Annotated in this window: 54 protein-coding genes and 1 pseudogene; 33 read left to right on the top strand and 22 right to left on the bottom strand. The window is 72.3% G+C overall.

The features are described 5' to 3' along the window. Positions 1-181: 181 nt before the first annotated feature. Positions 182-340: pseudogene (locus tag ACZ5ID_RS32775) on the top strand (NAD-dependent epimerase/dehydratase family protein); the annotation flags it as partial. Positions 341-363: 23 nt separating this feature from the next. Here the strand turns inward: ACZ5ID_RS32775 and ACZ5ID_RS32770 are convergent. Continuing rightward, a complete protein-coding gene (locus ACZ5ID_RS32770) occupies positions 364-1,713 on the bottom strand; it encodes a tetratricopeptide repeat protein (RefSeq protein ID WP_468905383.1) in 1,350 nt (449 codons plus the stop codon). 145 nt (positions 1,714-1,858) lie between these two features. Here ACZ5ID_RS32770 and ACZ5ID_RS32765 point away from each other — a divergent pair, with 145 nt between their 5' ends. The 3 genes from ACZ5ID_RS32765 to ACZ5ID_RS32755 all read left to right on the top strand — a co-directional run bounded on the left by ACZ5ID_RS32765 (position 1,859) and on the right by ACZ5ID_RS32755 (position 3,447). Beyond that, positions 1,859-2,266 carry a hypothetical protein gene (locus ACZ5ID_RS32765; protein ID WP_468905279.1) on the top strand — a complete coding sequence of 136 codons (408 nt, stop codon included), beginning with the start codon at positions 1,859-1,861 and terminating at the stop codon, positions 2,264-2,266. Next, complete coding sequence (locus tag ACZ5ID_RS32760) at positions 2,263-2,451, top strand: hypothetical protein (RefSeq protein WP_468905276.1); 189 nt, start codon at positions 2,263-2,265, stop codon at positions 2,449-2,451. Before ACZ5ID_RS32765 ends, ACZ5ID_RS32760 begins: the two co-directional genes overlap by 4 nt. 411 nt (positions 2,452-2,862) lie before the next feature. Beyond that, positions 2,863-3,447, top strand: a complete 585-nt coding sequence (locus ACZ5ID_RS32755; RefSeq protein ID WP_468905274.1) for a hypothetical protein — start codon at positions 2,863-2,865, stop codon at positions 3,445-3,447. On the opposite strand, the gene ACZ5ID_RS32750 is transcribed toward ACZ5ID_RS32755, so the two are convergent. The 5 genes from ACZ5ID_RS32750 to ACZ5ID_RS32730 all read right to left on the bottom strand — a co-directional run bounded on the left by ACZ5ID_RS32750 (position 3,444) and on the right by ACZ5ID_RS32730 (position 7,419). Next, the gene (locus ACZ5ID_RS32750; protein WP_468905271.1) at positions 3,444-3,845 is read right to left on the bottom strand and encodes a hypothetical protein; all 402 of its coding nucleotides are present in this window, start codon (positions 3,843-3,845) and stop codon (positions 3,444-3,446) included. The two genes, ACZ5ID_RS32755 and ACZ5ID_RS32750, sit on opposite strands and share 4 nt — an antisense overlap. A 335-nt stretch (positions 3,846-4,180) precedes the next feature. Further along, on the bottom strand, positions 4,181-4,750 hold the full coding sequence (locus ACZ5ID_RS32745) for a transcriptional regulator (RefSeq protein WP_468905269.1): 570 nt from the start codon (positions 4,748-4,750) through the stop codon (positions 4,181-4,183). A 1-nt stretch (position 4,751) separates the two neighbouring features. After that, complete coding sequence (locus ACZ5ID_RS32740) at positions 4,752-6,299, bottom strand: helix-turn-helix domain-containing protein (RefSeq protein ID WP_468905266.1); 1,548 nt, start codon at positions 6,297-6,299, stop codon at positions 4,752-4,754. Next, complete coding sequence (locus ACZ5ID_RS32735) at positions 6,296-6,598, bottom strand: helix-turn-helix domain-containing protein (protein WP_468905263.1); 303 nt, start codon at positions 6,596-6,598, stop codon at positions 6,296-6,298. Before ACZ5ID_RS32735 ends, ACZ5ID_RS32740 begins: the two co-directional genes overlap by 4 nt. A 56-nt stretch (positions 6,599-6,654) precedes the next feature. Further along, positions 6,655-7,419 (bottom strand): SDR family oxidoreductase, encoded by a 765-nt coding sequence (locus tag ACZ5ID_RS32730; RefSeq protein ID WP_468905261.1) that lies wholly within the window; start codon positions 7,417-7,419, stop codon positions 6,655-6,657. A gap of 128 nt (positions 7,420-7,547) precedes the next feature. Here ACZ5ID_RS32730 and ACZ5ID_RS32725 point away from each other — a divergent pair, with 128 nt between their 5' ends. From ACZ5ID_RS32725 to ACZ5ID_RS32700, 6 genes are all read left to right on the top strand, one after another. Beyond that, positions 7,548-8,555, top strand: coding sequence for a sigma-70 family RNA polymerase sigma factor (locus ACZ5ID_RS32725; protein WP_468905258.1), 1,008 nt, complete (start codon positions 7,548-7,550; stop codon positions 8,553-8,555). 227 nt (positions 8,556-8,782) lie between these two features. Then, positions 8,783-9,466 (top strand): HAD-IA family hydrolase, encoded by a 684-nt coding sequence (locus tag ACZ5ID_RS32720; protein WP_468905255.1) that lies wholly within the window; start codon positions 8,783-8,785, stop codon positions 9,464-9,466. A 123-nt stretch (positions 9,467-9,589) separates the two neighbouring features. Continuing rightward, positions 9,590-9,790, top strand: a complete 201-nt coding sequence (locus tag ACZ5ID_RS32715; RefSeq protein WP_468905253.1) for a hypothetical protein — start codon at positions 9,590-9,592, stop codon at positions 9,788-9,790. Positions 9,791-9,960: 170 nt separating this feature from the next. Beyond that, positions 9,961-11,265 carry a cytochrome P450 gene (locus ACZ5ID_RS32710; RefSeq protein ID WP_468905251.1) on the top strand — a complete coding sequence of 435 codons (1,305 nt, stop codon included), beginning with the start codon at positions 9,961-9,963 and terminating at the stop codon, positions 11,263-11,265. A 153-nt stretch (positions 11,266-11,418) separates the two neighbouring features. Further along, positions 11,419-12,357, top strand: a complete 939-nt coding sequence (locus ACZ5ID_RS32705) for a hypothetical protein (RefSeq protein ID WP_468905248.1) — start codon at positions 11,419-11,421, stop codon at positions 12,355-12,357. A gap of 109 nt (positions 12,358-12,466) precedes the next feature. Continuing rightward, positions 12,467-12,754 (top strand): chaplin, encoded by a 288-nt coding sequence (locus ACZ5ID_RS32700; protein WP_468905245.1) that lies wholly within the window; start codon positions 12,467-12,469, stop codon positions 12,752-12,754. Positions 12,755-12,856: 102 nt separating this feature from the next. Here ACZ5ID_RS32700 and ACZ5ID_RS32695 read toward each other — a convergent pair whose 3' ends face one another. Further along, on the bottom strand, positions 12,857-13,735 hold the full coding sequence (locus ACZ5ID_RS32695) for a tyrosinase family protein (RefSeq protein WP_468905242.1): 879 nt from the start codon (positions 13,733-13,735) through the stop codon (positions 12,857-12,859). Positions 13,736-13,770: 35 nt separating this feature from the next. Further along, positions 13,771-14,370: a tyrosinase family oxidase copper chaperone gene (locus ACZ5ID_RS32690; RefSeq protein ID WP_468905239.1), complete on the bottom strand. Its 600-nt coding sequence runs from the start codon at positions 14,368-14,370 to the stop codon at positions 13,771-13,773. Between the two features lie 411 nt (positions 14,371-14,781). Here ACZ5ID_RS32690 and ACZ5ID_RS32685 point away from each other — a divergent pair, with 411 nt between their 5' ends. Next, complete coding sequence (locus ACZ5ID_RS32685; protein WP_468905236.1) at positions 14,782-15,096, top strand: hypothetical protein; 315 nt, start codon at positions 14,782-14,784, stop codon at positions 15,094-15,096. A 106-nt stretch (positions 15,097-15,202) separates the two neighbouring features. On the opposite strand, the gene ACZ5ID_RS32680 is transcribed toward ACZ5ID_RS32685, so the two are convergent. The 4 genes from ACZ5ID_RS32680 to ACZ5ID_RS32665 form a co-directional block, all read right to left on the bottom strand. Next, positions 15,203-15,703: a DUF5949 family protein gene (locus ACZ5ID_RS32680; protein WP_468905233.1), complete on the bottom strand. Its 501-nt coding sequence runs from the start codon at positions 15,701-15,703 to the stop codon at positions 15,203-15,205. A 184-nt stretch (positions 15,704-15,887) separates the two neighbouring features. Next, positions 15,888-16,184, bottom strand: coding sequence for a hypothetical protein (locus ACZ5ID_RS32675; protein WP_468905231.1), 297 nt, complete (start codon positions 16,182-16,184; stop codon positions 15,888-15,890). Between the two features lie 329 nt (positions 16,185-16,513). Then, entirely contained in the window at positions 16,514-16,753 is a 240-nt protein-coding gene (locus ACZ5ID_RS32670) for a chaplin (RefSeq protein WP_468905229.1), read from the bottom strand. A gap of 103 nt (positions 16,754-16,856) precedes the next feature. Further along, positions 16,857-16,931 carry a chaplin family protein gene (locus tag ACZ5ID_RS32665; protein WP_468905381.1) on the bottom strand — a complete coding sequence of 25 codons (75 nt, stop codon included), beginning with the start codon at positions 16,929-16,931 and terminating at the stop codon, positions 16,857-16,859. A 351-nt stretch (positions 16,932-17,282) separates the two neighbouring features. Between ACZ5ID_RS32665 and ACZ5ID_RS32660 the strand changes: the two genes are divergently transcribed. From ACZ5ID_RS32660 to ACZ5ID_RS32620, 9 genes are all read left to right on the top strand, one after another. Then, a complete protein-coding gene (locus ACZ5ID_RS32660; RefSeq protein WP_468905227.1) occupies positions 17,283-18,479 on the top strand; it encodes a glycosyltransferase family 4 protein in 1,197 nt (398 codons plus the stop codon). Positions 18,480-18,595: 116 nt separating this feature from the next. Beyond that, entirely contained in the window at positions 18,596-19,972 is a 1,377-nt protein-coding gene (locus tag ACZ5ID_RS32655; RefSeq protein WP_468905225.1) for an exopolysaccharide biosynthesis polyprenyl glycosylphosphotransferase, read from the top strand. Positions 19,973-19,974: 2 nt separating this feature from the next. Beyond that, positions 19,975-21,354 carry an O-antigen ligase family protein gene (locus tag ACZ5ID_RS32650; RefSeq protein WP_468905223.1) on the top strand — a complete coding sequence of 460 codons (1,380 nt, stop codon included), beginning with the start codon at positions 19,975-19,977 and terminating at the stop codon, positions 21,352-21,354. Next, the gene (locus tag ACZ5ID_RS32645) at positions 21,351-23,108 is read left to right on the top strand and encodes a lipid II flippase MurJ (RefSeq protein WP_468905221.1); all 1,758 of its coding nucleotides are present in this window, start codon (positions 21,351-21,353) and stop codon (positions 23,106-23,108) included. Before ACZ5ID_RS32650 ends, ACZ5ID_RS32645 begins: the two co-directional genes overlap by 4 nt. Then, on the top strand, positions 23,098-23,901 hold the full coding sequence (locus tag ACZ5ID_RS32640; protein WP_468905219.1) for a polysaccharide deacetylase family protein: 804 nt from the start codon (positions 23,098-23,100) through the stop codon (positions 23,899-23,901). Before ACZ5ID_RS32645 ends, ACZ5ID_RS32640 begins: the two co-directional genes overlap by 11 nt. Then, positions 23,898-25,118, top strand: a complete 1,221-nt coding sequence (locus ACZ5ID_RS32635; protein WP_468905216.1) for a glycosyltransferase — start codon at positions 23,898-23,900, stop codon at positions 25,116-25,118. Before ACZ5ID_RS32640 ends, ACZ5ID_RS32635 begins: the two co-directional genes overlap by 4 nt. Further along, the gene (locus tag ACZ5ID_RS32630) at positions 25,115-25,759 is read left to right on the top strand and encodes a YveK family protein (RefSeq protein ID WP_468905213.1); all 645 of its coding nucleotides are present in this window, start codon (positions 25,115-25,117) and stop codon (positions 25,757-25,759) included. Before ACZ5ID_RS32635 ends, ACZ5ID_RS32630 begins: the two co-directional genes overlap by 4 nt. Next, a complete protein-coding gene (locus tag ACZ5ID_RS32625) occupies positions 25,756-26,934 on the top strand; it encodes a GNAT family N-acetyltransferase (RefSeq protein WP_468905211.1) in 1,179 nt (392 codons plus the stop codon). Before ACZ5ID_RS32630 ends, ACZ5ID_RS32625 begins: the two co-directional genes overlap by 4 nt. Before the next feature lie 123 nt (positions 26,935-27,057). Beyond that, a complete protein-coding gene (locus ACZ5ID_RS32620) occupies positions 27,058-28,095 on the top strand; it encodes an MBL fold metallo-hydrolase (protein WP_468905209.1) in 1,038 nt (345 codons plus the stop codon). A gap of 25 nt (positions 28,096-28,120) precedes the next feature. On the opposite strand, the gene ACZ5ID_RS32615 is transcribed toward ACZ5ID_RS32620, so the two are convergent. Next, entirely contained in the window at positions 28,121-29,053 is a 933-nt protein-coding gene (locus ACZ5ID_RS32615) for an MmyB family transcriptional regulator (protein ID WP_468905207.1), read from the bottom strand. 261 nt (positions 29,054-29,314) lie between these two features. Between ACZ5ID_RS32615 and ACZ5ID_RS32610 the strand changes: the two genes are divergently transcribed. Both ACZ5ID_RS32610 and ACZ5ID_RS32605 read left to right on the top strand, forming a co-directional pair. Then, positions 29,315-29,986, top strand: a complete 672-nt coding sequence (locus ACZ5ID_RS32610) for a hypothetical protein (RefSeq protein ID WP_468905205.1) — start codon at positions 29,315-29,317, stop codon at positions 29,984-29,986. A gap of 323 nt (positions 29,987-30,309) precedes the next feature. After that, complete coding sequence (locus ACZ5ID_RS32605; RefSeq protein WP_468905203.1) at positions 30,310-31,410, top strand: hypothetical protein; 1,101 nt, start codon at positions 30,310-30,312, stop codon at positions 31,408-31,410. Between the two features lie 118 nt (positions 31,411-31,528). Here the strand turns inward: ACZ5ID_RS32605 and ACZ5ID_RS32600 are convergent, their stop codons facing one another. Continuing rightward, positions 31,529-32,950 carry a ParB/RepB/Spo0J family partition protein gene (locus tag ACZ5ID_RS32600; protein ID WP_468905200.1) on the bottom strand — a complete coding sequence of 474 codons (1,422 nt, stop codon included), beginning with the start codon at positions 32,948-32,950 and terminating at the stop codon, positions 31,529-31,531. Continuing rightward, entirely contained in the window at positions 32,947-34,209 is a 1,263-nt protein-coding gene (locus tag ACZ5ID_RS32595; protein WP_468905197.1) for a ParA family protein, read from the bottom strand. The genes ACZ5ID_RS32600 and ACZ5ID_RS32595 overlap by 4 nt, the downstream gene beginning before the upstream one ends. Positions 34,210-34,685: 476 nt before the next feature. On the opposite strand from ACZ5ID_RS32595, the gene ACZ5ID_RS32590 reads away from it, so the two are divergent. The 4 genes from ACZ5ID_RS32590 (at position 34,686) to ACZ5ID_RS32575 (ending at position 39,583) form a co-directional block, all read left to right on the top strand. Then, positions 34,686-35,591 (top strand): DUF4344 domain-containing metallopeptidase, encoded by a 906-nt coding sequence (locus ACZ5ID_RS32590; RefSeq protein WP_468905194.1) that lies wholly within the window; start codon positions 34,686-34,688, stop codon positions 35,589-35,591. A gap of 838 nt (positions 35,592-36,429) precedes the next feature. Continuing rightward, positions 36,430-37,563: a bifunctional DNA primase/polymerase gene (locus ACZ5ID_RS32585; RefSeq protein ID WP_468905191.1), complete on the top strand. Its 1,134-nt coding sequence runs from the start codon at positions 36,430-36,432 to the stop codon at positions 37,561-37,563. Between the two features lie 47 nt (positions 37,564-37,610). After that, a complete protein-coding gene (locus tag ACZ5ID_RS32580; protein ID WP_468905379.1) occupies positions 37,611-39,185 on the top strand; it encodes a DNA primase family protein in 1,575 nt (524 codons plus the stop codon). Further along, entirely contained in the window at positions 39,182-39,583 is a 402-nt protein-coding gene (locus ACZ5ID_RS32575) for a DUF6009 family protein (protein WP_406555536.1), read from the top strand. The genes ACZ5ID_RS32580 and ACZ5ID_RS32575 overlap by 4 nt, the downstream gene beginning before the upstream one ends. 28 nt (positions 39,584-39,611) lie before the next feature. On the opposite strand, the gene ACZ5ID_RS32570 is transcribed toward ACZ5ID_RS32575, so the two are convergent. After that, positions 39,612-40,055, bottom strand: a complete 444-nt coding sequence (locus ACZ5ID_RS32570; RefSeq protein WP_468905377.1) for a carboxymuconolactone decarboxylase family protein — start codon at positions 40,053-40,055, stop codon at positions 39,612-39,614. Between the two features lie 218 nt (positions 40,056-40,273). Then, complete coding sequence (locus ACZ5ID_RS32565) at positions 40,274-40,681, bottom strand: rodlin (protein WP_468905188.1); 408 nt, start codon at positions 40,679-40,681, stop codon at positions 40,274-40,276. Between the two features lie 179 nt (positions 40,682-40,860). On the opposite strand from ACZ5ID_RS32565, the gene ACZ5ID_RS32560 reads away from it, so the two are divergent. After that, a complete protein-coding gene (locus tag ACZ5ID_RS32560; protein WP_468905186.1) occupies positions 40,861-41,064 on the top strand; it encodes a hypothetical protein in 204 nt (67 codons plus the stop codon). Positions 41,065-41,141: 77 nt separating this feature from the next. Here ACZ5ID_RS32560 and ACZ5ID_RS32555 read toward each other — a convergent pair whose 3' ends face one another. Both ACZ5ID_RS32555 and ACZ5ID_RS32550 read right to left on the bottom strand, forming a co-directional pair. Next, positions 41,142-41,552, bottom strand: coding sequence for a rodlin (locus ACZ5ID_RS32555; RefSeq protein WP_468905183.1), 411 nt, complete (start codon positions 41,550-41,552; stop codon positions 41,142-41,144). A 171-nt stretch (positions 41,553-41,723) separates the two neighbouring features. Further along, on the bottom strand, positions 41,724-42,137 hold the full coding sequence (locus ACZ5ID_RS32550; protein WP_468905181.1) for a hypothetical protein: 414 nt from the start codon (positions 42,135-42,137) through the stop codon (positions 41,724-41,726). Positions 42,138-42,330: 193 nt separating this feature from the next. Between ACZ5ID_RS32550 and ACZ5ID_RS32545 the strand changes: the two genes are divergently transcribed. From ACZ5ID_RS32545 to ACZ5ID_RS32525, 5 genes are all read left to right on the top strand, one after another. After that, complete coding sequence (locus ACZ5ID_RS32545) at positions 42,331-42,741, top strand: rodlin (protein ID WP_468905179.1); 411 nt, start codon at positions 42,331-42,333, stop codon at positions 42,739-42,741. 301 nt (positions 42,742-43,042) lie between these two features. Next, the gene (locus tag ACZ5ID_RS32540) at positions 43,043-43,276 is read left to right on the top strand and encodes a chaplin (RefSeq protein ID WP_406555542.1); all 234 of its coding nucleotides are present in this window, start codon (positions 43,043-43,045) and stop codon (positions 43,274-43,276) included. A 112-nt stretch (positions 43,277-43,388) separates the two neighbouring features. Then, on the top strand, positions 43,389-44,990 hold the full coding sequence (locus tag ACZ5ID_RS32535; protein ID WP_468905175.1) for a chaplin: 1,602 nt from the start codon (positions 43,389-43,391) through the stop codon (positions 44,988-44,990). Between the two features lie 391 nt (positions 44,991-45,381). Continuing rightward, entirely contained in the window at positions 45,382-46,866 is a 1,485-nt protein-coding gene (locus ACZ5ID_RS32530) for a glycoside hydrolase family 26 protein (protein WP_468905172.1), read from the top strand. 121 nt (positions 46,867-46,987) lie between these two features. Next, positions 46,988-47,728 (top strand): endonuclease/exonuclease/phosphatase family protein, encoded by a 741-nt coding sequence (locus ACZ5ID_RS32525; RefSeq protein ID WP_468905169.1) that lies wholly within the window; start codon positions 46,988-46,990, stop codon positions 47,726-47,728. Between the two features lie 91 nt (positions 47,729-47,819). On the opposite strand, the gene ACZ5ID_RS32520 is transcribed toward ACZ5ID_RS32525, so the two are convergent. From ACZ5ID_RS32520 to ACZ5ID_RS32510, 3 genes are all read right to left on the bottom strand, one after another. After that, positions 47,820-50,798 (bottom strand): FG-GAP repeat domain-containing protein, encoded by a 2,979-nt coding sequence (locus ACZ5ID_RS32520; protein ID WP_468905167.1) that lies wholly within the window; start codon positions 50,796-50,798, stop codon positions 47,820-47,822. Positions 50,799-51,179: 381 nt separating this feature from the next. Next, positions 51,180-51,875 carry a hypothetical protein gene (locus ACZ5ID_RS32515; RefSeq protein WP_468905164.1) on the bottom strand — a complete coding sequence of 232 codons (696 nt, stop codon included), beginning with the start codon at positions 51,873-51,875 and terminating at the stop codon, positions 51,180-51,182. Positions 51,876-52,297: 422 nt separating this feature from the next. Beyond that, complete coding sequence (locus tag ACZ5ID_RS32510; RefSeq protein WP_468905161.1) at positions 52,298-53,221, bottom strand: hypothetical protein; 924 nt, start codon at positions 53,219-53,221, stop codon at positions 52,298-52,300. 720 nt (positions 53,222-53,941) lie between these two features. Between ACZ5ID_RS32510 and ACZ5ID_RS32505 the strand changes: the two genes are divergently transcribed. After that, on the top strand, positions 53,942-55,396 hold the full coding sequence (locus tag ACZ5ID_RS32505) for an IPT/TIG domain-containing protein (RefSeq protein ID WP_468905159.1): 1,455 nt from the start codon (positions 53,942-53,944) through the stop codon (positions 55,394-55,396). Positions 55,397-55,932: the final 536 nt, after the last annotated feature.

The raw sequence follows: 55,932 nt of genomic DNA, 5'->3' as shown, positions 1-55,932 counted from the left end.
ACACACTCCAGAACTCGCTCCACGTACCCCGCCCTTGCCGACGGGGTGAGCCGCGCGGGTGGGCGGCTCTGCTGGTGTGAAACGTGGGGGCGGAGGAACGTGACACGATTGGGGAAACTTTTTTCGATGTTGACCGTCTCCGTGTGGGTCTGCGGCGACACCATCGCACGGACGGTCGCCCTACTTCTCCGTCTACGGCGAGCCGCAGACCCTCAAGCCCGGCGGCCACTCCTGGGTCGTCGCTTGGTTCGCTGCCCGCGCGGCCCTGGGCCTGCCACTGCACCTCCACGGCGGCGGCCACCAGGTACGGGACCTGATCCACGTCGACGACGTGGCCGAGTTCGGGCCGGGACCCGCGTCGGGCTACCCGGACTGGCCGACGAGTGCCGGCGGGGCGATCGTGCGGGCTCGTTCGTAGAGGTCGCGGGCGGCGGTGTTCTTCAGGTGGGGGCGGATCAGGCTGAACATGGTCTTCACGCGGTCGTCGGCGCGGCCGGACTGGACCATGGGGTAGTCGTCGAGCGCCTGATGCCAGGTCGCGCAGGCGGCTTCCAGGTGGCCGACTTCCAGCTGGCGTTCGGCGAGCGTTGCTCGGTGACGGACCCTTGCGCGCCTGTAGATGCCGTAGCGGAGCTGGTCGGAATGTTGCATCGCCTCGATGGCCCCGGGCACGTCGCCGAGCTCGTAACGCACCTGACTGACGTGGTAGTTGAGCGACGAAGGGTCGTACGAACCGAACGCCTTGCTGCGCGACTCGGCCCGGTCCATGGCGGCTTCGGCTTCCCGCATGTACCGGAGGGCGCCGGTACGGTCGCCGGTCTGGGCGGCGGCGTGGGCTTGTTGCCCGGCGAGGAAGGCCCGCATCCGAGGCCCGGCCTTGGGGGAGGCAGCGGCAGCGGCGTCGGCCAGTTCCATGGCCTTGGCGCCGTGGCGTAGGTCCACAGCCTGCACGCTCATACCTCGCAGAGTCGTGCAGTAAGTGAGGTGGTCCTCGGCCGCTCCGGCCAGTTCCAAAGCCTTGACGTAGTAGCGCTGCGCGAGTCCGTGCAGGCCCTCGTCCACTGCCATGTAGCCAGTGAGGTACAGCAGGTCCGAGGCGGCAGACAGCATGGCTTGTCGGACGTTTTCCGGGGCGTCGGCCCGCAGGTACGCCGCCACCGTGTTGACCATGAACGAGGCTGCCATGGGCCGTGCGTGGCGCCCGCCGAACTGGTCGTCCAGCTCCGAGACCCTTTCGGTCATGGCGATCACCATGTCCACCTCGTTCATGCCGATCCGCGAGGCACGGCCACTCTGGGCGGCTTCGGCGCGGCCGATGACGTCAGGCCAGCCGGGGATGGTGAGCGCGACGGAGAAGAGGCCGGCGCCCAGGACGCTTCGGCGTGACGGGTCCATGTCGAGCCTCCCCAGGTCGATCATTCCTTCCACGGTATCCGTGGTGGTGGCGGAGTGACCGGAGGGGAGTGGCAGGCCCGCTTCAGCGTGAGTGACCGGGCGTCCGAGCCGCCGTGACAGGGCTTCGAGGAGGCACGGTCGGACGGCTGTGCGCGGCATGGTGCCTTCGAGCCAGTGGCTCACCGCGGATTCGTCATAGCGCAGCGGAGAGCCCGTTTCCGTGCCCACGCGGTTCACGGCCCGCGCGAACTGGCGGTACGTCCAGTGGGTCTCGACGAGCAGCCGCGCCAGAGCAACGTTCGGTTCCCGCGTTGCCACGGCCATCAACTCCCGTCACTTTCAAGGACTTTCAAGGACTTTCAAGGCTTTCAAGTTCCGACGTTGCAGCAACGGTACCGCCGTGTGTGGTCGCGCGGTTGCGTAGAGGAAGCAGAGATCGCAACGGAAACGGAGCTGGGGCACCGTGGACACGCACAGCGAAGCGCGAGGCATCGGAGCGCAACTCGCCGAGGAGCTGCACCTGGCCTTGCCGGCTCGCGGCTTCTACATCCCGATGGGCCCGGCCACCCCGATAGGGGGACGGGCGTACGTGGACGTGGAGCCGGTACGGGGCGACGTCGCGCACCGGTTGATCGAAGTACTCGGCCCTCCCCCGCTGACTATGCCGGACCCCGAAGATCCGTGGGCAGTCGCGGAGGAGGCACTGAAGGATCTGCGCCGAGCTCTGTGTGCCGCGAACATCACGCTCCCCTTGCTGGGGATCGATGAGCCCTGCGGGGTCCAGCAGGCGGTGTTGGTCGAGTTGGGCAACGCCCATCCGGCCGTTGTCCGGCAGCTCGCGCAGACCATCGCGAAAGGTGCAGGGCGGTGAACGCAAGCCAGTGGGCGGAGCTGCGCAGATGTATCGCCGCACACGAGAGGCGGTGCGCGGTGGAGTGCGAGTGGCTGGAGGCGGTGGTCCCGAAGATCCAGGCAGCAGCCTCCCTGCTCGCCCGGGAACTGGCGGCGGCGTGCGAGGCGGAGCAGAGCCGGGCGGAAGACGGCAGCCATGCATGACATTTACCGATGCGAGGTCACCGCCTACACCCTGGACTACTCCCGCGCGTGGGGGCTCGTTCTCGACCACGTGATCACACCGACGCAGGTCGTCCGCTGGTTATGCGGCCATGCGGCGCACGTCAGCCGATCTCAAGGACCCGCACCCGATCACTGAGTGGTGCCCCGCCGAGGCGCTGCGACCCGTATCACCGATCGTGCCCGACGCCCCCAGCATCCTGCGCCGATGGTGCGTTGACACCGACGAGCACGAAGTCTCCCTGGCCGTGTTGCGCAGCCCCAGGCGGCACCACACGAACCTGGCAGGCCACGCGGCAGGAACTCCATGAGCCCCCGCCCGCCTGCCCCGTATGACGGCGGTCGGCAGACGGGCGGGTCCACCGATGCACCCAACCGAAGGAGAGTGCAGCAGTGTCCGTAACGCTAGTACGACCGGCCCCCGAACGGGTCGCGGAGCGAGCACGGCAGATCCTGACGACCGTCGAGGCCGACCCGGAGTACGACCGGCTGCGCACCGCATGCGCGAAGTACGACGAGGACTGGACCAGCTTCATGGGCTACGCCCTCGTCGACGGGTTCGACATCGCGCACGACACCGAGCCCCTGTTCCCCGAAGCCATGCGCGCCATGTCGATCAAGTCCACCGTCTACGAGATGACCGACGGCAACGAGGAAGCCGCGGAAGTCCCGGTGGCCATCCCGGTGGACGAGATGATCCACGCCCTCGCCGCGCAGTTCACCGTCCTCAGCCGCATCCAGGACCGGACCGGGATCAAGTTCGTCCACGCCACCGACCGCGAAGCCATCGGCGCGTGGGACCACGGCGACTACACCCACCAGGTCTACCGGGCGGCGTGGGGGCCGATGAACGAGCGGTACTGGTTCGGCAGGGACGAGACCGCCAAGCGCAGGGCCGCCGTCATGGCGAAGTACGAGCCCATGGGCATCCTCGACGGGGGCCGCCGCTTCGCTCCCGGCTTCGCCACCACCGGTTAGTTGAGTGCGCGGCGCAGCGCCTGGAGTACATCCACCTGCGGGAACACCCGGGGAATCTCCTCGGCCGCCTGCTCGATGAGCAGTTCCAGCACGCCGGGCGCTGCGCTGTGCATCACCTCGTACAGATACGCATCAAGACCGGCCGGGCTCTCCGGCAACTTCAGCTCCACCGCGAACGGGATGCCGTCGGTCTTGTACCGGCCTGGCGGCAGCCCCACCTTGTGCGGGTGCACGCACACCGGGACGCCGGCTGCCGTGTACCGGTGACCGTCCAGCGGGTTGAACGGGCAGTTGGCAGACGGTCGCTCGAACACGTCGAACTCGCCGATCGGGAATCGGCGGGAGGGGCAGATGCCACATGACGGGTGCTCGCCACCAGTGACGAAAGCGTCAGCCATGCGCGGCAGCGTAGCGTTCTCCAGAGCTCGAAATGGATCGCCGCTGCGTCATCGCCGACATCACGGCCCGTATGTTCGTCGCCCGCCCGGGCGGTGATCACAGCGGCTACGCGCATTGCGGCGACGCCGCCGCCGCGAGCCAGGACCCGGTCGCCGTCGCCTCGTTCCTCGCCGGTTTCCTCGGGGACGGGGCCGTCATCCACGACGCGTACGGCGTGGGCGTCCGGTACTACACCCTCGTCCCGCCGGGCACGCACCCGGGCTCCGGGGGGGGGCCGTCGCCCTCCGCCGCGAGCGCACCGGGCCGGCCGAACAACCCCACCGCCCTCACCCCGTCACGCCGCGAACCCCACGTTCGTCACGTACTCGTACTGCCCCCACTGCGACCCCAGGTCCTCGATGACGTCCGTCCACGCCCCGTCCAGCGCCTCCGCGTCCGCCTCCGCCCAGGCCGCCACGATGCGGTCCCAGCGGCGGACGTTCATCGTGCGGTACTCCACGATCCGCTGGCGCGGGCGCGGGACCTGGGACTGGTTGAGGGGGTGGAGCTCCACGCGCGTGCCGCCCGCCGCGTTGAGGCGGCGCAGCAGGTGGCGGGCCACGTTGTGGCGGCGGACCGTCCAGTACACGCGGTCGATGCGCTCCAGGTTCGCCGCCGTGGGGGTGCGTCCGCCCGCCAGCCAGGCCCTGAGCGTGCGGTCGGTGACGGTCAGGCCCGCCTCCCGCGCCGCCGCCCACGCGTGCGGGGTACGCGTCAGGTAGTGCAGCCGCGCCATCAGGCCCCGCTTCACCGTCACCGGCGTCACGATGCCGCCCGCGAGGGAGTCCAGGACCCGGGACACCGCCTCGCTGCCCTTGATGCCGCGTGCACCGTACTTGCCGAACTCCTGGCTGTGTTCCGGCACTTCAGCCCTCCTCGCCCTGATCGCCCTGCTCGGCCCGCTCGCCGGCCGTGTACGTGTCCTTGACCTTGACCTCCGTCACGCCCCGGCCCTCCGCGAACACCGCACGCCAGTCGCCGATCACATGGAGCTCGTCGGTGCCCATCGCCCGCACCACCGTCAGTCCCTCGTCGTGCGCCTTGTACGCCTTCATCCAGAGGTTGGCGAACGCCTGGGAGCGGATGATGTGCATCCAGTCCGGACGGTACAGCTCCCTGTTGTAGTTGGACTCCCCCATCGTGGAGACGAACTTGGAGTACATCGCCTTCACGTACTCCAGCGTCACCTCGTCCCCGTCCGCGAGCGCCGCGTCCCGCGCGTCCTTCAGCGCGATCCGGAACTTCTCCAGCAGGTTCTCGGTCGCCCCGGACGTGAACGACTCGTGGATCTCGGGCGGTTCGCACAGCCCGTACTTCGGTCCCGACAGGCGGTGCAGCAGCCGCAGCGTCGGCTCGGTGACCCACAGCGGGCCGGGCTCGTCGCGGTTGCCGATCGGGTTGGGCAGCACGTCCTCGTGCTCCCACACCGGCGGCGTGATCAGATGCACGCCCGCCCGGCGCCGGTCGTGCGCGAAGCCCGTGGAGTGCTCCAGCTGCCCCAGCGGCAGATGGGTCTTGAGCGCGGAGAGGTACGCGCCGTTGATGTCCAGCGCCGTCACCTCGTGCTCACCCGGGGGCAGCGCGTGCCGCGTCCACTTGGGGCGCGCCTCCCAGATCTGGTCGGCGCCCCTGGCCGTCTGCTTGCGCAGCACGTCCGGGATCCACGGGTGGGCGACGATGTCGTAACGGGCGCCCTTGCGCGTCTCGTCCAGCAACCTCATCGCATCCGGGATCGCCCGCCTGACCAGCGCGGCCGTCGCCGCGTCCACATCGCCCCCGTGCTCGGCGAGCACCGTACGCACGACCTGCCCCACCAGGTCCGAGGGCTCGGGGCGGGCGGGCTGGAAGGCCCGGCGAGTGGGGGGCTTGGAGGGCGTGGGCGCTTCAGCGGCTCCGGCGGCCTCGGAACGCTCTTCTGCCACGGGAGTCTCCTCGCCCCCGGCCGACACCTCCCCGCACTCCCCCGGATCCAAGTGCTGCGCGAACCCCGCCACCCGCTGCCGTGCCGGACGCCCGCACAGCACGCACGGCTCGGGCGCGACGAGCTGCTCGACGTCCTCGACGTCCTCGATGGCCGAGGTGTCTTCGATGGCCGAGGTGTCCCCGGCGGTGCCGGTGTCCTCGGGGCCTCCGGAAACATCGCCCCCGGCCTCCGCCTGCTCCGGCCCGTACTCCTCCAGCCGCTCCCGCAGCCCCTCCAGCAGATACGCGTACCGCGTGCGCAGCTCGCCCGACGGGTCGCGGCCGGTCTCCCAGCCGGTGACCGTCGACGGGCTGACCCCGAGCGCGCGGGCGACCTGCGCCTTCGACAGACGCGCGGCCTCCCGCAGCCGCCGGCGCTCCTCGTACGCCATGAGCGGGGTCTCGGGCCCGACCGAGGCGAGCAGCGAGTCGATCGCGTCGAAGTCGCTCACCGTCCCGCCACCCCGTCCCGCACGTTCCGCACACCCTTGCCGCCGCCGCGCCGTGCCCCCGCCGGCAGCGCCTCGCACGCCCGGGTCGGACCGGCCAGCAGGTCCAGGGGGCCGATCCCATAGTGCGCGGCCAGCATGTCGCAGTCCCGCAGGCTCCACGCGGTGGTGCCCGCCTGGCGGCGCGACACCTGAGTCTGCGTCAGGCCGAGCACCTCGGCCAGGTCCCGCTGCGACTCGCCCGTCGCCTGCATCAGCGCCGCGACCGTCAGCCGCAGCGACTCCTCCAACCCCAGTCCCATACGCCCCACCCTACCAACCAGCGATGCGATTTCCGCATGGGGCGCAGGGATAGGGACTAGCGCAGTCGTTCGGCGAGGAAGTCCTCCCAGGTGCGCTCGCCCAGCGTGGCGGTACCGTCCAGGGACAGGTTGTCGCCCGCCCGGTAGGCGCGCCCCGCCTTGCCCGGCATGGGCACCGGGACCAGCAGCCGGCGCGTGCCACGGGCCTGGAGGTACGTACGGATCAGGTCCCCCATCTCGTACACCTTCGGCCCGGCCAGGTCCGGCGCCTGCCCGCTCGGATCGCCCAGGGCCAACTGCACCAGCCGGTCCGCCACATCGCGCGCGTCGACCGGCTGGAAGCGCAGCCCCCGCGGGACGGGGACGACCGGCAGCCGGGCCGTCTTCCGGCACAGCAGCAGGATCAGGTCGTGGAACTGGGCCGAGCGCAGGGCCGTCCACGGGATGCCGGACGTCCGCACCGCCTGTTCGGCCTCCTTCTGCGTACCGAACCAGCTCAGCGGGACGCGGTCCGCGCCGATGACCGAGATGTGCACGAGGTGGCGGACCCCGGCGCGGGAGGCGGCGCCGGCCAGGTTGCGGGTCGCCACGTCGTCGCCCTTGGGGCCGCCGGCCAGGTGCAGCACGATGTCGGCGCCCTCGACGGCGAGGTCGATGCCCTCGGGCCGCAGCAGGTCGGCGGTGACGTACTCGATACCGCCGATGTCCTCCCGGCCGTGGCGGCTCAGTACGCGGACGCGGTGCCCCTCGGCCAGCAGACGCGGCACCACATGGCCGCCGAGCGTGCCCGTGCCACCGGTGACCAGGATCGTTGACGCCATCGCTGCTGCTCCTCGATTCGTTGGACTCCCCCGGGTATCGGACTCCCCCGGGTAGATGAGCAGGTCCGCGGTGATCTACTTCTCTGACACACCGCGCGCGGACGAGGGGGACCGGAGGAATGCGGCCGATGGACGAGCAACAGACGCACAGCGACAGCCACAGCCACAGGGACAGCCACAGCGAGAACCCGCCGGGGGCGGAGGCACAGCCCCGGGCACGGACCCGGGCACAGACCCAAGCGCTCACCGAGCGCTTCCAGCAGGACCGTTCCCATCTGCGCGCGGTCGCCTACCGCATGCTCGGCTCCCTCAGCGAGGCCGAGGACGCCCTCCAGGACGCCTGGCTGCGCGCGAGCCGCGCCGACCTCGACGAGGTCGAGAACCTCGGCGGCTGGCTGACCACGGTCGTGGCGCGGGTGTGCCTGAACATGCTCCGTACCCGCCGCACCCGGGGCGAGGACCCGTTGGAGGCGGCCGGACCCGACGCGGGCTTCGGCACCGGCGTCGGCGCCGGCTCCCCCGGCGAGGAGGGTCGCCCGGACCCCGAGCGGGAGGCGGTGATGGCGGACTCGGTCGGGCACGCGCTGCTCGTCGTGCTCGACACGCTCGCCCCGGCGGAGCGCCTCGCCTTCGTCCTGCACGACATGTTCGCCGTACCGTTCGACGAGATCGGCCCGATGATCGAGCGGACCCCGGCCGCGGCCCGCCAGCTCGCCAGCCGCGCCCGCCGCCGTGCCAGGGGCGCCACGGCCGCGCCGGGCCCGGACCCGTCCCGCGGACGCCGGCTCGCCGAGGCCTTCCTCGCCGCCACCCGTGACGGCGACTTCGAGGCCCTGGTCACCCTGCTCCACCCGGACGTGGTCCTGCGCGCCGACAAGGCGGTCGTGCCCAGCGCCGAGCCCATCTTCCTCGGCGGCGCCGTCACCGTCGCGAAGGCGGCGATGGCCGCGGTGGGCCGAGCCCGGTTCACCGGGGTTGCCCTGATCGACGGAGCCGTCGGCCTCGCCATGGCCCCGTTCGGCCGGCTGCGCGTGGTGCTCCGCTTCACGGTCGCGGACGGGATGATCAGCGAGATCGACGTCGTCGCGGAGCCGGACCGGCTGCGCGAACTGGAGATCGCGGTACCGGACGCCTGAGCCCGCCCGGCGCCGCCGCACGCACGGCATCCGCGTACGGCGGCGTCGCGGCACGCGCAGTACCGCCTGCGCCGGTGGCGCGGCACGCACGGCATCCGCGTACGGTGGCGGGGCGGCACGCACGGCATCCGCCTACGCCGGCGCCGCGGCACGCACGGCATCCGCCTACGCCGGCGGGGCGGCCCCGGGGCCGCCCCGCCCCGCCGCCCCGGCTACGCTCAGCGATCATGCTCCTCTCCGCCGACGCCCTCCTCTTCGACAGCGACGAGACCCTCGTCTCCAGCATGCGTTCCGTCGTACGGGCGTGGACCAGCTGGGCCGCCTCGTACGGCATGACCCTCCAGGACGTCGCCCGCGTCGAGGTGCACGGCCGCCCGGCCGCCGCGATCGTGGCCGAGCTGCTCCCCGCCGAACAGGTCGCGCGGGCCGTGGCCCGCCTGGAGGACGCGGAGGTCGCCGACGCGCTGGCGGGCGGCGTGGAGCCCGTCCCCGGCGCGCCCGGACTCCTCGCCCAGCTCCCCCCGGACCGCTGGGCCGTGGTGACGTCCGGCACCCGGCGGGTGGCCGAGGCCCGCCTCGGCGGGGTCGGTATCCACCCCCGCCACCTGGTCACCGTCGACGACATCACCCACCACAAGCCCCACCCCGAACCGTTCCTCCTGGCGGCCGAGCGCCTGGGTGTCGACCCGGCGCGCTGCGTGGTCGTCGAGGACGCGCCCGCCGGGCTGGCCTCGGGCCGGGCGGCCGGGATGACGACGATCGCCCTGACCCGGACCCACCCGGCCCGGGAACTCGACGCGGACATCACGGTCGACGACCTCACCTCCGTGTCCGTACGGGTGACGGCGACCGGCCTGGAGATCACCGTCGGCCGCCCCGTCACCACCGCCGCGGACCCCACCGGGGCGTGAAAGAGCGGGAATTGCGCGCCCGGGGCACGGGCGTGCCTTCTTCCCGGTTATCGCGTTGATACGGGCATGAATCTCTGTCGAGTTCTCAGTACCGCGGTGGCAGGGTCGGCGTTGGTGGCTGCAATGGCACCTTCTGCTCAGGCGCTGGACATCGGCCGGACCATCAGCAGCGCCGCGCACACGGCCGCCGTCGCCGGGGAGCAGGCCAAGCCCGTGGCCGACGGGGTGGTCGGACACAGTCTGAACAAGCGGGTGAAGGCCATCAAGGACGCGGTCAAGGCGGGCACCGACGCCGCCGAGGCCGGGCACAACCTGGTGAGCTGACCGGCTCCCTGCCTTTCCTTCCGCCCCCGGGGAATTCCTTCCGGGGGCGGACTTCCCTTTTTTGTGCGACTTTCATGACGGGTAGGACATTGTCCGCTGGTAGGAATAGCAGGGGCAGCAGCGACAGCGCGGACCGCAATACCAGCCCCCATCCCGGTGCCGGTATCGGGATGGGTCACGGTGCCGGTCCCGGTCGCGGTGCCGGTCTTGGATTCGATCTCGCGGACCCCGCGTTCTGGCAACTCCCCCGCGAGCGCCGCCTGGAGGCCTTCGCGCGGCTGAGGCGGCTGGAGCGGCCCGCCTACTTCGTCGAGCGGGCCGCCGGCCGCCGGCGGCCCGAGCGCGGGTTCTACGCCCTCGTGCGCCACGCCGACGTCGTCGGGGCCAGCCGGCAGGCCGAGGTGTTCGCCAGCGCCCCCGGAGCCACCGCGCCCGAACCGCCCCGCTGGGTGCGCGCGGTGTTCGGGGACTCCATGGTCAACCTGGACGGCCCGCGCCACGCCCAGCTGCGCCGGGTCGTCTCGCGCGCCTTCACCCCCCGCGTCCTGGCCGACGCCGAGCACGGTATCCGCGAGCTCGCCGCCCGTATCGTCGACGACCTGGTGGCCACGGGGGCCGACGAGTTCGTCTCGGCCGCCGCCTCGCGCATGGCCTTCGAGGTCATCTGCGACATGCTCGGCGTGCCCGAGCCGGGCCGCGTCGAGATCGCCCGCCAGGTCGACCGTGCCTCCGAGAACGCCGGCGTCGCCCGTACGCTGCGGGCCCGTGTGCGGGTGCCCGGGCGCGGGCTGCGGGCGCTGGCCCGGATGCAGCTGACGGTCGCGGCGCTGGGCCGCGAGCGGCGCCGGCGGCCCACCGGGGACCTCATCTCCGCGCTGGTCGCCGCGGACGTCGACGGACAGGGCCTGAGCACCCGTCAGCTGGGCTCGTTCTTCTCGCTGCTGATGGTCGCCGGTGTGGAGACCACCCGGAACGCCATCGCTCACGCGCTCGCCCTGCTCACCGACCACCCCGAGCAGCGCGAACTGCTCACCGGCGACTTCGAGCGCTACGCGGACGGGGCCGTGGAGGAGATCGTCCGGTTCTCCACCCCCATCATCCAGTTCCGCCGCCATGTGACGCGCCCTCATGTCCTGGGCGGGCAGGCCTTCGTCCCCGGTGACCGGGTCATGCTGCTGTACGCCTCCGCCAACCGCGACGAGGCCGTCTTCGACCGCCCCGACGTCTTCGACATCACCCGCAAGCCCAATCCGCACCTCGGGTACGGGGGCGGCGGGCCGCACTACTGCCTCGGCGCCCATCTGGCCCGCGTCGAGATCAAGGCCCTGCTGCGCGAACTGCTGAGCCGCCCGCTCGCCCTGCGTGCCGTGGGGGTGCCGGAGCTGGGCCATTCCAGTTTCGACAACCGCGTACGGGCCCAGCGCTGTGCGTTCACGGCCGGGGAGGACCGGGCGGCGGCCTCGCGCACCTCCTGAACCCGAACAGATCATCAGATTTGCGCTAGACGGGTTGCGGCGCGCCGATCCGGTGCGGACACGCGCACGGATACGGCCCTTCCCGTGATGCCCGGAGTATTCCTATGACGATCTGGTCTTCTCCTCGCATTCCTGTCGAAGGGTTTGTCCGGCATGCACAACATCTCTGGTTCCGTCGCCCGTGCCGCCGTGGTGGCGGGCCTGGTCACGACGCTGGGTACGGCCTACAGCGCAGCCGCCGCCACGGGCGGTCCCGCGGTGGAGCGCGCCTCGGCACCGCAGGACGCGGCGGCGGCCCCGTACGCCGCGCGTCACGGCGACCGTACGGGCGGCGCCGCCGACTCCGCGTCGGGCCCGCACGACGACCGCGAGAACCACGACGGCTACGGCCGCCCCGATCACGACCGCGACCACGGGTACGGATACGGATACGGAGACGAGCACGGGCAAGGGCACGGGTACGGGCCCAGCACCGGTCACGAGCACGGCGGCGACTACGGCCACGACAGCGACACCGGCGGCGACCACGGCGGCAGCTACGGCGAGGAGCACGGCGGCGGCACCGGCGGCAACCACCACGGCGACTACGGCCACGACCACGACAGCGACACCGGCGACCACCGCAGCGACTACGGCCACGACAGCGACACCGGCGACCACCGCAGCGACTACGGCCACGACCACGACAGCGACACCCCCCGCCCGCACCCCCACCACCCCAAGCCCTCGCACACCACGCCCACGCACCCCTCCCCCGGCCACACCACACCTCCGGGGAAGCCGGTACACCCCCACCACCCCGCGCACCACCCCAAGCCCGCCCACCCGCACACCCCGGGGCACACCACACCGCCCGGCGACCACACCCCCACGGGTGACGACAAACCGTCTCAGCACGGCGGGCCGCCGGAGCAGAACACACCCCCGGAGCACGGCACGCCGCCGCACCCCGGCAAGCCCCCGCAGATGGCCCAGACCGGCAGCGACCGGCTTCCGCTCTTCATCGGCGCGGCCGGCGGAACCCTGCTGATCACCGGTGGAGCGGTGGTGGCGCTGGGCCGGCGCGTGGCCCGGCATCAGCAGACGCAGTAAACCTCCGTTACTTCTGCACGCCGGGCGCGTTTAGCCATGACAACTGCGGTTCGCGGTGGCCGATGGCCCTCGGGAGCCCTGAAGCGTTGGAACAAACAAGGAGAACTTGATGTCTCGTATCGCGAAGACCGTCGCCGTCCTCGCCGGAACGGGTGCGGTGGCGCTGAGCGGTGCCGGCATGGCCACGGCCGACGCGGGGGCGCACGGCGTAGCGTCGAACTCCCCGGGTGTGCTGTCCGGCAACCTGCTCCAGGTCCCGGTCCACGTGCCGGTCAACCTCTGCGGCAACACCATCAACGTGGTCGGCCTGCTGAACCCGGTGTTCGGCAACCACTGCGAGAACGAGAGCGGCCACCACGACCACCACGACCACCACGGCGGCAGCTACGGTCACTGAGCCCGGCCGTCCTCGACGGCTCGGTCCGGACACGGACGGCCCCCGGGTTCTCCCGGGGGCCGTCCGCGTGTCCGCGGCGCGGCGGGCGCCGCGCCGCGGGCCTCAGTCCGCGTACTTGTAGATCTTGCTGTGGTCCAGCAGCGCCGCCGGGGTGGTGTGCCACGGGGGCATCCGCTCGCCGAGGGCCGCCACCCGTCCGCGCTGGGGGTCGTCGGAGCCGAGCGGCCGGGCGGGGCGGTAGCCCGACTTGGGGTGGCGGGCCTGCCAGCGGGACCAGATGAGGTCGACGAAGGCGTGGTGCAGCCAGAACACCGGGTCGTTGACGGCCCCGCCGCCGATCATGGTGCCGCCGATCCAGCGGTGGACGCGGTTGTGGGTGCGCATGGTGTCGGTGCGCGAGCCGTCCGTCCAGCCCTCCATCTTGTTGCGGAAGCCGGTGGGGCTCAGCGAGTTCCACGGCTCGACGTCGTAGACGGAGTCGGCGAGCGCCCGGTTGAGGTCGTCGCGCGGCGGCAGGTCCATCCGGCCGCCGCGGCCGTGGGCGTTGGCGAGGTCGCGGGTGAGGAAGGGGTCCTCGGTCACCCCGGTCTCGATGCTCCAGGCGCCGTGCCGGTAGGCGAACGGCCCGGTCATCACCTGGAGGTCGTCGCGGCGCCCGGTACCGCCCATGAAGTCCTCGGCCCACAGGGACGAGGAGGGCGAGTTGTCGCGCGTCCAGTCCCAGTACGGGACGGTCACCCGCGGGTTGACCTCGCGCAGCTCGCGCTCGAAGTCCAGCAGGAAGCGGCGGTGCCACGGCAGGAAGGACGGCGCCATATGGGCGACGCGCAGCCCCTCGTCCCCGTCGCCGACGAAGTACTCGATGTGCGTGCGCACGAACCGGTCGTACCTGCCCCGGCGCTTGAGCTCCAGGACAGCGTTGACGAAGGCCCGCTTCTCGGCCTTCGTGAGGTTCTTCTGGTTCTTGCGGATGTACACCATGCGGGTTGTCTCACCTGGCCTGTCGGGTGCGGGCGTCACTTGCCGTGGAGCGGGGTCTCGGCCAGGCGGGCGGGCCCCAGGACGTCGACGGCGGCCCGGACGGCCTCCAGCGGCGTGGCGTAGGAGGTGTAGTGGTCCATCGCGCTGATGTACGTGCCGTCCGCGCGGCGCATCAGATGCAGCCGGCGGCCGTCGATGAGCGCCTCGAACCCCGCCCCGGCGGCGCTGGTGCCGCCGGGGCCGGCGTGCGGGAGCACCGCGAGGGTGCCGGGCGGGCGCTCGGGCAGCCGGCCCGTCGCCGCGGCGGCCGTCTGCGCGTGCACGTCGGCGAGGACGGTGCGGCCCTGGATGCGCCGGCCGCGGTAGTTCTCGTCGAAGGCGGCGGGCAGACCGCTGGGCGCGGTGGGTTTCTCGTCGTCGGTGCCGGTCCAGGGCGCGGCCGGATCGGCCGGTTCGGCCCCGGCGCTGGGGGCCGCGTCGATCCGGGCGAGGGTGGTGCCGGTGAAGCTGACGACCGTCAGGGTGAAAAGCCCGCGCAGCACGCCGCGCCGGCCGACGGCGGGGCCGCTCCACCGGGGACGGCCGGGCCGGAGCATGCCGGGGCGCCGCCTGGGTTCCGGCTCTTCGGTGGTCACACGGTCTCCGTTCCGCCCGGGGGCCGACCAGGTGCGTACGGGCCGGGGGCTGATCATTTACAAGGGGGGCATTCGGGACAACGAGGCCGACCGGAAACCGTTCCGGTCGAGTTTGATCAATTGACGTCGGATCCGGCGATCGGCCGTGACGTCCGGGGCGTCCGGTCGTTGGTGCGGGTAGGGCAGAGGAGAATGAACGCCTGCTGGGGTCCCGGAGGTCATCACACTTCCGGGGCCTTGGTTTTTTCCCGGCCGCGCCCGGGCCTCGACGGGCGGAGGGGCTGTCTTCTGACGGGCCGACAGCCAACGGCACTCACTTGCAGTAGCCGCCCGCTCGCTCAGCGCGACAAGTGCGCATGATCGGATTAGCGTCCTAGGTGTCAGTGTTCACCACCTCAGGAGACACCGAAAATGACGTTTCGTCAGATAGCTGTAGTCGCCGCCCTGTCCGCCGCGGCGATCCTCCCGGTCGCCGGCGCCGCCCAGGCAGCGCCCCAGACGGCCCGTACCCCGGCATCGGCGGCACTTTCGTGCGGGTACGGCGAGAAATGCAAGGACGACGACCACCGGGACCACGGCCGCTACGACAAGGGTGGCAGCTACGGTCACGAGGGCCGTTACGACCACGACGGCCGTGACGACCACCACGGTCGCTACGACCACGACGGCGGTTACGACCACCGCCAGCACGTGGGTCTCCTCGGTGTGCTGGGGTGGCTGCTCTAGCTCCCAGCAGGTCGGCACATGAGAACGGCGTGTGCCGCGGACTCCCCGTCCGCGGCCCACGCCGTTTCCTTACGCCCTCGGCGCGCTCCCCGTCCGGACGCCCCGGCTACCCGCGCAGGCGGCTGACGGGCAGGACGCAGTGGCCCGCGCTGGTGAGCGTCCGCTCGTCGCCGACGAAGGCCCGCATCATCTCCTCGGTGAGCGGTGTGCCGGGCACCGCCTCGGGCCAGGCGCGGGTCGCGAAGATGAAGTGCGCGGCGCCCTCGGCCTGGGCGGCGTCCATCCACTCGGGCGGCGTGACGCACTGGACGTTGAGCTGAGGCATCGTCAGGGTCACCTGGCCGCCCTCCAGAAGGAGCGTGAGCGGCAGCCGCGCGCCCTGGGAGGCGTCGTTGACGGTCCCGGCCGGCATGCCGATCTCCTCCAACAGCTCCCGGGCGGCGGCCTCGGCGCCCTCGGCGCCGCCCTCGCCGTCCCCGAGCGGATACACCATCAGGAAGGCCACGTCGCGGTCCTCCTCGAAGTGCGGGCCGCTCCATGCGAGCAGGGCGAGCGTGCCCAACCGGGCGGTCCTGAACGGGCTTGGGGCACTGGAAGTCGAGGTCATGCCGGGACTCTAGCGACATCGGGGAGACACCAGGAGCAAAGGCCACTCGTTAGGGCGAATCGGATTGCGCCGCCCCCAGGCCCACCACCCCGCCCGGCCTCCCCCACCACCCCTGCAAAATTCCCCGCGCCGGGAATTCCGTAATTTCGCCGCAATTCAGTGGAATGCCGGGCCGGAGGGTTTATCAGTGGCCGACGGGAAGTCCGCCGAGAAGGCTCGCGGGGACCAGTCCATTGGTCTTGTTCGCGCTGCCGGTGGCCTGCGAGACCGTGTGGAACAGGGAGTCCTTGCTGTTCGGGTCGAGGGCCTCGGTCTGCACGACCGTCGGCGTGGGGTTGGTCAGGGCCTGGTTCGCCAGCGTCTCCACACCGCCGTTGAGGCTGGTGGGGGCCGGGCTGCCGCCCGCCGCGAACGCCGGAGCCGCGGCTCCCGCCAGCGCCAGGGAACCGGCTACGACCGCGGCAACCTTCATCGGCTTCATCATCGTTCCTTCCGGTGGCGACATTTCGTCGCGGTTTACTGGCTACCGTGTGCGCGTATACACCTGTGCGCGAGGCGAAAAGGGCATGCGCGCTTCGCCCTGACTAACGACCTCCCGGCCCGAGGGAAACCCGGCAATCCTGAAATTGTTGCCCGACCACTCGTATGAAGTGGACCGCCCCGATACTCGTACGAGACGTATTCTCCTATCGGCATCCTGTCGGACTCGGATGCCGGGCGGGAGGGCCGACAACGCGGGACCGCCCTTCCCCCGCGGGGAGAAGGGCGGTCCGGGCACGGCGCCGCCGTGCGAGGTGACGCGGGGAGACGTCAGTCGTTCTTGCACTCGTTGCCGAACGCCGGGTTCAGCAGGCCGACCACGTCCACGCTGTTGCCGCAGAGGTTGATCGGCACGTGCACCGGCACCTGGACGAGGTTGCCGGACAGGACGCCCGGGGAGTTGGCCGCGACGCCCCCCGCGTGGGCGTCGGCGGCGGCGACACCGGCACCGCCGGCGACGGCCGCGGCGGCAGCGGCGGAGAGGGCGAGAGCCTTGGCGGTACGCGACATGGAGAAGCGCTCCTCTTGATGTGGGGCTGTGGCCGGGCGTTGTCGCCCGACCTGTGTATCAACGCAGGTCAAATGCCCCGAGTTGTGGCCCGACCGGGTGAACTCAGTCGTTCTTGCAGGTGTTGCCGAAGACGGGGTTGAGCAGACCGGTCACGTTGACGGTGTTCCCGCACGGCACCGGCGCCGAGGGCCACGACGGCGGCGCGTGTGCACCATCGCGACGGACTTGACCATTCTCCTCATCACTTTTGTCCTTTCAGGGCAAAGACGAGGCACGTGAATCAACGAGGCCGTTGACGACCGGATACGGATGATCACCCGATGGGACACTCCGGAACACATTCATGACGGTCCCCGGCGGCGAATACGGCTACAGTTGCTCCCCACCCATTGACCGCGCGAAACAGCAGCGCGTCGGGTGCTCGGCCATCCGGCTCAGCAATGCGGAATTCAGTGACCGCCCGGGGGAATGACACCCGTTCGGCGGCCCGCTTATACGAATACCTTCCCATGGGCGGAGTGACCTCGCGTGCAGCCGCAATTCCCCGGTACCGGACCGGAAACCCGTCCCGCGCCGCGCCATCCGCACGTCCTGCACCTGGTGCAGCCCGTCGACGGCGGAGTGGCCCGGGTCGTCGCCGATCTGGTGCGCGCTCAGCTGCGGGCCGGGATGCGGGTGTCGGTGGCCTGTCCGGGTACGGGGCGGCTGGGCGCGGAGGCGGCCGGGCTCGGCGCCGACACCCATGTGTGGGAGGCGACGCGCGCGCCGGGGCCGGGTCTGCCCGGCGAGACCGTACGGGCCGCGCGGCTGGTCGGCCGGCTGCGGCCCGACGTGGTGCACGCGCACAGCGCCAAGGCCGGGGTGGCGGCGCGGCTCGCGGTGCGCGGCCGGGTGCCGACCGTGTTCCAGCCGCACGCCTGGTCCTTCGAGGCCGTCACCGGTCCCCTCGCGCTCGCCTCGCGCGCCTGGGAGCGGGCGGCGGTGCGCTGGACCGCGCGGCTGGTGTGCGTCAGCGAGGGCGAGCTCCGCACCGGCGAGCGGGCCGGGGTGCGCGGCCCCTCGGTGGTCGTCCCCAACGGCGTCGACCTCACCCGCCACCGCCCGCCCGCGCCCGGCGAGGACGTACGCGCCCCGCTGGCCGCCCTCGCCGGTGTGGACCCGCACGCGCCGCTGGTGGTGTGTGTGGGGCGGCTGTGCCGGCAGAAGGGCCAGGACGTGCTGCTGGACGCCTGGCGGGAGCTGTCCGGCGAACTGCCCGCCGCCCGCCTGGTCCTGGTGGGCGACGGCCCCGACGAGACGGCCCTGCGCGCGGCGGCGCCCCCGTCCGTCCGGTTCACCGGAGCGGTCGAGGACCCCACCGTCTGGTACCGGGCCGCCGACGTCGTGGTCCTGCCCTCGCGCTGGGAGGGCATGGCCCTGGCCCCCCTGGAGGCGATGGCCTGCCAGAAACCCGTCGTCGTTACTGATGTGGGCGGCTCGTCCCAGAGCCTGCCGCCCGGGCACGCCCCGCACTGCCTCGTCCCGCCGGACAGCCCGCGGGCGCTGGCCCGGGCCGTCGGCGCTCTGCTCCTCGACGCGCCGCTGCGTACGGCCCTGGGCCACCGGGGCCACCAGCACGTGACCACCACCCACGATGTGCGCCGGACGGCGGAAGCGATCGCGGACCTCTACCGCGAACTGACCGGCGCCCGGCGCTCCGAGTGCAGGGAACCCACCTTCAAGTGACTGCGGACAACACCGTTCCCTCCCCAACAGGGGGCGTTCCCTTCCCAGCAGGGGGCGTCCCTTCCCCGGCGGGTCCGCGCCGGGGCGGCGCGGCAGCGGCGGGAGCCGTCGCGACGGTGGCGGAGCCCGGCCGGGCGCCCGCCCCGCCTCCGCTGCCCGTGCGGCGCGCGCCCCGGCCGCGTACGGACGCCGCCCTGATGGCCGTGGACGGCTGCGCGGTGCTGCTGGGAGCGGCGGCGGGCGGCACCGAACCCGGTCGCGGGGCCACCGCCGCGCTGGTCCTGTGCGTCCTGGTCCTGCACGGGCACGCCGGGCTGTACCGGCCGGGCGCCCTCGCCGCCGCACGCGGTGTCCTGGAGGAGGTGCCCGCCCTCCTCTTCCGGGCGGCCGTGGCGTGGTGCGCGCTGGCGGCCGTGCTCCCGGGGCCCGCGCTCGCGCTGCGGGCGCTCGCCGCCTCCTGCGCCGTACAGACCGCGGCGGGCGCGGCCGGGCGCTCCGCCGCGTACGCGGTACGGCGGTGGCGCGCCGCCCGCGCGCCGCGCGCCGCCCTCGTGGTCGGCCCGGCGGGCGCGCTGCGGCTGACCGCGGCGCTCGGACGGCGCCCGAGCGGCGGTATCCGCCCGGTCGGGGTGGTGGTGCCGGTGTTCCAGCCGGTGCCCGAGCCGGTCGGGGTGCCGGTGCTGCGCACCATCGAGGAGGTGCAGCGCGCGGTCATCCAGAACGGCGTCCGCGACGTGCTGTTCACCGACGCCGACGACGCCGACCCCACCCTGCTGCTGCGCCAGCTGGAGAGCTGGGGCTGCGCCCTGTGGTACGTCGACACCCGCGCCCCGGGCGTGGCCGGCCGGGAGGTGCGGGGCGAGGAGCTCGCCGGGTTCCCGGTGCGCCGGGTGCAGGCCGCCGGTGTGCGCCGCCCGGGGTTCGCCGTCAAGCGGGTCCTGGACCTGTGCGTGGCGGTGCCCGCCCTGCTGCTGGCCTCGCCGGTGCTGGCGGTGTGCGCGCTGCTGCTGCGCCGCAGCGACGGGCCCGGTGTGGTCTTCCGCCAGGAGCGCGTGGGCCGCGACGGGCGCCCCTTCACCCTCTGCAAGTTCCGTACGCTGCGCCCCGCCGACGCCCACGAGGCCGCCACCCGCTGGAGCGTCGCCCACGACGAGCGCATCGGCCGGACCGGCCGTCTGATGCGGCTGACCTCGCTGGACGAGCTCCTCAACCTGTGGAACGTGGTGCGCGGCGACATGAGCCTGGTGGGCCCGCGCCCCGAACGCCCCTACTTCGTCGCCCAGTTCGGCCAGTCCCACCCCGGCTACTGGGCCCGCCACCGCATGCCCGCCGGCATCACGGGACTGGCCCAGGTGGAGGGCCTGCGCGGCGACACCTCCATCGAGGACCGCGCCCGATACGACAACTACTACATCGACCACTGGTCGCCCTGGCAGGACGTGTGTGTGCTGCTGCGCACGGCGGCGTCCCTGGCGCGCCCGACCGGGAGCTGACGATGAGTCAGAGTGTGGCGGCGCCGCTCCCGACCACCGCCCCGGCCCGGCGGGCCCTGCCCCCGGCCGTGGCCCGCCACGTACATCTGCTGCCGCTGCTCGCCGTCCTCGCCCTGCTCGCGGCGCCCCAGCCCGGCGGCGCGGGCGGCGAGGGCCCGGGCACCGGAACGCCCGCCGACGCGGCCTGCGCCGTCCTGGCCCTGTGGGCGCTGGGCTCCTCGCTCCGGTCCGGGGCGCGCCCGCTGGCCCCGGCCGCCGCCGCGCTGTTCGGCGCCGCCGCCGCCGGGACCGCGGTGGCCGCCGCCGGGGCCGGCGACCCCGGCGAGGCGCTCGCCGGGCTGGCCCGCTACCTGGAGATCTTCGTCCTGGTACCGGTCTCGGTGCTCCTCCTGGTGCGCGACCGCCGCGACTTCACGGTCGTCGCCCGGGCGCTGGTGGCGCTCGCCCTGGCCGAGGGCGCGGTGGGGGTGCACCAGTACGCCACCGCCACCGGCGCCTCCTACATGGGCGAGGACATCCGCGCCGTCGGCACGTTCGGCGCCTCGGACATCATGGGCATGGCCACCGTCGTCGCGCTCGGCCTGGTGTGCGCGGTGGGCCTGGCGCTCGCGCCCGACGCCCGCGCGGGCCGCGCCCAGCGCCCGGCGGCGCTGGTCTGCGCGGCCGTGCTGCTCGCGCCGCTGGCCCTCTCCTTCAGCCGCGGCGCCTGGATCGCCACCGCCGTCACCTGCGCGGCGCTGCTCCTGCTGGCGGGCGTGCGCAGAGCGGTGGCCGTCGCGGTGAGCGCCCTCGCGCTCGCCGTGGTCGTGGTCGGCGGCGCCGGGGCCGGGACCGCGCTCCTCCAGGAACGCCTCTCCAGCATCACCCGGGTCACCGACGCCCCCGACCAGTCCGTCACCGACCGGTACACCCTGTGGAGCGCCGCCGCCTCGATGTGGCGCGAGGCGCCCCTGACCGGAGTCGGCCTCAAGGGCTTCCCCGCCCACCGCGACAGCCACGCCCCCCTCGCCCTGTCCTCCGGCAGCGACACCGCGGGCGCGGGCGCCGCCTTCCGCCGCCAGCCGCTGCTGTCGCCGCACAACATGTACCTCCTCGTCCTGAGCGAGCAGGGCCTGGTGGGGGTGTGCACCCTGGTCGCCGGCTGGGCGGCGCTCCTCGCCCTCGCCCTGCGCGGGCTGTACGAGGCAGCCGCGGGCCGGCGCCCGGACCGGGACTGCGGGCTGGCCGCCACCGGCCTGCTGCTGTGGCTCCTGACCGACTTCTTCTACGGCGACATCGGCGGACCCTCCACCGTCCTGACCGCCCTCGCGCTCGGCCTGGCCGCCTGGTGGGCCCTGGCTCCGCACGGCGGCGCCGGGACACGGCGGGCGCCGCGGCGATGAGCGACGCCTCCCCCGCCGCGCCGGGCCCCCCGCCGACGGACCGTCACGACGGGGCCCGGCCGGGGGACACCGCCTCCGGCGGGTTCCTGGCCCGGGCCGCGGCCGTCACCGCCGCGCTCACGGTGGCGGGGGCGGTCCTCGGACTGCTGCGCGACCGGACGTTCGCGCACGTCTTCGGCGCGGGCACCGACACCGACGCGTTCCTGGTGGCGTGGACGGTGCCGGAGGTCGCGGCCACCCTCCTCATCGAGGACGGGCTCGCGCTGGTACTCGTCCCCGCGTTCAGCCTCGCCGCCCTGCGGCGCGGACCCGGCGGCGGACCCGGCGCCGGCCCCGACCCGGTGCGCGCCCTGGTGGCCGCCACCCTCCCCCGGCTGATGGCGGCCCTCGCGGGGGTCGCGGCGCTGCTGGCGGCGGCGGCTCCGGCCCTGGTGGACCTGCTGGCGCCGGGCCTGCCCGAGGCGGCCCTGGCCGTCGACTGCACCCGCACCACCGCGACCTGCGTCGTCTCCTTCGGCCTCGCCGGTTACTGCAGCGCCGCGCTGCGCGGCCACGCCCGTTTCCTCGCCCCCGCGACGATCTACGTGGCGTACAACACGGGCATCATCACCGTGCTCCTCGTCCTCGGCCGGGCCTGGGGCGTACGGGCGGCGGCGGCGGGGGTCGCGGTGGGCGGCGTCCTGATGGTGGCGGCCCAGGCCCCGTCGCTGTGGCGGGGGTTGCGGCGCACCGGACGGCGCGGCGCCCGGTGGCTCGCCCCCGGCCCGCACCGCTCGCCCCACCCGCACCAGCCGTACCACCCGCCCCGCATCCCGGAGCAATCGAAGCGGATGCGGCACCCCCGGCGGCCGGGGAAACCGGCCGGCACCCTGCGTCTGGCCATGGTCGCCCCCGTCGTCGTCTTCGCGCTCAGCCGCCAGGGCCAGACGCTCGTGGAGCGGCACCTCGCGGCCCCGCTGCCCGCCGGGGCGATCTCGCACCTGAACTACGCCCAGAAGGTGGCGCAGATGCCGATGGTGCTCTCGCTGATGCTGTGCACCGTCACCTTCCCCGTCGTGGCCCGCGCCCTCGCGGCCGGCGAGACCGAGCAGGCCCGGCGGCGCGTCGAGGGCGATCTGCTGGTGGCGGGCGCCATCGTGCTGCTGGGCGGCGCCGTCGTCGTCGGCTGCGCCCCGCAGATCGTCGAAGTGCTCTTCCAGCGCGGCGCGTTCGGCCCCGCCGACACCGCCGCCACCGCCGCCGTGATGCGCGTGTACGCGCTGGGCCTGCTCGCCCAGACCATGGTGGGCGTCCTGGTCCGCTCCTACTTCTCGGCCGCCCGCCCCACCTGGTACCCGGCCGCCACCATGCTGGTGTGCCTGGCGGTGACCGCCGGTGCCGGGGCGTGGGCCGCGCCCCGCTGGGGGGCGCCCGGCATCGCCGCCGCCAACGCGCTGGGCATCGCCGCCGGCGCGCTGCTGCTGCTCGCCGGCGCGGGCCGCCGCCCGCTCGGCCTCGCCCGTCTGCGGGTCGGCGGCGAACTGCTGAAACTGGCCGGGGCCGGGGCGGGGGCCGGAGCCGCCTGCTGGTGGTGCGCGGCCCGCGTCACCGACCCGGCCGCGGCGCTCGCCACCGGCTGCCTCGCGGCCACCGCCGCCTTCCTCGTGCTGGCCCGCGCCGCCCGCGTACGGGGCTTCGCACCGCTGCTGCTGCTGTCGGCGCTGCTGCGCCCGCTGACCCGCCCCCTGACCCGAAGGCCGAGGCATGCCCGTTGACACCCCTGCCCTGTGGGCAGCGATGTACCACTCCGTCGGTGCCCGCGCCGACGCCCGCGAGGACGACCCGTACGGCATCACCGTCACCCCCCGGCGCCTGGAGCGGCAACTGCGCTGGCTGCGCGCCCGGGGGCTGCTCGGCGTCGGCATGGCCCAGCTGCTGCGGGCCCGTGCCGCGGGCGGCGGCACCCGTCTGGTGGGTCTCACCTTCGACGACGGGTACGCCGACTTCACCGAGGAGGCGCTCCCGCTGCTGCGCCGCTACGACTGCACGGCCACCGTGTTCACCCTGCCCGGGCGGCTCGGCGGCGCCAACGACTGGGACCCGCTCGGCCCGCGCCGCCCGCTCCTGGACGAGGACGGCATCCGGCGCGCCCTGAGCTGGGGCATGGAGATCGGCTCGCACGGCCTGCTCCACACCGACCTCACCACCGCCGACGACGACACCCTGCGCCGCGAGACCACCGAGAGCCGCGCCCTGCTGCGCGCGCTGACCGGCCGGGACGTGCCGGGCTTCTGCTACCCGTACGGACGGTGCGACCAGCGGGCCCTGGACGCGGTGCGCGCGGCCGGCTACGGATACGCCTGCGCCATCGACCCCGGCCCGCTGACCGGCCGTTACGCGCTGCCGCGCGTCCACATCGGCGAGCGCGACACCGGCTGGCGGCTGCACCTCAAACGACGGCTGCACCGCTGGCGGCGCCGGCCGCCCGGCGACGGCCCGGGAGCGGGCTTCCTGACCGAGGCCCCGTCCGCCCGGAGCCGTCCCGTACCGGAACAGGAGGCGCGGTGAGAGTCCTGCACGTCATCACCGGTCTCGGCGTCGGCGGCGCCGAGCAGCAACTGCGGCTGCTGATCGCCGCGTTGCCCGCCTCCTGCGAGGTGGTCGCCCTCACCAACCCGGGAGCCGTCGCCGAGGGCCTGGAGGCCGACGGCGTACGCGTGCACCACCTCGGCATGGGCGGCAACCGCGACCTGAGCGCGCTGCCGCGTCTGACCCGGCTGATCCGCCGGGGCCGTTACGACCTGGTCCACACCCATCTGTACCGCGCCTGCCTGTACGGCCGGGCCGCCGCCCGGCTCGCCGGGGTCCGCGCGGTCGTGGCCACCGAGCACTCGCTCGGCGCCGCCACCATCGAGGGCCGCCCGCTCGGCGCGGGGGTGCGCGCCCTGTATCTGGCCTCCGAACGCCTGGGCACCTCCACGGTCGCCGTCTCCGCGACGATCGCGCGGCGGCTGCGCGAGTGGGGTGTGCCCGCCCGCCGCATCCACGTGGTGCCCAACGGCATCGACGCGGACCGCTTCCGCTTCGACCCGCTGCTGCGGACCCGGGCCCGTACCCTGCTGGCCCTGCCGCACGACGCCTTCGTGATCGGCGGGGTGGGCCGGCTGGTCGCGGGCAAGCGCTTCGACGTCCTGGTCCGGTCCCTGCCGCACCTGCCCGGCGCGCATCTGCTGCTGGTGGGCGGCGGCGAACAGGAGGCGCCGCTGCGGGCGCTGGCGGCACGGCTGGGTGTGGCCGGGCGGGTGTGCTTCGCGGGCGAGTGCGCGTACGAGGGCGGCGGCGGCCTGGACCTGCCCGCCCTGCTAGGCGCCGCGGACCTCCTGGCCTCGCCCTCCGCCGACGAGTCGTTCGGCCTCGCGGTGGTGGAGGCCCTGGCGGCGGGCCTGCCCGTCGTCTACGCGGCCTGCCCCGCCGTCGACGACCTGCCCCCCGGCCGGGCGCCGGGCGCGGTACGGGCCGATCCGGCGGAGTTCCTCGCCGCGCTGCGCGCCGCGAGCCAGGCGCCGCCGGGCCGGCTGCCGGTGCCCCCGGCCGTCGCGCACTACACGATCGGCGCCTCGGCGGCCCGGCTGACGGCCGTCTACGAGGCGGCCCTGCACGGCACGACCCCCGTACTCGGCAGACGGCCCCCCGCCGCCGCCACGGATCCCGCGGACCCGACGAATCCCACGAATCCCACGGACAGTACGGACCCCTCCGTCACGTCAGGAGTGAGCGCACGATGAGCCAATCCCCGAGCCCGTGGCGCCGGATGCCGTCGCACCCGGGCGCCCGGCCGCTGCCGAGGTGGTGGCCGCTGCCGGTGTGCGCGCTGCTCGGCGCGGTCGCGGGCGGTGTGTACGGGCTGGCCCGGCCCGCCGAGTACTCCGCGACCAGCTATGTCGTGGTGACCCCCACCGGCAAGTCGGACCCCGCGACCGCTCTGGGCTTCGCCCAGGCGTACGGGCGGGTCGCCACCCAGGTCGCGGTGGTCGGCGACGCCCCGGCCTGGGCCGGGGTGCCCGCCGACACCATCCGCCGCCAGGTGCGGACGTCGACCTCCCCGGACGCGCCGATGATCGCCGTCACCGGCACCTCGGGGCGGCCGGCCGAGGCCGCCGACATCGCCAACGCGGTGGCCCGCGCGCTGACCGTCAACGGCACGCACACCGAGGCGAGTACGGGTGTGCGCCTGGTGCAGTTCTCGCGCGCGGCCGAGCCCGTCGACCCCTCGTCGGCGCCCGCCTCGCTGACCGCCCTGGTCGGCGCCTGCGCCGGGGGCCTGACCGGCGCCCTGGTGCTGCTCGTCCGGCCCGCCCGGCGCGAGAGCGCGCCGGTACCGGCCCCCGCCCTGCCCGCCGGTATGCCCTACGGCGGCGCCCGGTGACGGTCACGACGGCCCGGGACAACGCCCTGGTGGCCGAGGTGTGCACGGACAGCGGCCCCTTCGCGGGGCTGGCCCGGGAGTGGCGGGAGCTGCACGGACGCTGCCGCACGGCCACCCCCTTCCAGAGCCACGCCTGGCTGCACTCGTGGTGGACGTCGTACGGGGTGAGCGGCAGGCTGCGCGTCGTGCTGGTGCGCCGGGACGGCCGACTGGTCGCGGCGGCCCCGCTGATGCTGGTCTTCCGCCCCTTTCGCACCCTGGTGCCGCTGGGCGGCGCGATCACCGACTTCACGGACGTGCTGCTGGACGACGCGTGCGCGCCGCAGGCGGCCCGGGCGCTGGCGGCGGCGGTGCGGGAGGCGGCCGGCGGCGCGCTGGTGGACCTGCGCGAGGTCCGGCCGGGCGGCGCCGCCGAACTGCTGCACGCCCACTGGCCGGGGGCGAGCGCCCGGCTGGCGGACTCGGTGTGCCTGGAGCTGCCCGCCGCCCCCCTGGACGACCTGCTGGCCCGGCTCGCCGCCAAACCGGCCCAGCGGGTACGCGCCAAGCTCCGCAGGATCGATGCGCTGGGGGTGGCCGAGCGGGCGGTGGCGCCCGAGGAGGTCCCCGCCACCCTCGACAGCCTGCTCACCCTGCACCGGCTCCAGTGGCGCGGGCGCGGGGTGACCCGTGAGCACGTACGCCCCCGGTTCGCCGAACACCTGGACCGCTCGGTACGGCTGATGGTGGCTCAGGGGGACGCGGTCCTCACCGAGTTCCGCCTGGACGGCACGGTGGTGGCCGCCGACCTCACCCTCCAGTCGCCGTCGCTGTCGGGCGGCTATCTCTACGGCGCCCACCCCGCCCTGCGCGAGCACAAGGTCGATACGGCGACGATGCTGATGCGTGCCTCGGCCCGCCGTCTGGACGGCAGTGGCCGCGCGGTGCTGAGCATGCTGCGCGGCACCGAGCCGTACAAGCACCACTGGCGCCCCGACACCGTCCGCAACCAGCGCTTCCTGCTGGCCCGCGGCACCCGCGCGGCACCCCTGCTGTGGTGGTGCGCCGGATACGTACGGGCGCGGCGCCGGGCCGCGGCGGCCGTACGGGAGCTGCGCGCACGGCGCGCGGCGGCGGCCGGCCGCAGGCCCTCCCCGGCGCGGGGCACCAACTCGGCACCGGACAAAGGGGAATAGCGCCCGGCGGCGGAAGCGCGACGGCCGGTGTGCCGGACCGGGCCACCCGGCCGCCCCGCCGCCCACCCCCCCCCCGGCAGGATTCACAACCGGAAGGAAGCCTTCGCCCGCAGAATTGCGAGCATGCTGATTCCTTCCGAACTCGTCCGCCTCGACGAGCGTGTGCACGCCTGGCTGCCCCACTCCCCCGGCACCTGGGGCATGGCCAACTGTGTGGTCGTGGGCTCCGAGTCCGACGCCCTGCTGGTCGACACCCCCTACACCGCGGGCCTCACCCACGCCCTGGTCGAGGCGGCCCGGCGCGTCCTTCCGCCCGGGGCCCGGTTCTCGACCGTCGTCAACACCCATGCCAACGGCGACCACAGCTACGGCAACGGCCTCTTCCCCGACGCGGAGATCATCAGCACCGAGGCGAACCTGGCGCACCTGTGCGCCGAGCCCACTCCCCCGCAGCTCCAGGCCGTACTCGACGGCTGCCGGGCCGAGGTGCCCTTCGAGCGGTATCTGCTGACGCACTTCGGCCGGTACGACTACACCGGGATCGACGTCGTCGCCCCGACCCGCACCTTCAGCGGCCGTCTGGACCTCCTCGTCGGCTCGACGCCGGTCGAGCTGCACGAGGTGGGGCCCGCGCACACCGCCGGGGACCTGGTGGTGCACCTGCCGGACAGCGGTGTGGTGTGCGCGGGGGACATCCTGTTCGTCGGGGACGTGCCGGTGCACTGGGCCGGACCCCTCGACGGGGTGATCGCGGCCTGCGCGCGCATCCTCGCCCTCGACCCGCGCGTCATCGTCCCGGGCCACGGTCCGCTGGTGGGCCAGGACGAGGTGCGGGCGTACATGGCGTACATGGAGGAACTGCGCGGGCGCGTCCACGATCTGCACCGCGCCGGTACCGGTGTGGAGGAGGCCGCGCGGGTGGTGCTGCGGGAGCTGCGGCGGCCGGGGCTCGGGCTGTGGGAGCGGCTGGCCGTCCTGACGGCCGTGGAGTACCGCCATCTCGACGGCTCCGGCGAGCCGTTGCAGCTCGTGAACGTGCTGGACGCGGCGGTGCGGCTCGCCCCGGACTGCGTACCGGAGACGGTGGCCGGGCGCACCGAGCTGGTGGCGGGGCTGCGGGACCGGCTCCCGGCCGCGCAGCCGGCGGTGGCCGAGAGCTGACCTCCGCCCGCCGCCCCACCGCGCCTCACGCCGCGCTGCGGGCGGCTCTCCCCTCGCGCGGCGGCGCGGCCACCCCGGGGAAGTCGAACGGGGTGAGGACGAAGGTGAGCCGCGTCAGGCCCAGCGTGGGGGCGCGGGTGGGGATCTCCTCCACCAGCCGGCAGATCTGCAGGCCGCGGCGCGGGTCGGGGTGGCGCAGTACGCGCAGGGGGCCCTCGGGGTGGGCGAGGTCGGCGCCGGCGTCCGGGGCGCAGCCGTCGACCGCGTCCCGGCACAGGGCGCGCAGCGAGGGGCGGCGGTGCACCTCGGCGTGCAGGGCGCGCAGCGCGGGATCACCGGGGCACTGCTCCCGCGCCGCGGCCAGCGCGGACAGCAGCGAGATCCGCCAGTCGGCGTGGTTGGCGAGGATGCTCCCGGCGTCGGGGTGCAGCAGGCCGAACCGCAGGAAGCTGCGGGCGGGATCGGCGTCCGGGTGGGTGCTCAGGCCCGCGAACAGGTCCCGGTAGGCGTGGTTGGCCGCCTGCACCTCCCACCGGTGGTCGATGAGGAGGGCGGGCAGCGAGAGCGCGTTCATCATCACGTCGTAGTCGGCGAGGACGGCCTGCGCGGCCTTGCCGCACGTCCGCCCGCCCTGGGCGAGGGGCCTGCGTACCCGCGCGGGGAAGCGGCCGACGGTGAGCCGGAACAGGCGCTCCACCTGGTAGTCCGACATCTCCAGAACGTCGGCGAGGGCGAGGAGTTTGCCGTCGGTCCACTCCTTGACCCGGCCGCGCTCCCAGTTGCCGTACGCGCGCGAGCTGACCCCGAGCCGTTCGGCCACGGCCTCCTGGCTCAGCCCCAGACGGCTGCGGCGGCCCCGGATGAGTTCCTGGAGCGGTTCGGGGCGTACGGGCCGTCCGCCCGCCCCCGCCCGCGCCGGGTGCCCCACCCCTAAGACCTCGTGCCTGCCCACCGTCATGGCCATCCCCGTCCCCGTCCCCGTGATGCGGGGCTTCGGGCCCTCGCCCCTGAGGACGGCGGGCGCGCGAAGTCCCGCGCGGCGACGTCGTGTTGACACTTCGTCACCTTTGCCGTGATCCTGCAACTCCCCCGCCACCGGTGTCAACCGGACTTTCCCGCCGGGGAAAGCCCGCTTTGCCCCGGGGGGTGGGTTCAAGCCGCCGCAGTCGTTACGCTCGGGCCTCTGAGGAGCGACGGCGGGGTACGACGAGGGGATGCCGTGACTGACGCCTGCGGGCTCGACGCGATGCTGGACCGCGTACGGTCCCTGATCGAGGAGCTGGAACGGCGGCCCGAGGACGTCCTGGACGCCGTGGAGCTCTCCTACGCCTCCGGGGTCCCGGCGGCGGACGTACGGGAGTTGCTCGCCGGGGGGCGGGTGGCCGAGCCCGGGGTGGCGGCCCGTGTCCAGCAGCGCCTGGAGCTCCTGATGAACACCCGCAGGAGGTGCGGCGACGGCGTCGTACGGCCGGTGGGGGAGGCGGTGTCGCCGCACACCCAGGCCGAGATCGCCCAGGGCATCGGCGTCACCCCGCAGGCACTGCGCGCCTACCGGAAACCGGACCACCCCGCCGTCCCCAGCGTCCATACGGTCCTCGGCATCAGCGAGTGGTTCCGGGTGCACTCCGGCTGGCTCACCGAACCCGCCGACCGCGCCCTCGCCCGCGTCCTGCGCGAGCGGCTCCAGGACCTGGAACGGCAGTCCGCCCAGCGGGAGATGGAGCGGATCCTGCACGACAGGGGCGTCCACGCGCACGCCTTCCGGGCGGTCGGCGCCCTCCCACGGCAGAAACTGGAGGCGCTGATGACCCTGCTCGGCTGCGAGCCGGACGGCAACGATTCCGCCGAAACCCCCGGCCCGCCGCCGATCGGCGCCGCCCCCGGCCGCTGACCGGCCGCCGGCCCAACTCCCTCCCCCACCAGCCACTTCCGCCCGCTCCACCCCGAGGCGCACGGCACACCCCCCGCACACCCAGGTAAACGACCATGGCGCGATCCATGCCCCTCCCGGCAGGGCTCCTTGACCCTGCGCTCCCGCCCCGGTAAGGCGGAGCGCGCGGCGGGGCCGCCCCGGTCCGCCGAGTGACCGAATTTCGCTGGGAGAACCGCTGTCCGGAAGCACCGTTTCCTGGTGGAGTTCCCACTCCTTCGATAGGCATCGTGTCCCGCGCAGAACGCGGCAGCACAGCAAGAGCCATGAGCAGGAGGAGATCCATGCACAGCCTCGCGTCACCGGACCGGGAGATCGGGTACGAGGGCCGGAGCGTGGTGTACGAGACGTGCTGGCCGGACGGTCCGCAGGGCGAGGGCGGGCTGCTCTTCAGCAGTCTGGCCACCGCGCAACGGCAGGCGGAGCACGCCTATCTGCGTGCGGCGGCCGACCATCCGGGCGGCGCCCCGCCCCTCGCCCCGCGCGCCGGCACCGGACGCCTGTCGTGGTTACGGCAGGACGCGCACGAGGGACGGGCGTACGAGACCTGGAGTCTGCTCGACGGGGGTGAGCGGACTCCGGTCTCCGTCAGCGCACGGCCCGTCCACCACGGCACGGTGGCGCCCGCGACCCTGACGACCTGGCGTACGTTCGCACCGCTGCCCGCCCCGCCCCGCCACACCCGGGGCAGGGCGGCCCACTGCCGCGAGAGTCCGGTGCACCATGCCGCCACTCCCCCGGCCACCGCTCCCCGCGCATCGACGGCCGGACCGTACCGCTCCCCCGGCCCGGCGGTGTCCTCGGTCGAGGAGCTGCTGACCCGCTTCCGCGAGCACCCGGACCTGTCCGAGTCGATGTACGCGCTCTGCGGGTTCGACATGTCGTGCCGCGACCACGGGGAAATGCTGACCGTGTCCTCGGGCGTGCCGGTGGAGGGCTTCGCCGGGGACGACGTCGGCGGGACCTACTTCCTGTGCGGCGACCCCGGCGAGCAGCGCGCCGTGGTGTACGCGAGCCCCGAGGGCGAAGGCGGTCTGATCGCGGACAGCCTCACCGACGCGCTGCGCGTCATCATCGGACTGCCGGGCTGGCAGGACTGCCTGCGGTTCTCGGGGGGCGGCAGTCTGACGGCCATGCGGGCGGCGGCGGCGTATCTGGAGAACGACCTGCGCCGGGTCGAGCCGCACCTCACCGCGCGCCGCGCCCGGCTGGCGGACGCGCTCTCCCTCGACCTGCCGCCCGTCCACCTGCTGCTGGCCCGGCTGCGGGACGCGGTCGAGCGGACCTCGCCCTCGTACGTCCTGAAGACCGCCCGGGGCGCCCTGTGCACCTCACTGTTCGGCACGCTCACCCCCGCCGACAACCCCGGCTGGAGCAGCCCGTAACGGGCTGCGGTTATCACGGCGTGATAGGTCGGCTGCCGCCCGCGCGGCTCACCGGGCCTATCACGGCGTGATAATCGCCGGGGTCCGCCGGACCCCCGAGGCCCTTCCGGCCGTCGTGTCAGCCGGCCGCCGACGGTTCCGCCGCGGCGGCCTCCCGGTCCCGGACCGCCTCTTCCTGGAGCCTGACCACCATCCGGGCGCGCTCCACGGGCGTCATCCGCGAAATCGCGATCTCCGCGCAGGCGACACCGTCGGTCCAGGGCATCTTGACGACGGGCCGGGCGGAGGGCGCGGAGGGCGCCTCGGGGCGCTGGGAGGGGAGGTCGCCTCCATGGGAGGACGGTGCGGACGCGTGCTCGGGAGTGGCCGCGGGGTTGGCCGGGGGGTTGGCCGGGGGACCCGGATTATCACGGCGTGATAGCTCGGCCGCTCCCCCGGCGCCCCCACTCACCTTCCCGGCTGCGGCTGCGGGCGCGGTCGCGGCACCGATCGCACCGGCGGCTGCGGTATCGGCCGGGGCGCCGACGGCGACGGCCGCCGCCGGATTATCACGGCGTGATAGGTCGGCCTCGCGCTCGCGGCTATCACGGCGTGATAGATCCGCCCCACCGTCCCGGCTATCACGGCGTGATAGATCGGCCGCCTCGCCATCCTGGCTATCACGGCGTGATAGGTCCGTACCGTCGTCCCGGCTATCACGGCGTGATAGATCGGCCGCCTCGCCGTCTTCGCTATCACGGCGTGATAGGTCGCCGCGCTCCGACTCGCCTCCCCCGTCCGGATTATCACGGCGTGATAGCTCGGCAGCCCGCCTGCTCGCCTCCCGGCGCTCCTCCGCCGCCGCCGCTCGGGCATCGGCCTGGGCCCGCTGCTGCTCGGCGTCGTACTTCGACAGGTTCCGTACGTGCTCGACCTTACGGCGGCCCTCCAGGAGATCGGCCTGGAGTTCCGGGGTCAGATCGAGGACCGACAGCTTGGAGGAGATCGTGGACTGGGCGATACCGAGCCGCTTGGCGGCGCGGCTCTGGGAGCCGTAGAACTCCACCAGCTTCTTCAGGGCGTGCGCCTGCTCCAGCGGGTTCATGTCGTCGCGGTGGACGTTGGCGACGAAGGCCGCTTCGAGGAGGGCCTCATCGGTGGAGACGAGAGCGTTGTCGACGCTGACCCGGACCGTGGGGACGCCCGCGAGTTTCGCGGCGGCCAGTCGCCGGTGGCCGTCGATGACGATGAAGCGGGTGTCGGGATCGAGGTCGTCGGCCCGGTCGGGCCGCTCCCGCAGATACGCCTCGACGGACGCGACGGTGATGGCGTTGATGAGACCGATCTCCCGAATGCTGTCGGCCAGGCCGTCCAGGTCGCGCAGTTGCTCGCGCGGGTTGTCCGGGTTCTGGCTGATGCGGCCGACCGGCAGCTCGGTGGGGTCGGGGACCCCGGCGGTGGGGGCGACGGTGGCGGCGCCGATGGCGGCCCGACGGGCGGAGACCGCACGCGCCTGCCCGAACGACGAACCGGCTCCGAGGTTCTTGGCCTTGCTGCTCACTTGCTGATCTCCCGGGCGAGGGCGCGCAGCCCCACGGACTGGTCGCAGCGCGGGGCGTACGACAGGAGCGGACGCTTGACCCGTACCGCTTCCTTCTGTTCCTTCAGGTCTCCGATGACGCCGACGACGCGCGGGTCCTTGATGTCCATCCAGGACTGGAGGGAGGACGTGGCGATGTAGCCGCGCCGGGCGTCGTAGTGGTTGACGACGATGCCGAGGTAGTCGAGCTCCAGGGCGAGGTCGGTCCGCATGTCCTCTATCTGCGACGTCAGCAGGTCGTAGGCGTCGGCGCTGCTGTCCTCGGCCTGGACGACGATGAGGGTGCCGGAGTTCCCGGGCACCTCGTCGGGGCGGCGGCGTCCGTAGTAGGCGGCGGCGTCCATGCTCAGGCCGAGACTGGGCGGGCAGTCGATGAGGATGACGTCGTAGTCGGCCTCGACGGGGGCGAGGGCCCGTTCGAGCGCGGCCTCCCGGGCGCGTACGGAAGCCAGGCGTACGTCGAGGAGGAAGGCGTCCGTGCAGGCCGGCAGGAGGTGGAGGCGGTCGCCGAAGCGGTCCTCGTCGATGGCGACGATCACCTCGCGCAGCTCGCCCTTGGCGTCGCCCGCCATGTGGTTGGTGAGGGAGTCGCCGCCCATGGGGAGGGGCTCCTGACCGAGTTGCTTGGTGAGGTGGCCCTGCGGGTCGAAGTCGACGAGCAGGACGCGCTGTCCGAGACCCGGGAGGTCTTCGAGGGCGAGGGGGTCGTTGCCCCGGCCGTCCTCGCCGTCGTCGAGGAGCGCCGCGAAGTGCTTCGAGACGCGTACGGGCATGAGGGTCGCGGGGTCCTCGGCCAGCGCCTCACCCGTACCGGCGGTGATGGCGGTCTTGCCCACGCCGCCCTTCTGGTTGCAGACGACGATGCGCCGCACGATCGCGGGCCGCCGTACGGCGGGGGCGGGGTGGTGGTCGAGCCATACCTGTACGGACTGGGCGAGTCCCTGGATGAGGGAGACGCCCCGGTCCTTGCAGTCGCCCCGGAAGCCGGCCCACTGCTCGGCGGGCAGGAAGGTGGCGAACGACTCGGCACCGGAGGTGTCGATGGGGGAGAGGTTCGAGCCGAGGCTGCGCCAGGTGGTGATGCCGGTCTCGACGGCCTCCTGGATGTCGACGCCGAGCTGGGCGGCCCGGATCTTCAACTCCTGGCGAAGACGCAGGGGAAGCTTCGAGACGACCTTCTCCCGGTCGCTTCTGGATGCAGGTGAGGTGGGTGAGGTCATGGAACGTAACTGTACTAACGCCGAAGATCCTTTGATGGACCGACACGTTAGCTTTCTGACTTTGAGGGCGGGGGAGTAGGGGACGAAACAGCCCAAGAGGGGTGAAGTTCGCGGTGGGGGAGGGGAGTTATCACGGCGTGATAGGCCGGGGAGAGCTATCACGCCGTGATAGATCGCGAAGCACGCACAGTCGCGGGACCTATCACGCCGTGATAATCCGCGCCCCTCGTCCCCACGCACCCGGGCCGCTCACGGGGTTGCGGTGGGTGAGGGAGGGGCGGGGAATCGAACGCCGCTTGTCCGTACGAACGTTTTCGGCCTATTCCAGAGGCGCTTGTGCGAGCCGAGCCGCAGAGGTGGCGGCCGGGGCGCCGACGATCACCCGAACTCCCGGAACATGCCCCGCCCGCCCGGAACTTCGGCACGAGACCCCGAACGCGCTGTCGAAACGATCCGTCAGCGCGTTTAATGCGCCCATGCGCAGACGGGGCAACACCCGGGCCGGCCCAACGGCCCTCACGGCAGCCCTGGCGGCCCTGGCGGCCCTGGCAGCCCTGGCGGCCCTGCTGACGCTCTGTACGGCCGCCTGCGGCCCCTCCACCACCCCGGAGGCCCCCGACGGCCCGAGCGGGGGCAAGAGCCGCCCAGCACCCCGTACGGGCTTCTCCGTCCGCTACGAGCCCCCCGCCACCCCCGACCGCCCCGACGCGGCCTTCCTGCGCGGGCGCGAGGTCCTGGAGCGGGCCTCCGCCGACGTCGCCTCCCTCGTCCCCGCCGCACGCCTGGGCCGTGCCGTGGAGGCGGTCGCCCGCTCCTGCGCCGGAGAGGGTTCGGCCTACGACCCCGAGACCCGGCGGATCGAGATCTGCTACGACGACGTGGCCCGGGAACGGGCCCTGTTCGCGGCGGCGGGGGTGCGCCCGGCGGACGAGGAGGCCGCCGCCGTACTGACGGAGACGTACTTCCACGAGGCGGGGCACGCCCTCGCGGACGTACTCGGCCTGGACCTCGGCGCCCGGGCGGAGGAGGACGCGGCCGACGAGTTCGCCGCCCTGATGCTGATCCGGCGGGGCGCGCCGGGGGAGCGGGAGCTTCGGACGGCGGCCCGGGAGTACGAGCTGTCGGCGGCGGCCGGGGAAGGCGATCCCGGCCCGGGCGACGAGCCCAGGGACGAGCACTCCCCCGACCGGGATCGGGCCGCCCGCCACCTCTGCCTCCTCCACGGCGCCGCCCCCGCCCGCACCGCCGACCTGGTCGGGTCGGAGCTGCTCCCCCGTACGCGGGCCGGCCGCTGCGGGGAGGAGTGGCGCACGGTGCGCGAGACCTGGCAGAAACGTCTCGCTTCGCTCGGCAGGCCCAGTGGGCGAGGGTCCAGCGACTGAAGCGACCGGAGCGACTCAAGGCCGGAGAAGGCTCGGGCCGGAACAGAAGGCACAGAACAGAGGCCAGAACAGAAAAAGACGGCCCAGGAGGCGGAGGACCGGCCGGGGTGACCGCTGTCGGAGCGACCGAAGGCCGAAGCGACTGAAGACCGAGTCCCCTGAAGACCGAAGCGACTGAAGACCGAGTCCCCTGAAGACCGAAGCGACTGAAGCGACCGAAGCGACTCAGGCCCGAACCTTTTGGCGTGTCCCGGACCAGACGCGGGGGCAGGTGCGGAACTCGGTCGCTTCAGTCGCTTGAGTAGCTGGGCCCGCGAGCGCTTCGGTCGCTGCCCTTCAGTCGCTGCCGAACCCTTCGGTCGCTGTTACGCGCGGTAAGGGTGACGGCGATTTGGGCGTTTTGCGAACGCAGCTACTGAACCGAGCGACCGTGAGAGCTTCAGTAGCTGTTCAGTCGCTGCCATGAAACCGCAGGTCAGAGACGTACGGGTGCCCGGATCAGCGACTGAAGCGACTCTGGCTCCAGTATTAGGTAGCCGTTTTGGTGATTTCCTCGTATGCGCGTGTGAGTTATAAGTAGGGGTTTTTAGTCGCTGTGAGTCGCTTGTGGATCTCCACATGGCCTCTGACCTGGTGTTTTAGGCAGCACCGAAGACAGCGACTGAAAAATCCTCAGTCGCTGCCCTTCGGTCGCTGGTCGCTCGTTGAGTAGCTGGGCCCCGATCCCCGGTGCCCCGACACGGCGGGCGTTTTCCGTGGGCCTGCGCTCACCCGCCCCGATGCTTCGCTAACCTATGTCCGTCGTTGAGTCGCTTCAGTCGCTGAGTAGGGGAACCACATGACTGCTGAGCTGCGGTTTTCACGCAGCGACTCAGAGCAGTCAGCCCCGGAGCCGACTCTTGCTGAGCTCGCGGCGATGGGCCCGCTCGCCCTGGCCCGGGGCTGCGCCGCCCGTGACTGGCCCGTGCACCCCCTCGCGCCGGGCCGCAAAACGCCCGTGGCCAACTGCTCGCGCTGCCGCCGCCCGGGCCATCGGTACGAAGGCTGCGACTGCACCGCCGCCGGTCGCTGGTGCCACGGATTCCACTCCGCCACCGTCGACCCCGTCCGGGTCGACCGCTGGTGGGGCGGTGACAGCGACCTGGGCGTCGCGGTCTCGTGCGGACCCGCGGGCCTCGTCGTGATCGACGTCGACGACCACCCCCAGCCGCTCCCGGGCCGGGACCGCATCCTGCCGGGCATCGCGATCCACGACGACGTCGATCTGCGGGGCATGGCCAACGGCTTCCACACGCTGGCCGTCCTGGCCGCCCTGCGGGGCGAGAAGAGCCCGGCCGACGACACCTCGACCCTGCGCGTGCGTACCCCGTCGGGCGGCCTGCACGTCTGGTACGAGGCCGTTCCCGACGGCCGCCGCTGGCACTCCTCCGTGGGCCAGGGCGGCGGCTGCTCCCTGGCCTGGCAGGTCGACGTACGCGCGCACGGCGGCTACATCGTCGCCCCGGGAACCGTCACCCCCGCCGGGAGGTACGTCCCTCTGGAAGGCGCGGGGGAGCCTGCCCCCCTGCCCGCCTGGCTCGCGGGCGAACTGGAACGCACGGGCCATCTGCGGGCCCAGCGGGTGCCCCCCGCCAGGCCGCCGCACCGCCCCAACCGCGCCCGCCAGGCCGTCATCGCCGCCGGCAGTGGCCGCGAGCAGGCCACCCGGGTCCTCGCCGCCGCCCTGGCCGAGGTCGCCGACTGCGCGGCCGTGGCCGAGGGCGCGGGCTTCACGGACAAGCTGAACCGGGCCGCCTACACCGTCGGCGGCCTCGTCGCGGCCGGGTACCTCGGGCTGGAGGCGGGGGAGCGGGTCCTGCTGGAGGCGGCCGAGTACGCGCGTCCGGGCCAGGAGCGCCGGGCCGCCCCGATCGTCCGCGGCGGCCTGGCCGCGGGCCTGCGCCGCCCCCTAGAGCTCCGGAGCCGCCCGTGAGCGCCTCCGGCAAGGGCGGCGGCGCCCGTGGGCGCGCCCACGAGGACGTGCTCTTCGACTTCGACCCGCAGACGGTCGCCTCGCAGATCCTGGCGCACGCCCCGGACTCCCCGGCCGGGGAAGCCCTGTTGCCCGCTCAGACGGGCAGCCAGGGCCCTTCCGGGGCTCGCCCCGCCCACCCCCGGGCCGGCGCCCCGGCCGCGAGCGTGCAGGACACGTCCCCGCACCCGCACTCCGCCGCCCGCACGGGCCTGCTGCCCGACACCCTCACCGACCGGGGCAACGCCAAGCTGTTCGTACGGCTCTTCGCGGACGACTACCGCCATGTGCCGGGCCTGGGCTGGTACCGCTGGGACACCACCCGCTGGCAGCTCGACGAGGACGACACGGTGATGTGGGCCGCGGGCGACCTGGCCGAGAACATCGCCGACAGCGACCCGCGCGGCCTCTACACCGCCCAGGCGCTCCAGCAGCACCGCCGCCGGGCCCTGTCCACGGCAGGGATGAACGCAATGCTGGCGCAGGCCCGTTCGGCGCCCGGCATGGTCCTCAACGCCGCCCTCCTGGACGCCGACCCGTACGCGCTGTGCACCCCCGCCGGGATCGTCGACCTGCGCACCGGCCTGCTGCGCACGCCCGACCCGAACAAGGACTTCCACTCCCGCTCGACGTCGACCGGGCCCCGCCAGATGCCGACCCCGCGCTGGAACCGGTTCCTGACCGACACGTTCGGCGAGGACGCCGAGTCCGCCGAGATGATCGGCTTCCTGCATCTGCTGCTCGGCTACTCGATCACCGGCGACGTCGGCGGCCAGATCATGCCGTTCCTGTTCGGATCGGGCAAGAACGGTAAATCGGTCCTGCTGGACGTGGTGATGAAGCTCCTCGGCGACTACGCCGACGCCGGGCCGCCCGGGTTCCTGATGGCCCGCCCCTTCGAAGGGCACCCCACGGACCTCGCCGAGCTGCACGGGCGGCGCGTCATCGTCTGCTCCGAGGTCAAGCCCGGCGACAAGTTCGACGAGGCCCGGGTCAAGCTCCTCACCGGCGGCGACCGCATCAAGGCCCGCCGGATGCGCCAGGACTTCTTCAGCTTCCAGCCCACCCACAAGCTCTGGCTGCTCGGCAACCACCGCCCCGAGGTCGGCACCGGAGGCTTCGCCTTCTGGCGCAGGATGCGGCTGATTCCCTTCGAACGCGTCGTCTCCGACGAACGCAAGATCGACAACCTGGCGGACGTCCTGGTCACCGAGGAGGGCCCGGGCATCCTGAACTGGCTGATCGAGGGCGCCCGCCGCTACCTGGGCGGCGACAAGGACCTCACCGGCCCCGAGCGCGTACGGATCGCCACGACCGTGTACGCGGAGACCGAGGACCACACCGGGCGCTTCTTCGAGGAGACCTGCGCCCTGCACCCCGACCACCGGGCGGAGCAGACCCGCCTCTACGCCGCGTACCGGGCCTGGTGTCAGAATGAGGGCGCACCCGTCATCACCTCCCGCGCGTTCGCCGCGCGCGCACGCGAACTGGTCGGGCTGGCCTCGCCCAAGGAGATGATCTTGTCCAATTCGCGGAAGTACTACCCGGGCATCGGACTGCTCGCCGACGAGGAGAGGGCATGAGCTCCCTGATCACGGACGACGAGATCAGCCACGAGACCGAGCTGGTCTGGCTGGAGGACATCTCCCGTCTGGACTACGTACGCCAGAGCCTGGACCGGCTGCCGACGCGGCGCAGCAAACCCGCCTACCACCGCGACGGGCGGATGGTCGGCTACGCGCTGCTGGGCCCCAAGGCGAAGGCGTCCCCGTCCTCGGGAACCTGGCGCAGACGCGTGTTCTGGGTGCTGCCGCATGACCGCGACAGCGAACCGGACGGTCTGTACGCGACGGGGGCGCCCGCCGAGGCGATCGACCCGCGCACGCTCGCCCCGGGCAGCAAGGGCCGCAAGACCGAGCGCTCGGAGGGCGGGCCGCCCTCCACGGCGATGCGCGAGCTGGGGATAACGCTGCCGCTCTGAGACGCCCGCGCCCCCGGCCGCGCCCCTCTTACCAGGTGGCCCCCGTCGGCTGCCGCGTCGTCGCGTTGAGCCGGTTGAACAGGTTCGTCAGGGCGATCATCAGGGTGAGGGCGGCGAGCTGCCGCTCGTCGTAGTGCCGGGCCGCCTCGTCCCATACGGCGTCCGTCACCGGGTCGGGCCGGTCGGCCAGCCGGGTCGCGGCCTCAGTGAGGGCCAGCGCCGCACGTTCGGGCCCGGTGAAGCAGCCCGCCTCGCGCCAGGCGGCCACCGCGTGCAGCCGCTCGTCGCTCTCGCCGGCCTTCCTGGCGCTCGCCACGCCCCCGTACACGCAGTAACTGCATCCGTTGATCTGGCTGGCCCGCAGATGGACCAGCTCCAGGGTCGACTGGGGCACGCCCCCCTGCTTGGCGGCCTCGAAGACGTCCAGGAGGGGCCGCATCGCGGTGGGCAGCACCACGGCGGGGTTCCGCATCCGGGCCGGGCGCCCGGTCGTCGGGGCGGTCATGGTCTGCCTCCTCGTGCTCGTCTCACCCAGCCCAACGAGCCAGTACGGCAAACGGGACGTCACCCACGGCGGGAAAAGCGCCCGGACCAAAAAAAGCCGGGCCGCCCGCACCGACCCGGGAGGGAAGGTGCCGGCGGCCCGGTACGTCCGGGCCGTTCCGCACGCGGCGGCGCCGGACCCGGGGGTCAGCTGCCGGAGGCGCCGTTGCCCGACAGGACCGGGATGTTGTCCAGGATGTGCGAGAGCGGCTCGTCCTTCTTGGTCTCGCTGGAGTTCTCGGTGCACTGCTGGTTCTGCTGCGGGGACAGGATCGGGATGTCCTGCACACCGATGTTGACCAGCGCCAGGATGGACTCGACGTTGACCTTCTGGAGCGCGCCGACGCAGAGCTTGTCGAGGGTGCCCTGGACCAGACTCATCTGGGGGCTCATGTCGCCTTCGGTCTTCGACTCGCCGTACTCCTGGCGGCTCTCGTTCCCGCTGAACGCCGTGGAGCCGTCCTCGTTCCCGATGGCCAGGGCCTGGGGCGCCACCATCATCGTGACACCGGAGACGGCTGCGGCGACGGTCGCGGCCGACCACAACTTCTGCATGTTGGCTCCTCATTGAGTCAGACTCCACGAGCGGAGATCTGTAGCCATCAACGGACGCGACGGGAAGCGGTTGCTGTCCGTGACGATGAATAGCCCGAATGGCGCATCGGGGCCGTGAACGGGCGTTCCGCACGGTATGGGTGTCGAGGACCCCCTCCCGTACATCCGAGGTGACGCAGATGCCGCAGCCCGAACGCCCCTGGCACCGACAGGCGTTCATCCCCGCCAGCCGCAAGGAGAGCCCCCCGCAGCCCCCGCCCGCCGCCGGGCCGCCCATCTACCGTGAGCTCGCCGCCGCCTGGGCGGCCCAGGGCCGCACCCTTCCCGGCGGTCCCGACCGCGAGTGGCGGGCCGTCGTCGCCCGGCCCTGCTGGCCCGTCTGACCCGCCGCGCGGCGGGCACGCACACGAAAGGGCCGGACCACCGGGGGAGGTGGTCCGGCCCTTCTTCGCGCGGTCGGTCAGCTGCCGCTGGCGGCGTTGCCCGAGAGGATCGGGATGTTGTTGAGGAGGTGCGAGAGCGGCTCGTCGCCCTTGGACTGCGTCGAGTTCTCCGTGCACTGCTGCGTCTGCTGCGGGGACAGGATCGGGATGTCCTGCACGCCCACGTTGACCAGGGCGAGGATCGACTGGAGGTTGGCTTTCGCCGGCAGGGCGATACAGGGCTTGTTGAAGGAGCCCTGGATGAGCGCGATCTGCGGGCTCATGTCCCCGTACGTGGCGGAGTTGCCGTAGGACTGCATCGCGTTGTTGCCATTGTACGCGGTGCTGCCGTTCTCGTTCCCAATCGCCAGGGCCTGGGGCGCCGCAGCCGCCGAAACTCCAACGACGGACGCAGAAACGGCAACTGCCGCCATAGCCTTCTTGAACACGCTGGTCCCTTCCTCATGGATGCCCCGTCCGGAATGGAGCCCCGTCCGGAGCTGTCGGAGCTATCTGGTCAACTGACTTGTCGCGCTTTGGTTTCCCGCCTTCACCCGTACGGCCGACGCACGGCCGCCGCGTGGACCGGCCACCGCGCGGACCGTACGGCGCGGGTCCGCTCAACCGCGTTTCGCCCCGGACATGTTGGGGCGCCGGTGCAGATGCAGGAACGACAGACGGGTGTTCGTCTCGGCGGTGCGCACATGGGGCGGGGCGGAGGCGGCCGGGGCGGAGGCGGGCGGACGCTCGCCCAGCCCGGCGAACAGATGCCAGTCGTCGGGTGCCACCCGCCACGACAACCGCCCCGCCGCGGTGTGCACATGCACCAGCGACCAGCCCGTACGCTCTGCGGTGACATCACCGCCGTGCAGCCGCGCCACGTACGAGATGAGGGCGGCGCGTTCCTGGTGCAGGGCGTCCAACTGGTGGTGCAGGGCCGCCAGCCGGTCGACGAGCCTGAGCTCCCGCTCGCTCCAGAAACCGCGGCGCCGTCGTCTGCCGGCGCCCGCGTCAGGCGCGCTCGCGCGCTTCAAAGGACCTCCTGGTGGTGAGAAACGAAACGGAATGATAAGCGGCCTGCATACGTGCGCCTCCGGGGCGCGCCGCGTGGCAGCGCGAATTCGGTTCCCCACCGATCGGGTGAATGGGCGTCACTAAACTCCACCAAGGCAGTTGATCGGAGTGCGGTAAACGCGTGAACTCCTCTCTCCAGAAAAGGAACACCCTGTGATCAAGAAGGTTATGGCGGCTACGGCGGTCACCGCGTCCATCCTCGGTGCCGCGGCCGTCACCGCTCCTCAGGCCATGGCCATCGGGAACGAGAACGGCTCCACGGCGTACAGTGGCAACGGCTCGAAGCAGGCGTACGGCAACCAGAAGACCGAGGGCGACATGAGCCCGCAGCTCAGCCTGGTCCAGGGCTCGCTGAACAAGCCCTGCATCGGCCTGCTCCAGAAGCTCAACGTCCAGTCGCTCATCGCCCTGGTCAACGTGGGCGTCCAGGACATCCCGATCCTGTCCCCGCAGCAGAACCAGCAGTGCACCGAGAACTCGACCGAGTCGAAGAAGGACGAGCCGCTGTCGCACGTCCTCGACAACATCCCGATCCTCTCGGGCAACGGCGCGTCCGGCAGCTGATTCCCCGCTTTCGGCGAATTCACTGAGTGACAGGGCTGCCGGCACCTCCTTTCCCGAGGTGCCGGCAGCTTCGTTTTCTCCGCGCACATTCGGCACGAGGTTCTCTCCGCGACTCTCCTAGCGCCTTGCGGTGTTCCCTGCCGGTAGCGGCGCGACTGCCAAGCGAGTGAATATGCGCAGTGCGCTCCGGCGCCGGTTTCCTTTACTGCGGCGGATCGTTATCAATCCGTCAGCGGTGCCTCTCCTGTGCGCCGTGCGCGACAATTCGTTGCGCTGCCTTTCTCAAAGGAAAGAGAAACACGTGAAGTACATGAAGACCGCCTCCGTCGTGGCCGGCCTCGTCATGGCCACGGGCGCCGCCACCCCCGCCCTCGCCGACGCCGGCGCCCAGGGCGTCGCGGCCAACTCCCCGGGCGTCCTGTCGGGCAACCTCATCCAGGTTCCCGTCCACATCCCGGTGAACGTGTGCGGCAACACCATCGACATCATCGCGCTGCTGAACCCCGCGTTCGGCAACGAGTGCAAGAACGACTGACACCGCACGAGGGATTTCTCCCGCCGGCTTCGGGACGTGCGGCGGCATACCCCGAAGCCGGCTCCCGAACCGAGAGCGCGAGCAGACCGTGAGCCCCCAGGAAGGCACCGCATTGCGACAGGTCATCAAAAAGACGCTGTTCACCGCCATGGCGGCGAGCAGCGTTCTCTCCATGAGCGGCGCCTGCGCTCACGCGGCGGATGCCCATTCCGAAACCGGTGATTCCCCGGGTGTCCTGTCCGGCAACTCCATTCAGGCCCCCCTGGACGTCCCGGTGAACGCGTGCGGCAACACGGTCGACCCCGTCGGAGCGCTCAACCCCGCGTTCGGCAACACCTGTTCGCACGGACCGGACGAGGAGGACGCGTACGAGCAGGCGTACGAGCGCGTCTACCAGCGGTACCACGACGAGGGCGACGACGGGTCGTACCGGGGCGGACACGGCGGTAGTTACGGCGACGACCACTACGAGCACGGCCGCGGTTACGGACACGACCGCGACTACGACCGCGATTACGACCGCGGCCCGGAGTCCGGTCACCGGGACGAGTACGGCTACGGCCATGGCTACGGCGACGGCGACGACTACCGCCGGGACGACCACCGTCACGCCGCCCCCACCGGCACCTACGCCGAGACGCACGGCTCCCCGGGTGTCCTGTCCGGCAACGCGATCCAGGCTCCGATCAAGGCGCCGGTGAACCTGTGCGGCAACACCGTCAACGTCATCGCACTGCTCAACCCGGCGTTCGGCAGCAACTGCGCGAGCAAGGAGAGCGCCGGCCCCCGCCACGCGCGCCCCCCGCACCACCTGCCCCCGCACCACCTCCCCACCACCCACCGGGCGCACGTCCCGGCACCCCCACCCGCGAACCCCGCACCGCTGCCGCACCACTCGGTGCCGCACCACACTGCTCCGCAGCACGCAGTGCCGCAGCAGACGGTGCCGCACCACACTGAGCCTCACCACACTGAGCCTCACCACGCGGTGCCTCAGCACACCGTGACGCCCGCGCCGGTGTTCCAGGCGCCCGCGCAGCACCAGCCGGCACCGCACCAGCCGGCACCGCAGCACCACCCGGTCGCGCACCACACCGCGCCCACGCCGCCGCTGCACCACATTCCGGCCGCGCAGCCCCCCGTGCATCACGAGCACGCGCCGCCGCCGGTGCACCACCGTCCGGACGTGCCCAAGCCGCCGGCACCCAGGCCCCCGATGACGCAGGTACCGCCGCCCGCGCACCAGCCGTCCGCGCACCAACCCCCGGTCGCCCAGCCTCCGGTGGTCGCCCCGCCCGTGGCCACGCCGCCGGTGACGGTCCCGCCGAAGGCCGAGCAGCCGCACGCGCAGGTGCCACCGCAGACGCAGGTGCCGCCGCACGCGGACACGCCCTCGGTGGCCAGGCCCGAGGTGCCCGCCAAGGCCGAGGTGCCCGCTCACCAGCCCGCGACGCCGTCGCAAGGCGTGGCCCCGCAGGTGACCCGGGCGATGCCGCCGCAGCCCGTACGCCCGTACCGGCCCCGGCATGCCGCACCCGCCGCCCACTCCGCCCCCGCTGTCCACGAGATGCCGGGCCGTCCGCAGCTCGCCGCGACCGGCGGTGACGCGAACCTGCTGGGCATGGCCGGAGTCGCCGCCCTGGGGCTGCTGCTCGGTGGCGGGATCCTCTACCGCAGGGGCACGGCCGCGGCGGCCGTCCGCAACGGCTGGTAGGCGAGGAGGGGGCCGGGAGAGCAAGGAGGGCGCTCTCCCGGCCTGAGGGGGACGGTGACGTTCCGTCACATCTGGGGTGCTCGTCCACGGCACGAAAGAGCCGACGGCTGACGGACGGGCACCTTTTCACGCACTTTCGAGTGCACCACACCGGCGCCGCCCCACCGGGCCGTGTTCACCCGTTCGGCGGGTACTTCACACGGATGAGGCGACGAGACGACGAGGCGTCCCGCGCGCGGATCCGCCGTACGCGTGCTTTCCTCTCCCGTTCTTCCGCGTACCCCATATAGGGGGATCAGCGCACCCAACGGATTATCTTCCCGATCAGCGCAATAAGAATATTTTCGGGTTGGGTATATGGGGTGTGGGGATCCGTCGTGGAGGAGTGGACATGCGCCAGGGGAAGCACCGCAACGGAATGAGCGGCACCAGGAAGCACCGGCGGAAAAGCCCGTCCGCCACCGCAATCCGCCGGGCGCTGGGCGCGGTTGTGGCGGCCGGAGCGCTCGTCTCCTGTCTCGCCGCCGCTCCGCCGGCCCGTGACCCCGGGCCCGCCGGGGGCGCCGAGCCCGGCCCCAAGCACCCCTCCACCACCTGGTTCGGCGCGTTCCTGGAGTCCGACGAGCGCGGTGTGCAACGCATGGGGGAGCTGGAGAGATGGCTCGGGGGAGCCGATCTGAGGGTGGGTCACACCTATCTGCCCGGGGATTCCTGGAGCGACATCGAGGGCCATGCGCATTTCCTGGAGAGTTGGGCCGGCTGGCGGCGCCAGCGCCAGGACCGGCTTTTCGTCCTCAACGTGCCCATGCAGGCCCACAACGAGGCGGGCGTCTCCGACAACGGCGTCCGCAGACTCCTGAGGCAGGGCCAGGAGGGTCTTTTCGACGAGCATTTCAAGAAACTCGCCGAACGCCTGGTCGCGCTCGACATCCCGGACACGGTCATCGTGCTGGGCTGGGAGATGAACGGCACCACCTACACCCACCGCTGCGGGCCCGACCCGGAGGCGTGGAAGGCGTACTGGCGGCGCGCGGTCACTGCGATGCGCTCGGTGCCGGGCCAGAAGTTCCGCTTCGACTTCGCGCCGAGCCGGGGACGGGACGACGTTCCGTGGACCGCGTGCTACCCCGGCGACGACGTCGTGGACGTCATCGGCATGGACTCCTACGACCAGCCGCCCGGCCAGAGCTTCGACGAACAGGTCAAGGAACCGTACGGCCTCCAGCAGCACGTGGACTTCGCCGCAGCGCACAAGAAGCAGATCTCCTATCCGGAGTGGGGGCTCTTCCGCAACGGGGACAACCCCGAGTACATGCGGCGCATGCTCGAATGGATGGACGTCCACAACCCGCTGTACAACACCATCACCGACTACTGCCCGCACGGGGTGTGGCAGTGCGACGCCAACCCGAAGGCGGCGAAGGTGTACCGGACGGTGCTGTTCGGCCGCACGGAACCGAACCCGACCCCGCCGGTGACGCCTCCGGTTACACCCCCGGTGACGCCCCCAGTCACTCCGCCGGTGACCCCGCCTGTGGCACCTCCGGTTGCGCCTCCGGCGACCCCGCCCGCAACCCCCCCGGTGACTCCCTCCGAGACGCCGCCGGTCACACCCCCTGTAACCCCTCCGGTCACACCGCCCGTAACTCCGCCCGTAACTCCGCCGGTAGCGCCCCCGCCGACACCCCCGGTGACCCCACCCGCGCCGGGCCCGGTGGCTCCGCTGGTGGAGGCGCCCCCGCTCACCCCTGCCACCCCGCCCACCGGCCCGGCCCTCCCGACCGGCTGCCAGCCGATGGACCTGGGCTCCTGGGTCGAGTACTGGATGCGGGGCAAGCTCTGCCTGCGGTTCGACTGGTACTCACGCCGGAGCTGACCCCGATGACGGCGCCCACGTGAAATGCTCGAGTCGAGTCGAGTCGCGTCGAGTCGAGCAGAGGCCGAGCGAGGCCAAGTGAAGGGAAGGGAGGCGAAGGGAAGGCGTGGAGGATCTGCCCATGTCGGCGACGGAGCCCGACGGCTCCGCGGTCGTACGGGTGCTCAGCTACAACGTCCGTTCCCTGCGCGACGACGTCCCGGCGCTGGCGCGCGTCATCCGGGCCTGCCGCCCCGACGTGGTCTGTGTCCAGGAGGCGCCGCGGTTCTTCCGCTGGCGCAAGGCCGCGGCGCGCCTGGCCAAGACGTCCGGGCTCGTCTACGTCACGGGCGGCGCCACCGCCTCGGGCCCGATGATCCTCTCCTCGCTCCGGGCGCACGTGGAGCGCGCCGAGGACGTCCTGCTGCCCCGCACGCCCGGCCTGCACCAGCGCGGCTTCGCGACCGCCGTGCTGCGTTTCGGCCGGGCCCGGCTCGGGGTGCTCAGCTGTCACCTGAGCATCGACGACGAGGAGCGGTACGAGCAGGGCCGGTTGCTCCTGGACCGGCTCACCGCCCTGGACGTGCCGTACGCCGTCGCCGCGGGTGACCTCAACGACCGCCCCGACGGCCGCACTTTCCACCTGCTCGCGGGCTCCCTCCAGGACGGCTGGGCGACGAAGCCATGGGGGCGGGAGCACACCACCAGGCTGGGTGACCCGCTCCAGCGCATCGACGCGGTCTTCGCCACCCACGGCGTCCAGGTGCTGGGATGCGGCGTACCGATGGGCCTGCCCGGCATCCGGGAACGGGACCTGCGAGCGGCCACGGACCACCTGCCGGTACTGGCGGCTGTACGGGTGCCCGCCGGTCCCGCCGCGTAAAGGCGGGGCCGCACATGGGTGCGGGCCCGTACCTGAGCGCACGGGCCCGCACCGCGGGGGGAACACCCGCCCAACGCGGGGAAACCAGGGATCAGAAGAGGTACTTGTACATCTGCCAGCCCCCGCCGACCTTGTTCCGGCCGTAGAAGTTGCCCTTGCCGTCCGCGGCGTAGGACCACAGCACGCCGGTCGTGTCGCGGGCGACCAGGTCGAGCTTGCCGTCACCGGTCATGTCACCGACACCGACCAGCGTGTCGTAGACCTGCCAGCCGCCGCCGATCTTCACCCGGGTGTCGAGGGTGCCCTTGCCGGTACCGGGGTAGAGCCACAGGACGCCCGAGGAGTCGCGGGCGATGAGGTCCGCCCTGCCGTCCCCGTTCAGGTCCCCTCCGCCCGCCGCCAACAGGTAGGACTTCCAGCCGGTGCCGATCTTCACGCGGGCCTTGAAGTTGCCCGAGCCGTTCGCCTCGTAGAGGTACAGGTCGCCCGTGGACGCCTCGCGGGCGAGTACGTCCGCGTGCCCGTCACCGGTCATGTCGCCGGGGGACGTCAGCACGTCGAAGATGTTCCAGCCGCCGCCGATCTTCGCGTACGGCGTCGTCGGGGTCAGCGCCTTGCCCGCCGGCTTGTACAGGCGCAGTTCACCGCTGCTCAGGCGGACCAGGACGTCATTGGTGCCGTCGCCGTCGACGTCGTCGAAGGGAACCGCCGCCGACATGGTGTCCGCGCCCGTCCAGCCGGCACCCGACACCTTTCCGTCGAGCTGTCCGTCGTCGCCCTCGCGGAAGTCGGCGACACCGCCCGGTGTGACGGCCAGCAGGTCGGCGAAGTCGACGGGGCTGGCGATGTAGTCACGCCAGATGGGGGCGGACTTGACCGTGCCCTTCACATCGAAGGGTGTGGTCACCTCCTGGTCCGGGCCGCCGTCGGCGGGGACCGCGGTCAGCTTCCACGCATACCTGCCCGGGGTCAGGTCCCGGCCCGCGGAGTCCTTGCCGTCCCAGTCCAGGCGCACCACGCCGCGGGTCTCGCCGCCCGTGGCCGTGCGGACCGTGTCGCGGGTGGTGAGGTTCACCAGCGACAGGTCCCAGGACGCCAGCGGTTTCGACGTCCACCAACGGGCCGTGCGCGCGGCGGACTTGGCGTCCACGCCCGACGGGAAGTCCGTGTCCAGCGCGGCGACGGGAGCGGCGGCGACCCCGGACGGGGCCACCCTGGTGTCGCCCTGCGCGTCCACGTACGCCACCGTGCCGCCGAAGCGGTCCACGCTCCAGCCCAGGCCGGGCGCGGTCACCGCGGGCTTGCCCACCTGGTGGGTCCCCTTCGTGCCGTGCAGGTCGGTGACGTTCAGTACACCGTCCTTCTGCCAGGCGACATAGCCGTCACCGAGCAGGGCGCCCTCGTGGGCGGGCAGCACGGTGTTCTTCTCGGTCAGGGTGTCGTACACCCCGGACTTGTCGCGGTCGCACTCCCAGTAGACGTCCGTGCCCTGTGCCTGGAGGGACGTCGTCAGGCAGGGAGCCATGGCGTCCTTGCCGGCCGGCCTGCCCGTACGGACGTCGAACGCCCGCGACAGGCCGGGGCCGTCGCCCATCCACAGGGTGCTGCCGGAGAGGGCGAAGCTGGGGGAGGACAGGCCGGTGTAGACCACCGAGCCGGTGTCGAGGTCGGTGACCTGGACACGCTCGTCCTTGCGCCAGGTGGCGAGGTAGCGGCCGGACACACGCAGTACGTCCGCCTTCACACCCAGGGTGCGCGCGGGCAGCTTCGCGCCCGCGTCGAGGACCTTCACGGTTCCGTCGGCGAGCCGGTGCACCAGGCGCCCGTCACCGGTGGCCTGGATGTCGGGCGTGCCGCCCACCGGGAACTCGGCGGCGTCCGCGCCCCGGTCGGTGCGCGGCCCGGCGCTCAGCGGACCCGTGACCGACAGGTCGACCCCGCTCAGCCGGGTGTGGCCGCCGTCCTCGTCGGGGACCCGGTCCACCGTGGTCAGCCGGCCCTGGGCCACGGCGAGCGCACTGGGGACCGAGGCCAGGGACGGCGACTCGCGCACCCGGGTGGCCTCCAGCGAGGAGCCCACCGCGTACACGCCCTGATGCCCGTCGACGACCGCGCCGATCAGCATGGTCCCGTCGGGCTTGAAGCGGGCCATCGCGGTGGCCTTCTCCAGTACGACGCGCTCGGGTCCGCCGGCGAGCGGCACCGCGACGACGCGGTAGTCGAGCGAGGAGTAACGTTCCTGTCCGCCGGTGGATATGCGGCGCGCCACCAGGACGCTGTCCCCGACCGCGCCGAGCAGCTGGGCACCGTCGTAACCGGGGATCGTGAGGTGGTCGGTGGCGGACCAGAAGTCCGAGGTCTTCCAGACCGACGCCTTGCCGTCCTTGGTCCACTGGACGAGGCGGTCACCGCCGACCTCGATCCGGCCGTTGTCGTACCCGTCCGTCGTGAGGTGGGTGGAACGGGCGACTCCGTCCCTGCCGAGCCAGCACAGCAGCGTCATCCCGGAGATCTTCTGCTGGACGAGCATGCCGTCCTTGTTGCCCGTGTAGAGCGACTCCAGCGTGCCCGAACCGCTGACGGCCTTCTCCTGGAGGCTGCCGTCCTCCCAGTACTGCACGCGCATACCGAGCGTGCCCTGGCTGACGACCACGTCACCGAAGGTCCCGGCGAACCGCTGTCCCTGCGGCAGCGGCACGGTCCGCCGCGTGCCGTCCTTCATATTGAGCTGGACGACCGAGGAGGTGTCCTTGCCGGTGAGGACGAGTACGTCGGTGCCGGTCCCCCAGGCGGTGTCCCTGCCCTCCGGCATGACGATCCGCTCGGTGGAACCGTCCGCATACGAGGTCCAGCTGAAGCCCACCTTGGCCCAGCCGGACAGATAACCGGTCTCACCCGCGCCGTTGATCACGGTCGCGGCGGCATCGGGCGTGCGCTCGGCGGGAATGGTCAGTTCCGTCGGTGTGTCGGCCGCGAAGGCCGGAGCCGCGGCCAACGGGGCGATCGCGCCCGCGAGTCCGAACGCCGTGACCACGGCGACCGCACTGCGTACGAGTGTGTGACGTCTCATGCTGCTACTCCCGAACGTTTATGGGGTGGCGCAGGAGCGCGGCGAACCCGCGTCCCCTTTGCTCAGAGCAGCCCCCCGGCGCTCTGGACCCCCGTACACACAGTCAGACACACCAGAGATCACTTCAGTTGTACGAAGTTCAACGCAATTCACGCCGGAGGGCTCGTGGCCGGACTCCCGGACGGTCTGGGCAACAACCGGTACGCCCCGGGAGCACCCCGGAGGGGCCCGGGCCCTGAGGCCCGGGCGCCGGACGTGCGTCGTGCACGGCTGTGCGGCGACGCGACCGATCCGTGGGGGCGCGGCGTCGCAGAAGGGCCGGCAGCACCGGCGCCGGACATCCGGGCCCGACGTCAGCCCGGGTGGTCGCGGCGGACGGCGCTACTGCGCACGCGCGGTCTGGCCTGCCTTCAGCCGTTCCGACCGGGCGAAGGGAAGGGCGGGACTGGCCACGTCTTCCTGCTGCTGCTCCGACTGTTCCTGATGCTGCTCCTGCTGCTCCTGCTGCTCCTGCTGCTCCTGTTGCGTCTCGTGGAGCACGGTGGTGGCGAGACGGCGCAGGGCGTCGGCGTGTTCGGTGAGAACCCGGTGGGTGTGGGAGTCGTCCGGGTCGGTGAGCAGCAGACGGGCGGCGGTGTTGATGGCCCGCAGCCGTGGCTTCTGGGCGTCCCGCTGGCAGGCGGGGAGGCACCGCCAGGCGGTGTTGGCGATCGTGACGAGCCGCCAGGTGGGGGAGGAGGTGGGTTCCGCCTCGTAGAAGCGCAGGGCATGGCGGCTGACCAGCCAGTACGACAAAGCAACCGACGCACCGGTGACGGCGTCGAACGCCAGCCACAGGTAGGCGAGCCGGCGGTGCCCGGTCACTTCGTCGGCCAGCCATGCGAGTCCGGCGCCGCCCGCACCGAAAACAGCAAGAGCGGCCAGGGTGAAGAGCAGCACTGCGGGAAAGAGACCAATACAATTATCGCTCTCCAGGCGCGTCAGCCCTTTCCAGTGGGGGGCGAGATAGCGGGCGTACCGCACAGTTCTGGGGGCGGGCTCGATGATGGCGATACGTCTCGCCCAGCTTACGGCCATAGCAATTTCACTCCACGAGTCCTGAGGGTCACATTCTGGACATTTGAGGGAACGAGTGGAGTGCGCGTGAGGCCCTGCCGAGAACTAGAAATAACGTTCCTGTGCCGGATGTTACACCGAATAGCGGGGCGCAATAAAGGCGCATAAAGGCGGCGCGTTCAGCTTTACGCAGAGCAGGTCCGTAAATATTCTCGACGGCCCGCGCCGGGAAATAACGTTTCCTTAGGACGCCCAACTGTACGGTCCGTACCGAATGGACGTCCTACCCGCAGATGCACACCTTTGCGGTCATACGACGGAATTCCCAGCCGCCGGCGAGCCACCGCGCCCACGCCGAACCGGGCCACCAACAGCCGAGTGCGATGGCCGGCCAGGAGCGGAGCACACCCCGCCCCCTCCGGCCGGCCGCCTCGCACAAGGACCTACTGCGAACCGTGGGAGGCCGTCTGCCAGTGGTTCAGAATCCCGTCCCAGTTGTACGCGACGGTCTGCGGATCGGCCGGAACATACGGCTCGTAGTAGTCCTGCGTCCAGGCGCCGGGATGACCCGCCAGCGGCTGCGTCGGTACGGCGCCGACACCGGAAAGCGTATACCGGTGGTGCTCCGAAGGCGCCTCGTCGTACCCGGGATCGTCCTCGACCGCCGTCTGGCCACGGGACCGCCGGTGGCGGCCCGACTCCCGGGCCTGCTGCTCACTCAGCCGCCCCTCGGCGGACAACTGCTGCACACGAGTCACCAACTGCACCAGCTCCAACCCGAACTGACTGGCCAGAACGGTCAGGTCGAGGCCCTGCTGCCAGCTGTTGACCAGCAACGCGTCCAGCGCGGCCGTCCACGGCTGCCCACCCGGCGTGGGATGGCCCTGCGCGGGCGGCCTGACAGGCGGCACCGTGTGGTCGTACGACTCCTGCACAACAGGAGGCTGCTGCTGGTTCTGATGCTGGTTCTGAGGCGGCTGCGCCTGGGGAGGCGGAGCCTGAGCGGCCTGGCCCTGAGCCGCCTGAGCCCGCCAGTAGGCCGACCCCTGCGGACCCGGCCCCGCCGACGCCGCGGGCGGGGCGTAGCCCTGTCCCGCGACCGGCGGTTCGAACGTGTCATAGGTCTCCGGGACAGCGTCGTCCTGCGGACGCGCCGGGGGAACGAGCAGCGAATCGGCGACACTCCGCGCGTTCTCCTTGCCCACCGAACGCCGGGCCTGCCGCACCTCCCGTTCCTGCAGGCCCAGCAGCCCCGCCACCACCCCGTCACTCCCCACGGTCACGGCGAACGCGGCCAGCGTCTGGCTCCGGTTGGCCTGCGCCTCATCCAGCGACACCTGCGTCTCCCGCACATGGTCGTCGCTCATACAAAAAGCCCTCGCAAGCACCGCATGCCGTTCCCACAATTGCCTCGGTTCCATACCGCACTTAACGCGTGACGCCATGTTCGGCTCCGCTCCGATTTCATCGCCACTCGATTGGCCGTCCCCAACCGTCCATGAAGCTTGTCCCACATTCCGCACTGGCCCCCGAACGGCCCAATCCCTCCGCAGCGGAACATCGTTGAACTGAAGTGCCTCAAATCAAAACGCATCTGTTGCGACGCCTGGGAACCTGGATGATGTACTCCGCCGGCCACGAAGGCAACGACGTCCTCCCGCCACCCGTGTACCTCGAAAACTCCGGAAAAGTTGTCAAACTGGAATACACCGGCGAGCCCCTCACCACCCTGATCGCCGAACTCGACCACATCAGGGACAGCACACAGCCCCGCCGCAGATTCCGCCAAGACGTACAGGAGCGGCGAACCCGCGCCGGCGTCCCGGCCCAGAAGTCACCGACCACATCACCCGAATGAGGGACCCGCGGCTGCGCGTCCGCCCCCACCGGGCCGACGCGCGCGCCGGCCCGCCGACACAGCCGACGACCCACCAGCGGTCCGCCAGAGGGCGCTACCGCCCCGGGCACCCAGGAGTGATCATGGCCCCGTCCACCCCGCCCCAGATCTGCATGACGTTGTCCGCCCTCGCGGCCACCGCAGCGACCCCCCGACCGTCGGGAGAGGCCCGCGACAGCAGACGTGGCGCGTGGCCGCCGGCATCTCCCAGCAACTGAGCGCCCTCTGGCTGGCCACCAAGGCCAGCTGGCAACTGGCCTGGATCGCCCTCAGCCCGGACGACGACAACATGGCGTACATCGCGAGGAGCATCGACGGCTCCAACCAGTTCGCGGTGGTCGCGCGGGGGACGGTCGGCAACATCACCGACATCCTGGAGGACCTCGACGTCGGCACCGTGGTCCCGTTCACTGCGAGTGGCTCACCGACGCCGGTCGCCGTTGCCAAGGGAGCCATGACGGCGTTCACACAGGTCGCCACCGTGGTTTCGATCCCACGGCCGCCTGGGGACGTGCTGGGTGTCGCCGTGCCGGAGGAGGCGTTCGCCTACCAGGGCGCCACACTGGCGCGGGCGCTGGCCGACCTGGTCCAGGCAGCGCCCGCCACACCACGGCCGACGGTGTACGTGACCGGCCACAGCCTGGGCGGCTCCATCGCCACGATGCTCGCCCCCTACCTGTACACGCAGGCACAGAGCTGGACCAACGACCCGCAGTTCGCGCTCGAGACCTTCGCGGCCCCCACCGCGGGCCTGCAGAGCTTCGCGACCTACGTCAACGGACTGCCCTTCAGCAACAACCATTACGTCAACGCCTGGGACGCGGTGCCACTGGCCTGGGACAACCTCGGCGAGGTGAAGCAGGACAAGTGGTACCCGTCACCCGGCCCGGCAGGCAACACCACCGTGCACCGCCTGTTCGACGTACTCAACGGACTCCCGAAGGGCAACGTCTACGTACAGCCAGGTGTGCGGCAGCAGCTACCGTCGGACGGGCGCTACTCCACGTACGACCCGGCGCTGACCAACAGCACCGTGGCGGACTTCCTGGGACAGGTCACCTACCAGCACGCCAACAACACCTACCTCGGCCTGCTGAAGACCTCTCTCCTCTCCCCTTCCGGGCCGATGGTGACCAGCGTCAGTCCCAGCTTCGGCAAGAGCGGAAGCACGGTCCTCATCGAGGGCAGCGGCTTCGCCCCGGGCAGCCTCCTCGACTTCGGCCCCATCCCGTGTAGGGACTTCACCATCCCCCCGGGCGGCACCTCCATCACCGCCACGGTGCCGGACGGAGTCGGAATCGCGGATGTCCGGGTCACCAATGTCCTCGGTACGTCACCCGTCGTGCCACTCGGACAGTTCGCCTACGACGGGCCGGCACCGCTGCTGGTCACCGGCATCAACCCGACCAGCGGACGGGCGGCGGCGACCACGGTCACCATCGACGGCTCGGGCTTCCCCAAGAACGCCGACGTGAACTTCAAGAACCAGGCATCGAAGTCGGTCACCTGGATCTCGGACACCCAACTGACGGCCACCGCACCCGCACGGATCGATGACGACCAGACCGTGGACATCACGGTGAGGGCTGGCGACATCACCTCGCCTACGAGCCCGGCTGACGAGTTCACGTATACGGGGATTTGAGGCGGTGGGGGGTGGGTGTCAAGGGTTGTGTGCACGTTGGGTGCCGAGGGTGAGGCCTGCCGACTTGCTGCGGGTGGGGGTTGATTGCTGGGTGTGGTTGGTTGTGGGGGGGTTGGTGTAGTCGAGCCCAATAACCTTGATGCGTAATAGACGGGTCGTCAGTTCCCTTGCAGTGGCGGCGCTTTGAGGGATCCGTGGAGCGAATCCCGTTCGGGTTGGGAGCGGTCCGAGTCCCGGACAACGGAGTTGGCCGTGCCGGATGATGTGTGGGGTTGTGTCAGTGAAGTCTCGTTATGGGTACGCGACCCGATCTACTACCCGGCGAGCGAAGAGTACGGAGAACTGACGGTCGCACAGGTCATCGGTGCCGCCCTTGCGTACAAACCGGTCGCCTCTAACAGACCGCCCCTCGCAGCCAGCCACAGACAACGGAGTTGGCTGCACCGGCGGCGGAGCCGCCGGGTGGCCGCGCGGAGCGCGGCCGGGGGTCCGCCACGTAGTGGCGGCGCGTCGTGTCTGCGGAGCAGACCGCGCGC

It is taken from the genome of Streptomyces sp. NPDC031670 (assembly GCF_055580545.1).
This window is presented reverse-complemented; position numbering and strand designations above follow the sequence as displayed.

Excerpts from the sequence above, each read along its gene's own strand:
- ACZ5ID_RS32650 (WP_468905223.1), top strand. The coding sequence starts at position 19,975 with ATGAGTCAGAGTGTGGCGGCGCCGCTCCCGACCACCGCCCCGGCCCGG.
- ACZ5ID_RS32705 (WP_468905248.1), top strand. The coding sequence starts at position 11,419 with ATGCACAACATCTCTGGTTCCGTCGCCCGTGCCGCCGTGGTGGCGGGC.
- ACZ5ID_RS32515 (WP_468905164.1), bottom strand. The coding sequence starts at position 51,875 with ATGGCCGTAAGCTGGGCGAGACGTATCGCCATCATCGAGCCCGCCCCC.
- ACZ5ID_RS32585 (WP_468905191.1), top strand. The coding sequence starts at position 36,430 with ATGACTGCTGAGCTGCGGTTTTCACGCAGCGACTCAGAGCAGTCAGCC.
- ACZ5ID_RS32565 (WP_468905188.1), bottom strand. The coding sequence starts at position 40,681 with ATGCAGAAGTTGTGGTCGGCCGCGACCGTCGCCGCAGCCGTCTCCGGT.
- ACZ5ID_RS32620 (WP_468905209.1), top strand. The coding sequence starts at position 27,058 with ATGCTGATTCCTTCCGAACTCGTCCGCCTCGACGAGCGTGTGCACGCC.
- ACZ5ID_RS32685 (WP_468905236.1), top strand. The coding sequence starts at position 14,782 with ATGACGTTTCGTCAGATAGCTGTAGTCGCCGCCCTGTCCGCCGCGGCG.
- ACZ5ID_RS32750 (WP_468905271.1), bottom strand. The coding sequence starts at position 3,845 with ATGGCTGACGCTTTCGTCACTGGTGGCGAGCACCCGTCATGTGGCATC.
- ACZ5ID_RS32615 (WP_468905207.1), bottom strand. The coding sequence starts at position 29,053 with ATGACGGTGGGCAGGCACGAGGTCTTAGGGGTGGGGCACCCGGCGCGG.
- ACZ5ID_RS32595 (WP_468905197.1), bottom strand. The coding sequence starts at position 34,209 with ATGACCTCACCCACCTCACCTGCATCCAGAAGCGACCGGGAGAAGGTC.
- ACZ5ID_RS32715 (WP_468905253.1), top strand. The coding sequence starts at position 9,590 with ATGGCACCTTCTGCTCAGGCGCTGGACATCGGCCGGACCATCAGCAGC.
- ACZ5ID_RS32575 (WP_406555536.1), top strand. The coding sequence starts at position 39,182 with ATGAGCTCCCTGATCACGGACGACGAGATCAGCCACGAGACCGAGCTG.
- ACZ5ID_RS32590 (WP_468905194.1), top strand. The coding sequence starts at position 34,686 with ATGCGCAGACGGGGCAACACCCGGGCCGGCCCAACGGCCCTCACGGCA.
- ACZ5ID_RS32695 (WP_468905242.1), bottom strand. The coding sequence starts at position 13,735 with ATGGTGTACATCCGCAAGAACCAGAAGAACCTCACGAAGGCCGAGAAG.
- ACZ5ID_RS32670 (WP_468905229.1), bottom strand. The coding sequence starts at position 16,753 with ATGTCGCGTACCGCCAAGGCTCTCGCCCTCTCCGCCGCTGCCGCCGCG.
- ACZ5ID_RS32700 (WP_468905245.1), top strand. The coding sequence starts at position 12,467 with ATGTCTCGTATCGCGAAGACCGTCGCCGTCCTCGCCGGAACGGGTGCG.
- ACZ5ID_RS32675 (WP_468905231.1), bottom strand. The coding sequence starts at position 16,184 with ATGAAGCCGATGAAGGTTGCCGCGGTCGTAGCCGGTTCCCTGGCGCTG.
- ACZ5ID_RS32530 (WP_468905172.1), top strand. The coding sequence starts at position 45,382 with ATGCGCCAGGGGAAGCACCGCAACGGAATGAGCGGCACCAGGAAGCAC.
- ACZ5ID_RS32680 (WP_468905233.1), bottom strand. The coding sequence starts at position 15,703 with ATGACCTCGACTTCCAGTGCCCCAAGCCCGTTCAGGACCGCCCGGTTG.
- ACZ5ID_RS32735 (WP_468905263.1), bottom strand. The coding sequence starts at position 6,598 with ATGGGACTGGGGTTGGAGGAGTCGCTGCGGCTGACGGTCGCGGCGCTG.
- ACZ5ID_RS32525 (WP_468905169.1), top strand. The coding sequence starts at position 46,988 with ATGTCGGCGACGGAGCCCGACGGCTCCGCGGTCGTACGGGTGCTCAGC.
- ACZ5ID_RS32710 (WP_468905251.1), top strand. The coding sequence starts at position 9,961 with ATGGGTCACGGTGCCGGTCCCGGTCGCGGTGCCGGTCTTGGATTCGAT.
- ACZ5ID_RS32560 (WP_468905186.1), top strand. The coding sequence starts at position 40,861 with ATGCCGCAGCCCGAACGCCCCTGGCACCGACAGGCGTTCATCCCCGCC.
- ACZ5ID_RS32725 (WP_468905258.1), top strand. The coding sequence starts at position 7,548 with ATGGACGAGCAACAGACGCACAGCGACAGCCACAGCCACAGGGACAGC.
- ACZ5ID_RS32570 (WP_468905377.1), bottom strand. The coding sequence starts at position 40,055 with ATGCGGAACCCCGCCGTGGTGCTGCCCACCGCGATGCGGCCCCTCCTG.
- ACZ5ID_RS32605 (WP_468905203.1), top strand. The coding sequence starts at position 30,310 with ATGCACAGCCTCGCGTCACCGGACCGGGAGATCGGGTACGAGGGCCGG.
- ACZ5ID_RS32510 (WP_468905161.1), bottom strand. The coding sequence starts at position 53,221 with ATGAGCGACGACCATGTGCGGGAGACGCAGGTGTCGCTGGATGAGGCG.
- ACZ5ID_RS32720 (WP_468905255.1), top strand. The coding sequence starts at position 8,783 with ATGCTCCTCTCCGCCGACGCCCTCCTCTTCGACAGCGACGAGACCCTC.
- ACZ5ID_RS32630 (WP_468905213.1), top strand. The coding sequence starts at position 25,115 with ATGAGCCAATCCCCGAGCCCGTGGCGCCGGATGCCGTCGCACCCGGGC.
- ACZ5ID_RS32640 (WP_468905219.1), top strand. The coding sequence starts at position 23,098 with ATGCCCGTTGACACCCCTGCCCTGTGGGCAGCGATGTACCACTCCGTC.
- ACZ5ID_RS32730 (WP_468905261.1), bottom strand. The coding sequence starts at position 7,419 with ATGGCGTCAACGATCCTGGTCACCGGTGGCACGGGCACGCTCGGCGGC.
- ACZ5ID_RS32645 (WP_468905221.1), top strand. The coding sequence starts at position 21,351 with ATGAGCGACGCCTCCCCCGCCGCGCCGGGCCCCCCGCCGACGGACCGT.
- ACZ5ID_RS32520 (WP_468905167.1), bottom strand. The coding sequence starts at position 50,798 with ATGAGACGTCACACACTCGTACGCAGTGCGGTCGCCGTGGTCACGGCG.